This window comes from Roseburia porci, assembly GCF_009695765.1.
GTDB classification, from domain to species: Bacteria; Bacillota; Clostridia; order Lachnospirales; family Lachnospiraceae; genus Roseburia; species Roseburia porci.
This window is the reverse complement of record NZ_VUNI01000012.1, coordinates 1-57,671: the sequence shown is the minus strand read 5'-3', so window position 1 is coordinate 57,671 and position 57,671 is coordinate 1. Positions and strand designations below refer to the sequence as shown.

Sequence of the window (57,671 nt, the reverse complement as noted above, 5' to 3'; positions counted from 1 at the left end):
TGACAGATATAACAAGGACCGATTCAATGCTTGTAAGTACATCATTGACAAGGCTTATGGTGCAAATACTGCTTTTCTTTTAGACGGTACAGAAGATACTGCTCCTACTGTGATTAGGATTGTTCCATACGGTAAAGAAAACGAGGACTGGAACGAAGATGACTGGGAAGATGAATGGAACAATGCCCCAGATGAAAATGAGGACGAATAATTATGGTAAAGATTACAAACGGAACAGTTACCACAGAGGTAACGCAAGGCGCGTATGATACATTCTACAAGGAACAAGGATTTGTGATTGTGTCAGACGAAAACGAAAATAACGAATGGGAGGAAGAAGAAAATGGCTAAGGTCAATACTATTGCAAACAACGGACTGACTATCGTTGAGAACTACAATAAACTGCTTGAACAGTTCAGAAAAACAAAGACCATTGATGATGTGCGTATTCTGGTTGCAAGCGTCAGAGATTTTATTTCTGTGTATAAGCGTGTAGATAAGAACATGGTAAATGAAATCTATGAAAAACTCCAGGGCAAATTGCAGGATATGGTTGCTGAAAATGCTTTTGTGTATGACCGTATGAATAACAGAGTTGAGGAAATCCGCAATCGTGGTTATGACTATGCAAATGAAAAGGACGATACACAGGCAGTACAGAGCAAAGCACTTCAGCTTATGTCTCAGATGCCTAAAGTGATGAACAGCAATCATGCAAACCGTATTACTAAGGTTTTGACAGATTCTATCAATTCTGGTGTTATCGGTAGCAAGGCTGTTCTGGAACTGCTTAAATATCCTGCTTATGCTGATATGGTATCTGCAAAGATTAGGGAGCGTGCTTTTGAGGGTAGTAAATCTTCTGCTGAACAGGCTTTTGACAGATTGAAAGAATCTGAACTGAAAGAAGCTGAACAGGGGCTTGCTTCTGTGTATATGCAGGGATTCCACCTTAGAAACATTGAAAAACAGGTCAATGCGTTTAAGAAGCCTTCCGCATGGAATCCAGACGAACAGACAGCATAAAGGATAATCTCAGAATAACACAGGATAGTCCAGATTGAATCAGAAGTCATAAGGTAATGTATTCCTATGGTATAGGATAAAAGTTCACCAGAAGTCAACAGAGAACCTCTGGGGATAAACATAAAATTGAGAATAAAATAAATCGGTCACTAAAGAATAGTCCAGTTGTCCAGATGGAGCAAACACAAAAACATGGACAACAATACAATAGTTCAGATGAATTTGTATTCGTGTCCCTAATCGAAAGGGAGAATACAAAAATGGCAAAGAAGAATAATGCAAACAATACGAACACTTTACCAGAGCAGGAGTTTAACTTTATTGTATCAGATGTACGCATTCCTCGTATGGTGCCTTTACAGACTCTTGCAGATGAATCTGGTATTTCATATAAAGCACTTTGGCAGATGTGCAAACAGAACAAAATCGTGCATATTAAGTCCGGTAATAAGTTTCTTGTGAATGTGGATAAATTCATTGAGTTTCTCAATACCGGCGAAACGGAGGTTGAGAGCAATGACAAAGAGAGCAACACAGCATAAAAGCAATACCCCTGTTGAATGGGAACAGGCAGAGGGATTTTCAAGGTATCTTATTTCTACTGACGGGCAGGTTTACAGTATCGACAATGACAAAATCTTAAAGCCAAATAAGAATAGTTCTGGTTATGTAAGAGTTCCCTTATACAATGATGAAAATGAGTATAAACAGACTTTGGTTCATCGCTTGGTGTATATGGCTCATGTTGGTCCTATTCCAAAGGGTATGCAAATCAATCATAAGGACGAGGACAAAACAAATAACTGTATTGAGAATCTTGAAGTTGTCACACCAAAACAGAATATTCATTATGGAAGTGCTTCCATTAGACGGAGCGAAAGCGTTAAAAGGTACTGGCAAGAAAAGAGAAAAATGGCCGCTTGTTGATGTGGTATCAGAATTTATACTTTTTGAAACCATGCAAATGAAACCTTAAATAAGTATCAGAAAGTATGCGTAAAAACTTTTGATTATTCTCATAAAAAGTGTGTACTTTTTGAGACTTGCCTGATATGATTAAATCAGAAACGAACAGATGTTCGATAAAGAAATGAGGTGTTCAGATGAACGATAAGTTTAAGAATGACAAGCTAAAGTTTGAGCTTATCAGAAACGCTGATTTGGTGTGTACGGATTGCCTATACAAATATGACGATACGAATATGCCATGCAATGTTTCTAAATGTGAGATGTACGAAGAAAAGCCCTCTACCGTTATTGATGGTGGAAACTGTGATTTATACGATAAGGGGGTGTCTGAATGAAATATGTAGCTTATCACAGGACAAGCACAAAGGACCAGCACTTAGACAGAGGAATTGCAGAACTCACCAAGTATTGTGCTGATAATGCAATTTCTCTGTATAAGGGCAAGGTCTACACAGACCAACAGACAGGAAAGAACTTCAACCGACCACGCTACACAATGCTGAAAGATGAAATCCTTGAAAGTGGTGATGTGCTGATCGTCACAGAGCTTGACCGATTAGGACGAAACAAGGAAGCCACACTAAAGGAATTACGATTCTTTAAGGACAATGGTATTCGTGTTATGGTGTTAGAATTGCCCACAACATTGATTGACCTGTCAGCTATGGAAAACTCAATGGCTCGTATGATGTTAGAGACTATCAATAATATGATGATTGAGTTGTATGCAAGTATGGCACAGGCTGAAATTGAGAAAAAAGAGAAAAGACAGCGAGAAGGCATTGAACAGAAAAAGGCTCGTGGAGAATGGGACGATTATGGCAGACCAAGAGTTATGGACCTTGAAGAATTTGCTACCCACTATCGCTTAGTACAGCAAGGGGAAAAGAAACCATTTGAACTGATGAAAGAATTAGGTATGACGAAGCCTACCTTCTATCGTTACAAAAATCAAATTGAGAAAGGGTGTTAAGAATGGCATCTGTTAAAAGAGTTGAGTACAAAAGCGGTAGAGTTGTTTATCGCATAGTTATCTGTCAAGGATACGATAAAAAGGGAAACAAACTGGTTAAGAATCTTACATATTCAGTCAATCAGTCAGCAACACCCAAACAACAAGAACGAGAAGCGAAGAAGTATGCCATGGATATGGAAGATAAACTGAAATATGGCTACGACTACAACGCAGAAAAAATGTCATTTGAAGATTTTGCATACAAATGGCTTGAGAGTGTTAAAGATAACATTGCTTATGGTACCTATGCAGGATATAAACAGGTTTTGGAAAGCAGAATTATTCCCTACTTTAAGGGAAACAAGATTGCTCATATCAAAACACCACACATTGAAGCCTTTTATAGAACTCTGGTTGACGATTATTCCGCAGGTACAATAAAGAGATTTGCTAATGTGTTGAATCTGATTTTTAAGACAGCCAAGCGTTACAGCATGATTGAGAACAATCCTTGCCAAGACGCACAAAAACCAAAGAGAAAAGACGAGGACGAGGGCTTAAAGTTCTTTACTCCAAAGCAAGCATTGATGTTTATGAAATCTCTGGATATGTCATACGAGGTAACCTACAAAGGCCATCAGCGTATTGATGATACAGGTAAACCATACTATGTGAATGAGTACACAGAATCCTATACTGTGCCTACACAATACAAAGTGTTCTTTACCCTCTCATTGTTCTGTGGATTCAGAAAAGGCGAAACACTTGCTTTGCACTGGAATGACATTGACTTTAAGGAAAAGAAAATCTCTATTTCAAAATCGGTGGGTATGACGGAAAACGGATTTGATTATAAAGAACCTAAGACAAAGAAATCTGTCAGAAAGGTATCTATTCCAGATGATGTAATCCCACTTTTGAAGCAGTATCACTTTGAGTACATACAGACACGATTTAGTCATGGTACTGCATGGCAAGGCGATTTGAGCAATGGCGGTAATCTATTCATTCAAGCAGACGGAAAACTTATGGGGCATACAACACCTTATCAGTATTTCACAAAGCATTTACACCGCTATAATGAATGGGTGCAGAATAATCCAGATAAAGCAAAGGCCGAGGGATTAGAGGAATTACCGATTATTCCGCTTCATGGGTTGAGACATTCATGTGCTACCCTGCTCAATTATCTGGAAGTCAACATCATTGAAATATCAAAGACATTAGGACATTCAACCTGTTCCACTACAATGAACATCTATGCTCATAGCTTTGAGGAACAGCAAGAGGAAGTAGCAACAAAGGTAAATGAGTTCTTACGATTGAACGCATAAATAATTGAGAGCCAGAGGACAAAATCCAAAGGCTCTCATTTAGTCATCATTCATCTTTCAATTCCATGTGGTCAAGGGCATATTGCAAAGCCATGCTGATTAGTTCATTACGAGAATGATTCGTCTTAACTGCTAAATCGTTATATTCCTCTTGCAAGGCTCTATCTATGCGTATTGTCATGGTGACAGATTTATCTTCTTTAGGTGTTACGATAAATTTCTCCATAATGCAATTCCTCCATTGATTTTAATTACATTATAGTATTGACAAGGCACATAAAACTATGACACAATAGTGAGTTAAAATTATACTGTACTTTTGTGTTACACTCTGCTATAATGCTAATATCAACCAAAACTTGGAGGTATGGCATTATGAAAGATAAAGCAACCAAAAACGGAGTCAAAAAGCCGATTTTCAAGAAGTGGTGGTTTTGGGTAATCGTTGTCGTTATTCTGGCCGCTATCTTCGGAAATACTGTAACAAAAGACAGCGTTGAGGACGGAGCAAAGGACACTATCAGTTCAGCAGAACAGCAGACAGAGGAAAAGCAAAACGAAAGCACAGCACAAGATGATATTTCCTTTGTGGTTACCAATGTTCCTAATGATGTGACAGGTAATTGGAGAATTGCCTCAATCGCAGAAAACATTGAAATGCAGGACTATGCTTTGGACTACTACAAAGAGTATTTCAAGAGCGATGATGAAATCCATGCAATAGTCAACTTCAATTACAAGACAACAACTAAAATCTCTGTCATGGGAAATCTGCTTGATGTGTCTGTGTATGAATATGTTGACAAAGAAGAACATGACGCAAAATTGCTTTTCAGCGGTATGCTTCTTAAAGAATACCATGTAAACAAAGATACTGGCGAAATAGAAGAAATACAGTAAAAACGAAAGCCTTGACCACGAATGAATGGTTAAGGCTTTTCTTTATACTATCGTAATACTAAACTTACGGAGTGCTATGGAGTGATAGGCCGAGTTAGGGAAAGTAGAAATCCCAAAAAGGTAATACGGGTAACACTTATGGAGAGTTATGGAGAGATAGGGCGAGTGCCTGTTAATCTTTTATGAATTTGATCAATCGGTATTTGTGGAGGTAACTACGATGATAGATATTAGAATAATGTCAATAGCAGATTATGATGAAGTATATAATTTATGGGTTAATACTCCAGGAATGGGATTAAATTCAACAGATGATAGCAGAGAGGGTATTGAAAAGTATTTAAGACGTAACCCTACATCAAGTTTTGTAGCAGAATGTGATGGTACGATAATTGGAGTGATTATGGCTGGTCATGACGGAAGACGAGGATATATACATCATACTGCTGTTTTACCAGCTTATAGAAATCAAGGAATAGCAAAAGGACTTGTTGATTGTGCTATATCTGCTTTAGATAAAGAAGGCATAAATAAAGTAGCTTTGGTTGCTTTTAAAAAGAATGTTATAGGAAATGTTTTTTGGGAGAATATTGGATTTGTAGATAGAGATGATTTGGTATATAGAAATAAAAATATTCATGTATTAAATAGAATTGATACATAATTCTATGAAGAATTAGTCAACTTCCAGCTTAGCGGGAAGTGGCAGAAAATGAAAAATCGGTATTTGAGGAGAAAATAGTATGTGGTTTTGGTGGTTTATTTTGATATGTGATTGTCTTATTCCAGCGATTATGATAATTGCGGGCAGAATGATGTGGAAACATTGTCCAAAGAAGATCAATGGAGTTGTGGGATACCGAACTAAGATGTCAATGATAAATATGGATACTTGGAGATTTGCACATGACCATGCAGGAAAACTTTGGTGGAAAGTCGGTATTGGTCTGTTGGGACCTACAATGCTTATACATATTCCTTTTTATGGAGCAAGTGATGATACAATAGGAATATTAAGCATTATTATCATTGTAATACAACTGGTATTTTTAATAGGCTCTATTTTCCCGACGGAAAAGTCATTAAAAAACAATTTCAATGAGGATGGAACAAAGCGATAACTTCCTGTTTGTCAAAATGACAACAGACAGGAAATTTGATATTTTTACACAAACCAGCTTATTCGTGGTAGAATAAAACCACAGATAAGCTGGTTGTTTGTTTTGAAAGGAGAATCTTATGAAAACCAAACAACCAGAACTAAACAAAATCACTGTACTCTACGAGAGATTATCCCGTGATGATGAGCAAAGCGGTGACAGCAACAGTATCATAAACCAGAAGAAAATGCAGGAGAAATATGCAACCGAACAGGGATTTACCAATTTGCGTCATTATACAGATGATGGCTGTTCGGGAACCAATTTCGACAGACCGGACTGGTTTATTGTGCCGACTGTGGTGCCAAGATGTTCAATCATCGCACGAACGGTTATGAAAAGAAGGACAAAAACGGTAATCCTACAGGCAAGTACACCAACGCACAGGATAATTACACCTGCTCCACTTACAGTAAGGCGAAGAGCAAATTTGAAAACAGATGTACACAACATCATGTGCGCACGGATGTTATCCGTGATTTGCTTTTGGAAGTTATCAAAGCTACCCGCACTTATGTGATGGAACATAAAGCAGAGTTTATCGAAAAGGTTCGTAGTGCTACAGAACTTCAACAGGAGAGCGAAGCTAAGGCACTGAAAAAGCGTCTTGCCAGAGAGCAGAAACGTATCAGCGAATTAAATACCCTCATCAAGAAAATATGTGAATGGGAAATTAAGCGACAAGTGGTTTGAAATGCTTTTAGCTGATTACGAAGCAGAACAAAGTGAATTGGAATTATCAGTAAATACTTTAGAAAAAGCTTTGAATGACTATCAGGAGAATGCTGAAAATGTAGATAAGTTTATTGAACTTGTACACCGATACACAGATTTCACAGAGCTTACTACTCCTATGATTCATGAATTTGTAGATAAAATCGTGGTACACGAAGCGGACAAATCTACCGGCGACAGAATCCAGCAGATTGATATTTATCTCAAGTATGTAGAAAGCTGGATATCCCAATGCCTGAGCTTACACCCGGTACCTATTGGAGACGTAGAAAAGAGCGTGAACAGGCGGAACAAGAAGCAAAAGAAAAAGAGCTATCTGAGGCAGTCGGATAGACTTGTCCCAGAAATAACCCTTAGATAATGAAACATGCGTTTGGTTTCTCTTATCATTTGCTTTATATCTGCGGTTATAACAAGGCTTTTTCTGTAGAAATGTTCCCCAGCCGAAGTCAGGGAAAAAGTCCGGTTGTGTTTTTCTAATAATTCTACCCCCAAGTTCCTCCTCTAATTTCTTAATCTGTTAAGAAATAGCAGATTGAGATACATGACACTGTTCGGCAGCAATATAAAAATTTCCATTTTCAATTACTGCCTAAAAATACTCTATTTGACGCAGCAGCATACATTTTCCTCCATTCCCGATATTGCATATAAGTTTCATAGCACATACCTTATTAACCTGAGAAATAAGTTCACTATATAATGACTAGTTATAATTATCAATATGATAAGAATAAAGATTCGATTAAGAAGTGTAATTGAATTATGATAAAGCCATCAAAAGGAAAAGAACATGAGCAGCAGGCGGAGATCTTTTTGAGGTTGAGGCTGTGAATGAGTATTCCAAAGACTATCACAAATGTACCGAGGAAGCAAGTCAGGAACTAAAGGAAAATGCAAGACCGGAATTGAAGAAATACTTGGATGATATTTCAGGTTATAACAACATTTTCGTGTGCGGCTCTTGCTGGTGGGGAAACTTATCCGGTAGTAGGTGCTTTAGTGCATAATGCGGGATCTGTACTTGTAATAATAAATTCATTATTACTTTTGACGTGGAAAGAAAAATAGTGCCAGTTAAAATTATAGGACGGATAAGCTGGATTGTTTTGAGGGCGTGGGACTAAAATCCTGCGTCCTTTTTGTATACATAAATTCTGTGAATGTAATACGAATTAACTATTCTGTACTTTAAAAATCTGTAATGGTTTGATAGAATATGTACAGAAAAACATCCAATCTGGAACAATTAAATTAGAAGCAGGAGAAACAGTTTGAAAAAAAGAAGAATTAGAACAGGAAGTGCCATTCTTTGTGTACTGTTGTTAATGATTACTTTGTGCGCAGCAGGGTGTGGCAATGACAATACAAAGAAGCAGAACCAAAATCAGGAAACGTCAACACAGATGACAGAGCAGATCGAAAATACCACTCAGGAAGCAGAGAATACAGAAGTAACAGAGCCGCCGGAGGAAACACAGCAAACAGAGCAAACCGAACAGGCGGAGGGTGTTGTGCTGGATGCGAATGGAATCCCACAGGGATTTTCTGCGACAGATGATACAGTATGGGTAACAACGAATGTGAATTTAAGAGGAGAGAATAATGCTGAGTCAGAGATTCTTGACATTATTCCAAAATCGACAGAAGTAAAAAGAGTTGCAGATTCTCCGGAATGGGCGTATGTAGAATATAATGGCAGCCGCGGTTTTGTCACAATGGATTATGTAACAACGGAAGAACCGGATCAGGGGCAGAACGCTGCAGGTGCTGGAAATGTGACAAGAGTGTATTCCAGTGGCGGCGGAAATGGTCATGGACAGGTGGTTGTGATCGATGCCGGACATCAGTCACAGGGAGACAGTGCACAGGAACCGAATGGGCCGGGTTCATCTACGATGAAGGCAAGAGTTACCGGAGGAACACATGGAACAACGACAGGGGTATACGAATATCAGCTGACGTTAACGATTGCACAGCAGCTGCAGACAGAACTTACGAATCGTGGTTACACCGTATATATGACAAGAACCAGTCATGATGTGAATATCAGCAACAAAGAGAGGGCAGAGTATGCGAATTCCGTAGGTGCAGATATCTGTATCCGAATCCATGCAAATGGGGCGGACAGCTCTTCTGCGAATGGGGCGCTTGCACTTGCACCATCTGCATCAAATCCTTATGTGGCGGATCTTTCTGCTGACAGTATAAGGCTCAGCCAGTGTATTTTAAATGATTACTGTAATACAACGGGAATGAAGAATTGCGGTGTGACAACCTCGGATACAATGACGGGAATTAACTGGTGTAATATGCCGGTTACTATATTAGAACTTGGATATATGACCAATCCATCTGATGATACGAATATGGAGAACAGTGATTATCAGTGGAACATGGTACAGGGGATTGCAAACGGTGTAGATTCTTATTTCCAGTAAAAAGAATCTGCGTACATGATAAAGAGAAATGGAAAGAGGTAGAACTATGAATTTTGGGAAAAAGCTTTCTTATGAACAGACAGATAACCAACTGCGGATACATTTTGAGAATCAAGATGTTATTCTTGAGTTTATCAGGGATGATATCGTCCGTGTTCTTGTTCCGCTTTGGATGGAAGATTATAAATCACAGGCCATCGAAGGGGATAAATCTGTCCCTGTCGATTATTCGGTAGAGGAATTCCAGAATGTTATGATCATTCGGACAGACCGTCTGACACTCAAGATTGAAGATGAGTTTTACATGGAAGTGTATGATGAGAAGAACCATCTTCTGATGGCAGATTATCGTGGGGATCGAATGGAAAAGGAGGCAATGGATCAGCAGATGATCGACCTTCTCGCTGCAGAGGGGCATGATGCTTCCGGTATCAATCAGAACAGTTATGCTGTTCAGACAGTGAAAGCACTTGATCCGGAGGATTGTTTCTATGGACTGGGTGATAAGAGTGGATTTTTAAATAAAAGACATTATGAATATGAGAACTGGAATTCGGATCTTCCGCAGGCGCACACAGAAGATTTCCATGCACTTTACAAATCCATTCCATTCCTGATCTGCCTGCGCAAAGACTGTGTCTATGGATTGTTTTTTGACAATACATTCCATAGTTATATGAATCTTGGAAAAGAATCCGACAGCTATTTTTACTATGCAGCAGATGATGGCAATCTTGATTATTATATTCTTGGTGGAGATACAATGGCGGACGTGATCGGAAATTACACGTATCTGACCGGAAGAACACCGCTTCCACAGCTTTGGGCACTTGGATATCAGCAGTCTCGCTGGGGCTATATGTCTGCAAATGACATTATGGAAGTTGCCAAGAAATACAGAGATCTCAGAATCCCATGTGATGTCATACATCTTGACATTGACTATATGGATCATTTTAAAGTGTTTACATGGAACGAGAAAGATTATGGCAAAAAGGGCGAATTATTTGCCAGTATGAAACAGCTTGGCTATAAGCCGGTAACGATCATTGATCCTGGAACGAAAAAAGAACAGGGCTACTTTATGTATGAGGAAGGTGTTTCCAGGGAGTATTTTGCGAAAGATGCAAACGGAAAGGTCTATGTGAATGAAGTATGGCCGGGCGAATCCGTATATCCTGACTTTGGAAGAAAAGAGGTTCGTGACTGGTGGGCTGGACATCATAAAGAACTTCTGGATATGGGAGCCCAGGGAATCTGGAATGACATGAATGAGCCGGCAAGCTTCCGGGGAGAACTTCCACCGGATGTACGGTTCCGTGATGAAAAAAGAGAGACAACACATGCCGAGATCCACAATGTTTATGGACATAATATGAGTAAGGCTGCTTTTGAGGGAATTAAGGAAGCTACTGGAAAACGTCCATTTGTGATCACACGTGCATGCTATGCGGGCACTCAGAAATATTCTACAGTATGGACTGGCGATAATCAGAGTCTCTGGTCACATCTGCAGATGATGATTCCTCAGTTATGTAACCTTGGAATGAGTGGATTTACGTTCTGTGGTGCAGATGTCGGAGGATTTGGTGCAGACTGTACACCAGAGCTGCTTTGCAGATGGGTAGAAGCTGCCTGCTTTTCACCTTTATTCCGAAACCATTCCTGCAAAGGTTCCAAACGTCAGGAGCCATGGCAGTTTGATGAGGAAGTGGTAAATATCAACCGCAAATACATCGAGCTGCGTTATCGTTTCCTTCCATATATATATGATCTGTTTTATCAGGAACAGCAGACGGGACTTCCAGTTATGCGTCCTCTGGTACTGCATTATGCAGATGATCCGGAGGTGCGCAATCTGAATACAGAGTTCCTTGTCGGAGAGCAGATGCTTGTTGCACCGGTTCTGGAACAGGGAGCAACCAAAAAAATGGTCTATCTGCCAGAAGGCGTATGGTATGATTACTGGACCGGTGAGATGCTTCAGGGAAAACAATACATTCTTCGGGATGCGCCAATTGAAGTGTGTCCGATCTATCTGAAAGCAGGAAGCATTATCCCGACTTATCAGGTCAACCAGTATGTAGGGGAAAAAGCGTACACAGACCTTCATCTGCTCACAACACCTGGTGTCGCTGTATATCAGCATTATCAGGACAATGGAACCGATTATGCATATGAGAACGGAAAGTACAACCTGTATCAGTTTGCAAAAGATCAGGCTGGAAATGTAACAACAGCAATGCTTCATGAGAATTATCCAACATATTTATCCATTTATGTAGATCCGATCATGAGCGAACTTCCATAAAATTGAATTACAGATAATCATCAGACCGGAATTGCACAGAGATGTACAATTCCGGTTTTGTGCATCTGCCATTCATGAAACGGAGCACCGGTTTTGAATGCCCACGGCAAAAATGATATACACATTTTGACTGTGGAATCATAAGCTATATAGATGATATTTGGGAGCAGTTAAGTGGATCATAATCAGGAATCTACAATGAAAACGCCTTTTTATATGACATATCCGATGCAGAATCTGTATGAAACGGAGATGGAGTATGAAAGGGATATGCAGCGGATGAAGGATCTTTATCCCAGAGAAGTAAAAAAAATACTGATCTGTGTGGAAAATCAGTGCGATGAACTGGAATATCAGGGAAGCATGATGTATGATGAATTCCCTGACCGGCTTATGTTAGAGAAAATCGTTGATAAAATATATCAGAGACTGATTCAGGAGGGAATCATAAAAAGACCGGAAGAACCTCCGGTGATACAGCCAAGACAGGAAAATCAGAACCGGAATCCTCAGGAGATGAATGAACGGATGCGTTCTGTCGATGAGAACCAGATGCAGCCGGGAGAGAATCAGAATCCACAGAGAGAACGCATGCCTGTATCGGAAGGCGGAATAGACCGGCAGCAGACCCCGTCACTTCGCATGGAATGTACAGAGAGGGAATGGTTTGCACCTCCGGAAGGACAGATTCCACCGATGCCGGTAAGAGCACAGGCGGTCGAAGTATGTATGCAGCAGAGAGGACCGGGAAGACCAGGACCGGGCATGCCACCACCGCCTCCGGGAAGACCGGGACCAGGGATGCCGCCACCACCTCCGCCAGGATGGGGGGCAGGACATAATGATCCGATGTGGGGATTGGTTGGAGTACTTTTAAATGATGAGATGTATCGCAGACGCTGCAGAAACCGCAGATGCCGTCGGTGGTGGTAATGGACCAAAAGTATGGAAAATAATGGTTGAATAAATTAACAAAAATTTCTACAATAAAGCTATCGCATTTTTAACGATTCTTTTGTATAGTATATAAGGATAAAAAGATACCTTTGCCGGTCAGAATCTGTTTTATGGAGGATGACCGGCAGAATGGGATAAGATAGATTACATATGCATGAGGTGCACAATGAAGAAAGTATGGATAAAACCCCTGATTCTGGTTGTGATATTTATCGGGGCTGTTATTACATTTAGTATATTTACCAATAAATCAAATGAAGATCTGACGACCAGTATGCCGGAGGCAACGCTGCCGGTTCTGTATTTTACATCGGACGGAACACAGATCAACGGACTTCACGGATATGTTCAGAAAATGGACGAGACAGCGATGAGAGACAGTATACTGCCGGTTGGGGATGACCGCATGATGGATATTTCCATTGCGTCATACGGATATAATGTGAAAAAGCTTTCTTATGAAGTGCGGAGCATGGATGGATCGCGCCTGGTTGCAGATGGCGAAGTCAGTGATTTTACAACGGATGGACAGACGTTAAAAGCACAGATACAGCTTCAGAATATTCTTGAAGAAGACGAAGAATATGTTCTTACCATGATACTGAACGCAGACGATAATCCGATATATTATTATACCAGAGTGATGCAGACGACCGATTACAATACAGCAGACTGTCTGGCATTTGCAAAAGAGTTTCATGACAATACGTTTCGCAAAGACTCTGATAATTATTTCATGAGCTATATCGATGCGACAACCGGTGATTCCACAAATCTGAACTATGTGGATCTGACCTGTACGATCAATCAGATCACATGGGGAGATTTTAAAGGACAGCAGGTATCCGACCCGGAGATTTCATTCAAAGAACTGAACGACTCTTATAATGTGATCACGATGGATTATGTGCTTTCTTCGGTGAATGAATCTGGAGAGACAGAATATTATAATGTAGAAGAATACTTCAGACTGCGGGAAGTGGATTCCAGAATGTATGTCCTCAATTATGAACGTACAACGAATCAGATCTTCCGTGGAGAGAATAAATTTGTTTCCGAAAGTGATCTTGAGCTTGGTATCCGGGATAAAGAAGTGGAATATTCGGTCAATGAATCCGGAGATACAATTGCTTTTGTGCAGGAAGGTGAGCTTTGGAGCTGTGATGTGGCGAATAATCAGATCGTTCCGGTATTCAGCTTCCGTGAACTCGAGGGCATAGATGAGCGGCAGAATTATGGCGAACATGACATTAAAATCGTCCGGATCGATGAAGCGGGAAGTATTGATTTTGTCGTATATGGCTATATGAACCGCGGAAATCACGAAGGTGAAACAGGCGTGGGAGTTTACCATTATGACGGACTTGCACATACTGTGGAAGAAGAGGCATTTATTCCATCAAAGGCATCCTATGAGATATTACAGGCTGAGATGGGACAGTTGATGTATGAGAATGATACAAGCCAGATCTATTTGATGTTAGAAGGGAATGCATACCAGATCGATCTGAATTCACTCGATTCGAAGACTGTTGTTACAGACCTGAAAGATGGGTATTATACGATTTCAGATTCGAATCGCTATCTTGCGTGGGTCGATACAAATGAGCAGTATTCCAGCCCTGTCATCCATCTGATGGACCTGAAAACGGGAACAACATCGGATATTCAGGAGAATGATGGAGAGTATCTGCGTCCGCTTGGATTTATTGATGAGGACTTTGTGTATGGAATTGCCAATGCATCGGATGTAGTTGTTGATGCTGCAGGTAATACAACATTCCCGATGAAATCATTAAAGATCATGGATACATCAGAAGGAAGCGACAGTATTCTGAAAGAATATGCGCCACAGGGAGCGTTTATTGGAAATATCACGGTGGAAGGATATACCATTACAGTGAATCTGATCACTGGCTCCAATGGACAATATACATCAGCAGGGCAGGACAGCATTATGAACCGGGAAGCTGATAAAGACACGGTAGCATCTATTGAAACAACATCTGTGGATGAGCATCAGACGCAGGTCCAGATCGCACTGAAAAATAAACCGGAAGATTCGAATATGAAACTGATTACACCAAAGGAAGTGATCGTTTCAAAGACGCCGACAGTTGAGCTTAAGACCGAAGATAATAAACGTTATTATGTCTATGCAAAAGGCGATGTAACACTTGCTACCGACAGTATTTCTGAGGCAATCCGAAAGGCCAACGAAGACCTTGGTGTCGTGATCGACGAAAAACAGCAATATGTCTGGATGAGAGCAAGAAAGAACTATCAGGCAGCTTTTACGGATATTGCACCGGCAGACAGCGATGCAGGATCAGAGAACATCATTAAATGCATCAGTGCAATGCTTGTGCGTGAAGGAGAAGGAATCAGTGTTACGGATCTGATTGCTCAGGGATACACACCGAAGCAGGTTTTAGAGAATACATTGAAAAATTCAGTAGTATTTGATCTGACCGGATGCACGGTGGAAGAGATTATATTCTATGTAAGCTGCCAGAAACCGGTATTTGCAATGACCGGATCAAACAGTGCAGTATTGATTACCGGATACAGTTCAGATTCGATTTCTTATTATGACCCGGATTCCGGAGCAACAAAGACAATGGGACAGGAGGAAGCGAACCAGTGGTTTGCTTCCGCAGGAAATATTTTCTTTACATATCTGGACAAATAGGATATGCTTTAAGAAACAACAGATAAGGCAATGACGCCATAAAACCAGGATTACTGCGTTTTATGGCGTTTTGTTTTTGAAAAAGAAGGAGGAGTGGTGGCTTATGGAAAAATTTATGGATGAACTGTCCGGCGTATTGACAGTAGTGGATGATTTTGTATGGGGACCGGTTATGCTGGTACTTTTAGTCGGAACCGGCATCTGGCTTACGGTAAGACTCCGTTTTCGTACATGGAGAAACCTTGGTTATGCAATTGCATCAACATTCAGCAGGGAATCAAGAAATGCGGTACGGGGAGAGGGGGATATTCCACCGTTTTCTGCACTGATGACGGCCCTGGCTGCAACGATCGGAACCGGAAATATTGTAGGCGTTGCGACAGCAATGGTATCCGGAGGCCCGGGGGCTTTAGTATGGATGTGGATCTCTGCGGCATTTGGACTTTCATCCAAGTTCAGTGAATGCATGCTTGCAATCAAATATCGTGAAGTCAACGAGAAGGGAGAAATGTCCGGAGGCCCGATGTATACGATGAAAAAAGCGTATAAGAATAAAAGATTAGGTGCTGCAATGGGCTGGATCTTTGCACTTTTGGCGGTAGTTGCTTCATTTGGAATCGGAAATATGACACAGGCAAACTCCATTTCCGAAGCATTACATACAACATTTTTATTTCAGCCTGCAATCATTGGAATTGTATTAACGATTCTTGCCCTTTTGATCATTGTTGGTGGAATTAAGAGCATTTCGAAAGTGTCATCCGTAGTTGTGCCGCTTATGGCGGTATTTTATGTAATTGCGGGACTGATTGTTATTATCATTAATTACCGGAACCTTCCGGCGGGATTATACATGATCTTTTCCATGGCATTTTCAGTAAAAGCAGTTGGCGGCGGTCTTTGTGGAACAATTACAGCTGCAATGATGAATGCACTGCATTACGGTGTTGCCCGTGGTGTGTTTTCCAATGAGGCAGGTATGGGATCGGCAGCAATTACAGCGGCTGCTGCCACAACGGATCATCCGGTTCGGCAGGGTTATATTAATATGACCGGAACATTCTGGGATACCATTGTGGTATGTACGATTACAGGGCTGTGTATCGCTTCATCCGGAGTACTTGGAATGGTAGATGCAAAGGGAGAATATGTAAAAGGAGCGGCACTTACGATTGCAGCTTTCCGTTCTGCGTTAGGAGATGTCGGTGCATGGCTGGTAACCATAGGAATTGCATTGTTTGCATTCTCCACAATACTCGGATGGGAATATCATGGTGAAAAAGCATTTGAGTATCTGTTTGGCACACATCGTTATAATATGATATATCGTGTTGTTTTTTCACTGATCGTATATGTTGGGGCTACGACAAGTCTTAATATTGTATGGAGCTTTTCAGATATCGCAAATGCACTTATGGCGATTCCAAACCTGATCACATTACTGGTATTAAGTGGTTCGATTGCAAAAGATGTGGATGCGTTTCAGCCGGTTATTGAAGCTGAAAAATCGGCAAGGAAGAAGAACCGGAGCTGATTACAGAGCATATGTAAAAATGTACAATAATAAATTCAGTTTGTTTTTTCCTTCGTTAACTATTAACAAGAATTTGGTTAGGATATTGCAAAAGCAAGGTAAATGAGCTATATTTGCATTATGCTGATAAAGGGCTGGAGGAAGAGGAGAACATATGAATAAGAAAAATATTGTAGTATCTGATGTTTCAAAAGAGCACGATAATCCAATTGCAGAACTTGTTCAGGTTGCATGTCAGTTTGACAGCAATATCACATTGGAAAGTGATAACCGTAAAATCAATGCCAAAAGTATTATGGGTATTATGGCATTTAATCCAACGGAAGGAATGTCCATTGACATTGTAACGGATGGAGCTGACGAGAAAGAAGCATTAAGTGCGATCGAGAAGTTTTTAGTTTGTCAATAATTTCATAATGAGGAGGAATTGATATGCGTAAGAAGCGTGTAAACACTGTAACCAAAGCACAGGCAAAGGAAGAGGTAAAAGCAATAACTCCCGCAGTAGAGAAAACCGTAGAGGATGCAAAAGTTGTAGTTGAAGCTGTTGCAGCCAAAGCGGAAGAAACTAAAAAAGCTGTTGAAGCCAAAGCAGAAGAGACGAAGAAAGCTGTCGAAACAAAGGCAGAGGAGACGAAGAAAGCTGTTGCAGCCAAAACAGAAGAAACAAAAAAAGCCGTAGAGACCAAAGCAGAAGAAACAAAAAGTGCTGTTGAGAAAAAGGCGAAGACAGCAAAGACTGCTGTAAAAAAGGCAGCTGCGAAAGCAACCGCAAAAGCAGTTGAGGTAAACACAAAAGTCATCATTCAGTATCAGAATAATGAGGCTGAGATGGATAAACTGGAAGAGAAGATTAAAGCCCAGTTCGTTGCAGACGGACACCGCATCAGCAGTATCAAGAAATTAAACATTTATGTAAAACCGGAAGACTATTCCGCATATTACGTAATCAATGAGAAATTCTTCGGGAGAGTAGATCTTTTTTAAACGGAAATGACAGGGGAATACATAAAAGACCGCGTGGATGCCACGCGGTCTTTTATCGTCTGAAAGTTTTTATTCTTCCAGGAGAAAGTGCATAAACTGTTTCTGGGTATCATCGTTTCCCTCTTCATAACACAGACCTATAACACAGTCATCATAAGTCTGGGTATCTTTTAACCAGGAACAGGTGTCGCTTGTCAGGTGAACTCCGACAGGATAGGTTTTATTGGTATCGGAATCAGTTGTATACACAAGATCATCCTGATACTGTGCAAGTTCATCCTCTGACAGATAAGATGAGATATCCACAAAATAGGAACGTTCTGCAAGCGCATCAAACGTATCCGCATCCGCAAAGATTGCGCTGATGCTGTGAGCACCGATCATGACATCCAGGGTTGTCAGATCCTGGGAAGTGCTTGCATTTGGTGTGTCCATATTGAGAGTTAAGTTTTTATTCAGATCGATCGTATATTTCGAAGTGTCGTATCCGTTTTCTGACATAAACGGGGCCAGCGAATCGGGGATGGTGTTGTCGTTGGTATCGACTCCGCAATTAACGAAAGTCAGTGTAAGAACCGGTTTTTTATAAGTTACAAAATGAACAATAAAAGAAATGACTACGATAATGCCAAGTGCTACACCTAAAATTGGAAATTTGTAGTAATCCCAGATGTATTGAAATTTGGCTTTGGTGGACAGATCTTTAAATGGTGTCTTTTGTTCCATGGAATGCTCCTCCTCTTTCACATTCTAGTCCTGTTATGAAAGAAAAAAGGAACCGAAACAGATAAATCTGTATCAGTCCCTTTTCTCATACTCCATAAAATAGAGCGGGTGATGGGAATCGAACCCACGTATCCAGCTTGGAAGGCTGGTGTTCTACCATTGAACTACACCCGCAAGCATCATCATTTCTGATGAATGCCCAGTTCCGGAATCGAACCAGAGACACGAGGATTTTCAGTCCTCTGCTCTACCAACTGAGCTAACTGGGCATTTGCCGCTCGCGACAAAATTGATTCTACATGAAATTGGTGCCTGTGTCAACAAGTTTTTGAAAAAAATTTTAAACCTGATATGGAAGGATATCTTCTGTATAACAACGGAGAACTTCACCGACGCTCCATGCCTGCGCATAACATCCGCGACAGGTATGTGGCGCGTCTCCGTCAAAAATTTCGGAGATGGAGCCGATGCAGCCTTCCCAGAGATGTTTCCGGATTGGATCAAGCAGCCGGTCAGCCTTCTCTACACTATCCGGAGTATGTCCATATACTTTCAGATATGCAGTGATATATCCGCCAAGCAGATAGCCCCATGCAGTTCCCTGATGATAAGCGGCATCTCTTTTTGGAAGTGAACCACAGTACACAGGATGATATTCCCTGTTATCAGGAGAAAGCGAGCGGAGCCCGCATCCGACATACAGAGATCTGGAAACAGTATCTACAACAGCACGCTGCTGTTCCGGAGAGAGCATTGTGTACGGCAGCGATACGGCATAGATCTGGTTTGGACGGATATCGGCATCTTTCGTTTCCCCGTCAATTACATCGTAAAGACAATTGTCTTTGCTGTTCCAGAATTTCTGGCCGAAGGAAGTACATACCTTTTTGGCAAGCTCGCAGTAAGTGTGGCTGTCTTCATGGAAACGGGCAGCAAGTCCTTCCATGACTTTTAATGCATTGTACCATAATGCATTGATCTCAACCGGTTTGCCGTGACGCGGGGTTACGACCCAGTCCCCGACACGTACATCCATCCAGGTTACCTGATCATTTCCGCTTCCGGCATGGATGAGTCCATCGGTATCCATGTAGATGGAAAAATCGGTGCCTTCCATGTAAGCAGAGATGATCTGTTTTAAAGCCGGGTAGATATCAGTACGGATAAATTCCCATGCTTCCGGCGTATCACAGTAATTAAGATATTGGTGTACCGCATAAAAATACCACAAAGATGCATCCGCAGTGTTATAAAGCGGTGGTTGTCCATCGTCCGGGAACATATTTGGAACAAGACCATGATGAACGTATTTTGCAAATGTCAGAAGAATCTCACGTGCCTCATCAAAACGGCGTGTTGCCAGGGTGAGTCCGGTAAAAGCAATCATTGTGTCGCGTCCCCAGTCGGTAAACCATGGAAGACCGGCAAGAACGGTAGTGAGCCCGGTGGACTGGCGTCTGCAGAGAAAATGGCTGGATGAGACGACAAGCGACTGGGCAAAGGAATCCTTTAATCCGGATTGTGCGATCAGTTCTAACAGACGGTTGCGTTCCGTTGCAACATATTCGGCCGCGGTATTTGCCTGAATACCATCTGGAAACAGACTCTGGTCTGTAACAACTTCACAGATTACAGAGACACGCATGGTCTGTCCTGCTGGAACGCAGATATGCAGGTCATAAGGTGTATAGTGAGTATCCAGCCCCGGTGTTTCAAGTTCTACTTCTGTCTGCAGCTGAACATCTTCATCGTAAAGCTGCTGGCGGGCGAGAAGTTCTCCGCAGCTGTAGTGCAGACGGATCTGTACAGACGGATCTGCAGTTGGCGTCAGCGCAAAATATCCTTTCTGGACTTCGGTTTCAAAAGAAAGGGTGTCTACGGTAGCCGGAGTACTATGCTCACGGAAATTCATATGTGGTGTGATCGTAAGTACTGCTTCGGATCCGGCGTTTCGGATGTCATAAGAAATGACACATGCATTCTGCCCGTGGATCAGTGCCAGACGTTTGGTCATGGAAATATTTCCGGCGTGATAGCAGAAAGAAACCGTACCGTCATAGTCGAAGCTTTCCAGATAGCGCTGTCCTTCGGTATAGACCGGGCGGCGGATCTGAAAGTCAGATGCTACAGAGACGGTATCTTCCTGTTTGTATGCATCCGGAACATCGCTGGACGCAACGGAAGAATCTGCAATTGGAGCACCGGCGTGCTGCGCAGATTCCAGTTCGTAACGGATATTGTCCTGAAACACGGATTCTGCAGTCTTGGAAAAAACGACATATCGTTCTACCGGAGGGTGAAGGCTCGCAATCAGATATCCCTGATGGGTACGGCCAAGTGCACCAAGAACGGAAGTGCCGCAATAGCCTCCCAGTCCGTTGGTCATCACCCATTCTTTTTTTATGTTTGATTGAAAATCAGATAATTGTTCATTGGAAAAATGATAACGCATAAATACCTCCTAGTGTAATGCCGAAAATAAGCGAAATATCACCCTGTTATTGTAAAGCATAATTTATTAAAAATCTATAATGTTATGGTAAAATTGTTGTAAACGCGTTATAATGGTTCAATACGAATAGAGGATAGGAGATTTATGACATGACAGAAGTTTATGTATTAGTAGAACGTAAGAAATCCACACTGATGAAGATTTTGACAGCAGTTGTACTTGTAATTGGTATTTTGTTTGCCTTGTTTTCACTGATTGCACCGCTTTTCCTTTCAGGAGCATTGATTTTGCTTGTTGTATGGTATTTCTTTTTGTTCCGCAACAGCAAAGAATTTGAATATTCATTTTTTGACGGAGAACTTCGTTTTGCAAAGATTATGAATAAAAGCAGAAGAAAGAGATTAAGAGTGTTTACAATGGATGACGTAATCCAGATTGCTCCGGCAGGGGATCGCAGCATTTATAAGTATGAACAGGATAATACCGTCAAAAAGATCGATTATACATCTGGCAATAAGGACGTTCCACATTACAATCTTATCATGAAAGATGAGAATGGTGTCAGCATGATTTCATATGAGCCGGATGATAAATATCTGGATGCGATCTGTGTAAAATATGGTCAGAAAGTCATCCGCCGCTAATTTCTCCGGAATGAATAATACAGGGGAAAGAGGCCAAAGATAAACCCATGGAGGAACATATGCTGGAATTAAGAAATATTTCATATGAGGTCTCTGATGAGAAAGCAGAGAATAAAGAGATTCTGAAGAATATTAATCTGACGATCGATGATCATTTTGTTGCAATCACTGGACCAAACGGTGGTGGTAAATCAACACTTGCAAAGATGATTGCAGGGATTATCAAACCTACCGAAGGTCAGATCCTTTTGGATGGGGAAGATATTACGGAACTTGGAATTACGGAACGCGCAAGAAAAGGCATCAGTTTTGCTTTCCAGCAGCCGGTACATTTTAAGGGACTTACCGTAAAAGACCTCATTACACTGGCAGCGGGCAGAACGATGAGTGTTACGGAGATCTGTGACATTTTATCCGAAGTTGGTCTGTGTGCAAGAGAATATATTGACAGAGAGATCAATGCAAGCCTTTCCGGTGGCGAGTTAAAACGTATCGAGATTGCAATGATTTTTGCAAGAGGAACAAAGCTGTCCATTTTTGATGAGCCGGAGGCAGGAATCGACCTTTGGAGTTTTAACAGTCTGATCCACGTATTTGAGAAAATGCGTGATGAGATCAATGGAACGATTCTGATTATTTCACATCAGGAAAAGATTCTTGAGATCGCGGATAAAATCATTGTCATAGCAGACGGACAGATCGATAAGATTGGTGGTAAGGATGAGATCCTGCCACAGTTATTATATACGACAAAGACGTGCCAGACGCTGTCGGACAAGCAGTAGGAGGATCAGATAATGGATGCAATTGAGAAGAATTTATTAGCACAGGTGGCAGATCTTCATGAAATTCCGGAGGGGGCATACAATATCCGTGCAAACGGGAAACTCCAGAGTCGTAACACAACTGCGAATATTGATATCGTAAGCAAGGAAGACAAGCCTGGAATCGATATTATCATCAAACCTGGCACGGTAAATGAAAGCGTTCACATTCCGGTTGTATTGATGGAGAGTGGACTTTCGGATCTGGTCTACAATGATTTTTACATTGGAGAAGACTGTGATGTGACGATTGTTGCAGGATGCGGAATCCATAACTGCGGAGTGGATACATCAAAGCATGATGGAGTTCATGAGTTCCACATTGGCAGGAATTCCAAAGTGAAATACATCGAGAGACATTACGGAGAAGGCGATGGAAGAGGCGAGAATATCATGAACCCGGAGACCATCGTACATCTGGATGAAGGCTCTTATATGGAGATGGAAACAACCCAGATTAAGGGAATTGATTCTACGAGCCGTATCACAAGAGGGGATCTTGCAGCCGGTGCGACACTCGAGATCCGCGAGAAGATCATGACGCATGGAAAACAGTTTGCCAAAACGGATTTTGAGGTGGATCTAAACGGAGAAGGCTGCAGTGCCAACGTTATCTCACGTTCGGTAGCAAGAGATGAATCCCGTCAGGAATTCTATTCTACGATCAATGGAAATTGTGCATGCGCAGGACACAGTGAATGTGATGCGATCATCATGGACAAGGCAATTGTTTCTGCAAGCCCGAAACTTACAGCTGCCAATATCGATGCAAGTCTGATTCATGAGGCTGCGATCGGCAAGATCGCCGGAGACCAGCTGATCAAACTGATGACACTTGGTCTTACAGAAGCAGAGGCGGAAGAGCAGATTATCAACGGTTTTTTGAAATAAAAGAAAAAGAGCACATCCCGTTATGGGATGTGCTCTGATATTTGAAGGATTATTCATCTTCGTCAGTTCTGGTATTTTCCGAGTTAAAAAAGCGCATATGTTCGGGAATACCAGATTTTTTCGGTGAAACATAGGAAGTTCCGTGCCGGTTCTGTTTCTTCAGGCAGTTGGAGCAGAGTGAGCCAAAGCTGATCGGGGCACCGCATTTCTGGCAGTGAAGATTGCGCAGGGCAGGCTGAATGGTATTCTCCTTGTATTCGATGCGTCCTTCCCGGATCCAGGATTTCACACGGGAAAGCGGAATATGAAAATGCGATGCAACGTCAAATTCATTTACATCGTTTTCACGGATATATTCCTTAACCTGCTGGAAAAGCTGGTTTTCATAGCAGATAGGACAAAGATCCTGTTTATAAGTATCCGGAAGTGGTTTGCCACAATACTGGCAGAATTTAACCGAATCGAAAAGTCCGACGTTTTCCCTCATAGTTGTCCCTCCCCTGGGTAATAAGTTCTAGTAGTATTATTATACCATAGGAATAATGGGTTGAAAAGTAAGTTATAAAATGTAAGAAAGGAAGTGCTGGCCGTGGCATATGTTTTAAAGAGAGAGAATCCAATCGCTGTCTTTGACTCCGGAGTCGGTGGAATCAGCGTGCTTCGCGAACTCGTCAAAGTGATGCCAAATGAGAATTTTATATTTTTTGGAGATTCGAAAAATGCTCCCTATGGAACCAAATCGCTGGAGGAGGTTCGCAGCCTGACCTGCACACATGCAAAGGAATTGTTTGATGCCGGGGCAAAAGGTCTGGTTGTGGCGTGCAATACAGCAACCAGTGCAGCAGTACGTGTGCTGAGGGAAAAATACCCTGAGATTCCGATTGTAGGAATCGAACCGGCAGTAAAACCGGCGGTTCTCTGTAAAGAGCATCCGAGGGTTCTTGTTATGGCGACTCCGATGACGATCCGTGAGGAAAAATTCAGAAAGCTGATGCAGCGTTACGAGGATCAGGGGGAGATTATTCCGCTTCCATGTCCGGGGCTTATGGATTTTGTGGAACGTGGCGATCTGCACGGTGACGATTTGAAAAAATATCTGACAGAACTGTTGTTTGAGTTTCGGGAAAAGAAAGTGGATGCAGCGGTTCTTGGATGCACACACTATCCGTTTGCAAAGGAAATGATCCAGGAAGTGCTTGGACCGGATGTGCAGATTTTTGACGGTGCACCGGGGACAGCGCGTGAGATGAAAAGACGACTGGCAGCATGTGATCTTTTGAGTGAGCGGACGGAAAAAGGAACGGTCGAATTTCACTGCAGTCTGGATGATCCGAAGAAGCTGGAACTGTGTCATTATTTACTACAAAAATAGCCGCGAAGCCGCCTGTGGTATGGGCTTTTAGACCACAGGGTAATTTATAAATTAAGTATAAATTTTTTATGGAGAAGTTTAGAAATGTTTTGGAATTCGGACATAATTCTGTCACATTTTCCAAGTATACTAATCATTGTTGAAGGGATGAAAACCTTCAAACAATTATTCCCTTTTTATTAAATAAACATTTTCATAACTAAACTCCTCGAAGAGAGACTGTGTAGTACCCGCTATACAGTCTCTCTTCATTTTGTGTGGAAAGTGCGTGGAATTCTTAGAAATTCTGGTCGCTCAAAAGGAGCCAGAAAGTGTCAGATTTATACACAAAAAAATGTCTGAAATCATATCTTTTATAGTGAAAAATTGAATTGATTTATTGAGATTTATGGGGTATGATTCATATGATAAAAACATAGGTTGTACACGCACCTATAATAACCAGAAAGAGGGGAAAATTATGGATTACAGATTCATACTTTGTTTGGCAATTATTCTTATTTCCACAAAGGTTCTCGGATTATTTTCACGTAAAGTCAGCATGCCGGCTGTCGTTGGGGCACTGATCGCCGGAGTTATCTTAGGACCATCATTTTTAAACTGGATTCCTGTTGATGGGGAGACTGGAACATTCATTGAATACACAGCGGAGATCGGTGTTATTCTGTTGATGTTTACCGCAGGTCTTGAGACAAACATGCAGGATTTAAAAGCGAATGCGAAAGCATCATTTGTAACTGCACTTGTCGGAGTCATTGTTCCACTGATCGGAGGCGCGGTAAGCTTCGCATTGTTCTTCCATTCCGATCTGTCCGATTATACGGCAGTTTTAAAAGCAATATTCGTCGGTGTTGTGCTTACAGCAACATCCGTAAGTATTACAGTTGAGACACTGAGAGAGCTTGGTAAATTAAAAGGAAAAGTCGGAACAACCATCCTTGGTGCAGCCGTTATCGATGATATCCTCGGAATTATTGTTCTTACCATTGTAACAAGCTTACAGGACCCGTCAGTAAGTCCATTCGCTGTTATTGGAAAGATCCTGTTATACTTTGTAGTGCTCTTTGTACTTGCAATCGTTATGAGAAAGCTTAAATTCCGTATCGAAACACATGATGAGCAGAGAAGAACCGTAATTATTGCAGTAGCTTTCTGCTTCCTGCTTTCTTACTTCTCAGAAGTCGGATTTGGAATTGCAGATATTACCGGAGCATATTTTGCAGGTCTGATGTTCTGTAGTATGAAGGTAGAGCATTATATCGAGAGAAGAACAGAGATTTCTTCTTATCTGATCTTTTCACCGGTGTTCTTTGCAAGTGTCGGACTTAAGGTATCAATTGATTCGATTACACCGAGTCTGATCGTATTTTCGATTATCTTAATTGTAATTGCAATCCTTACCAAAGTAGTCGGATGCGGACTTGGTGCAAAGATCTGCGGATGTAACTGGAGTGAAGCGCTTCAGGTCGGTGTTGGAATGATCTCACGTGGTGAGGTTGCACTGATTGTTGCCCAGAAAGGATACAGTGTAGGACTTCTGGATGATGATCTGTTTGCTCCGATTGTTATCGTTGTTATTGTTACAACATTGATCACACCAATCTTATTAAAGATTGTCATGAGTGATAAGAAAAAAGATGTACAGGCTGCATAATCGACTGGTATAACAGCAAAGCGAGGAACATATGAAGAAAGAATTTCGTGAAGCGCTGGAGGATTCTCCGGTTATTGCTGCGATTAAGGATGACCAAGGTCTTGCAAAATGCAAAGAGTCAGACAGCCGCGTGATCTTTATTCTGTATGGAGATATCTGTTCGATTGCAGATATTGTTGCAGAGGTGAAATCCGCCGGTAAGATCGCAATGGTGCATCTGGATCTGATCACGGGGCTCAGTTCCAAAGAAATTGCAGTCGATTTTATTCATAAATATACACAGGCTGATGGAATCATCACGACCAAGCCAGCACTGATCAAACGGGCAAAGGAGCTTTCTTTGTATACGATCCTGCGTTTGTTTGTGATTGATTCCATGGCGTATGAGAATATTGAAAGACAGCTGAAAAGTGCAAAGCCGGATCTGATTGAGATCCTTCCGGCACTTATGCCGAAGGTGGTTGCGAGAATCTGTAATCTCTCTTCCACACCGGTCATTGCCGGAGGTCTTGTTTCAGAAAAAGAAGATATTATGGAACTTCTGGATGCAGGGGTGATCAGTGTATCTTCCACGAATGAGAAGATCTGGTTTGTATAGATAAAAGAATATGAGTCAGACAGGAAAAGTGCCGGAATCAAAGGATTCCGGCACTTTTTAAATTCATGGGAAATTATGTTTTAATCCGCTTTTTCCACATTTTTTGTTGCAATAATGGAAACACCGGTATGAGCAACATCCGGGACAAGGATATCTCCGATATGGACTGGGGCATTTACGGTAATATCTTTGAGCGCTGCGGTCACATCGAAAATTTTATTTTTTGGAACATCTTCTGCTGTTTTACAGGAGACCATGATCGATTTTCCACCGCTGACCCGGACGGTAGATGTGACGATACGGGTTGGATTGGTAACTTCTTTTCTTGCATAGGCATCACCGCGTGGGCAGGTATTCCCCCTGACTTCTTTTACTTCTTTGTTTTCTAAGGTTACCTGAATGCTGCATCCCAAAGGGCAGCCGATACATGTAAGATCTCTGATTTCACTCATAGCTATGCCTCCTCGATTCTTACCGTGATCTTTGAAAGATCCGGGAACTCAGCCAGTTTGGATTTGTCCAGAATGACCTGCTCCATTTCACCTGGAGCCATGACAGGACGTTTCCGTTTATTGATCAGTGTGCCATCGTAATAGGTTGCAATTGCACAATTCTTGTAGACTGCTCCGACGCGGAAACGGACGGTCAGTTTGTCTTCCATCTCGGTTGGACGGACAAACTTCGGTACGGTGTAGCGTACACCGCCTTCCGGAATGATCTCCACGATTTTGGCATCTTTTGTTTTGCCATGCTGGATATAGGAAGCCGCATTCTTTCCGGCTGTAGTGGCTTCCTGGGATACATAATCGACAAGATCGTGTACATGAAGTACATTTCCACAGGCAAATACACCATCGATACTGGTTTCAAGGCTGTCATTTACGATTGGACCGGATGTGACCGGACTGAGCTCGACGCCTGCGGAACGGCTTAATTCGTTTTCCGGAAGAAGTCCGCAGGAGAGCAGCAGTGTGTCACAGGTGTAACGGATCTCGGTTCCAGGGATCGGCTTGCGGTCAGGTCCAACTTCGGCGATGGTTACCGCTTCCACACGTTCTTTTCCCTCAATGTCGACAACTGTATGGCTTAACTTCAGAGGAATATCAAAATCATTCAGACATTGCACGATATTGCGCTTCAGACCGCCGGAGTACGGCATCAGTTCAGCGACAACCTTGACTTTGGCACCTTCTAAGGTCATGCGGCGTGCCATGATGAGGCCAATGTCACCGGAGCCGAGAATGACAACTTCTTTTCCAGGCATATAGCCTTCCATGTTGACCAGGCGCTGTGCAGTTCCAGCAGAGTAGATACCGGCGGGACGATACCCCGGAATGTTTAATGCTCCGCGGCTTCTTTCACGGCAGCCCATGGCAAGAATGATTGCTTTTGCCTGTATTTCAAACATACCGTCTTCGCGGTTCATGGCAGTTACTTTTTTATCCTGTGAGATATCCATGACCATCGTATTCAGTTTGTACTCAATCTGGCGTTCGCGGACCTGATCGGCAAAACGTGCTGCGTATTCCGGTCCGGTAAGCTCTTCTTTAAAGGTGTGAAGTCCAAAACCGTTGTGGATGCACTGGTTTAAGATTCCACCAAGTTCTTTATCTCTTTCTATGATCAAAATACTTTCGATTCCATGATCTCTTGCAGATACGGCTGCAGCAAGTCCGGCAGGACCGCCGCCGACGATTACTAAATCATATGCTTTCATTGATGTGCCCTCCTTAAATTTCTTTGTTTTGTCCAACAACGAATTTGGATTTACCACCGTTTTTGGTAATCTCAAACATACTCATAGGTACTTCGCGTTCCAGAATCTCCATGGTTCGTGGAGAACAGAAACCAGCCTGACAGCGTCCCATTCCGGCGCGTGTACGGCGTTTTACGGCATCCAGGGAGCGGGCACCGAGAGAACGGTGGATTGCGTCTATAATCTCGCCCTCTGTGATCATTTCACAGCGGCAGATGATATTTCCGTATGCAGGCTGTTTCCGGATCAGGGCATTGCGTTCTTCAAGAGATAAGGTTTCCGGTCGCAGGATGCCTTTTCGTGTTGCGCAAAAATCAGGGTTTTTCTCCAGAGCGTATTTTTCAGCGATCATACCGGCAACCATTTCTCCAATTGCAGGAGCGGAGGAAAGCCCAGGGGATTCGATGCCTGCTGCATTGAAAAATCCTGGTGCATCCGCAAGCTCTCCGATGATGAAGTCATTCTGGGTTTCGTGTGCACGAAGACCGGAAAAGGAAGTAATCACCTGACGCAGCGGAAGGTCTTTTACACTGAGTGCGGCGGTTTTCCCAAGGTAATCCAGACCGTCTGCTGTTGTATTGACGCCTTCTTTATTGTCAATATCTGTTGCGGTTGGTCCGACAAGAAGATTGCCGTGTACGGTAGGTGTGACGAGAACACCTTTTCCCATTTTGCCAGGCAGCTGGAATACGGTATGGCTTACATGGGCACCGGCACTTTTATCGAGGAGCATGTATTCGCCTTTTCTTGCGGTGATGGAAAGCTTCTGACCGCTTACCATGTTATTCATAACATCACTGTAGACACCGGCAGCATTAACAACCGCTTTGGTCTCAATCGTATGCGTGCCCGGATCAAGTGGAGTTCCGGAGCATACACCTTCTTTTCGGTTTACTTTGATGCAGTAACCGTTTTCGGAACGGGTAATGCCCGTTACCTCGGTGTTCAGATAAAAAGAAACGCCGTTGTCATATGCATTTTCCGCAAATGCCATGGTCAGATGGAAAGGGCATACGATTCCACCGGTTGGTGCATACAGCGCACAGGTAACATCATCCGAAAGATTTGGTTCCATCTTGATCAGCTCTTCACGCTCAAGAATCCGAAGTCCAGGGACATGGTTGGCACTTCCTTTTTCCATGAGTTTATCCAGACCGGAGCGATCCTGATCTTTTGTACAGACGACAAGGGAACCATTTCTGGTAAATGGCACATCCAGCTCCTTTGCGATGGTGTCCATCATTTCGTTTCCGCGAACATTTAATCTGGCTTTTAATGTACCCGGGGTTGCGTCGAATCCAGCGTGGATAATGGCACTGTTGGCTTTGGAGGTGCCACAGCATACATCTTCCTCCCGTTCAATCACACATGCATGGATCTGATATCTGGATAATTCACGTGCAATTGCGCTTCCTATTACGCCTGCACCGATAATAGCTACATCATACATATCATATCTCTCCTTTTCTATGATTCCTGAAATGCAAAAAGAGCAAGGAAAACAAAACGAATCGAAATTCGTCTGCTTTACCTTGCTCATGTCTCTTGGTAATACATTCTTTATTTATCTTTATTATAGGAGTGGGAATACGGTTTCGTCAAGTAAAATTTGTGTAATCCAGGCTGCAGATTTTAACTTTTTTAAAAATTCTGAAGATAAATTAAGAGTTTTCACGTTATTTATTAAGGTGAAGTTAAGAAGAATGTGACAGTTTCTTTACTTTTGTCTGTTAATATAGTGGAAAAAGGCGAATAAGGAAAAAGATTGACGAATGAGGAGGATGAGAAAATAAATGAATGAGATGAATCCTATGAATGAAAAATTACTGACGATTGTTGTCCCATGCTGGAATTCGGAAGATTATATGTGCAGATGCCTGGACTCTTTAGTTGAAGGGGGAGATCAGGTGGAGGTGATCATTGTGGACGACGGGTCTACAGACCGGACAGGTGAGATTGCAGATAATTATGCACAGATCTATCACAATATCGTAAAGGTTATCCATAAAGAAAACGGAGGACATGGATCAGGAGTGAATGCAGGACTTGCGGCTGCAACAGGAACATATTTTAAAGTCGTGGATTCCGATGACTGGCTGGATGATGAGGCATTTGACCATCTGCTTGGCAATATCGAGAAATTTACAGACATGAAAAAGAAGGATTCCTATGCAACGATTCCGGATCTGTTTGTCTGCAATTATATTTATGACCATCTGGATGAAGGCATTACACAGCAGATGGCTTACCGCAACGTATTTCCAGCCGAGCAGCTCTGTGGATGGAATACGATCGGACATTTTCATCCTTCCCAGTATCTTGTCATGCATGCACTGGTATTCCGCACGGATGTTTTGAGAAGAGCGGATATCCATTTGCCGGAGCATACGTTTTATGTGGATAATCTGTTTTCTTATCAGCCATTACCTCTGGTCGAGCATATTTATTATATGGATGTGGATCTGTACCATTATTATCTTGGAAGAGAAGATCAGTCTGTAAACGAAAAGGTTCTGATGAAACGGATCGACCAGCAGATTTATGTAACCCGACTGGTATCACAATGTGCCAATTTGGATGAAGTGGCGAAAAAGCACCCAAAACTTGCAGTTTATATGAGAAGAAATATTTCAATCATGATGGCAATTTCATCCATCCATCTGCTGCTCATCAATACGCCTGAGGCATATCAGAAGCGAAAACAGCTGTGGCAGGATATTCGGAAACGGAATGCGGCTTTATATTACCAGCTCAAATATCGTACACTCAGCGGGCTGACGTATCTCCCTGGAAAAGTGGGAGGAAAACTTACGATTGGAGGATATCGTCTTGCAAACAGAATCTATAAATTCCAGTAAAAAAGAAAAACAGACATACATTTATGTGGGGTTTGTGGACACACCGGGGTTTTTCGCATCCATCATCCGTCATGTGATCAAACAGAAATATGTGCATGTTGTACTTGGACTCGATGCAGGACTGGACGAAGCATACAGCGTTGGACGGCGTAATCCGGCGATCCCGATTCTTGCAGGATTTGAAAAAGAAGAGAAGAGCAGGATTCTTCGTGTTTTTCCGAATGCGGATTATATGGTCTGCAGGATCGCATGTACAGAGGAACAGAAAGATTACATCAAAAACACGTTGGAACTGTGCATGAAAGAGCGTTATCAGTATCATTATACCGTGCTTGGACTTCCTTTTTTACTGTGCAACATTCCGTTTTACCAGGAAAATCATTATACCTGTTCCTCCTATCTGGCAAGACTTCTGACATCAGCAGGTGTGGTGCATTTTGATAAGCATTTTTCACTTGTGACACCGAGGGATTTTATGGAATATCCGGATAAAGAGATCATTTTCGAAGGTGCATTACGTGAACTGGTACGGGATACGGAGGCAGCGTATGCGGAGAATGGAGTTGTAAGATATGAGTACTAAGGCAAAGCGGGTGCTGGAGATTTTATTTTTTCTTGGAATCATGGGACTTACCCTGTATGCCATCTTTTATAAGCAGAATCCAATGCAGATCCTTGGTGCATTAAGGCAGATGAAGCCGGTGTACGGACTGTTTGCTTTTTTGCTTGGAATCGCATTTGTGAGTCTGGAAGGAACTATGATCTGGTTTTTACTTCATGGTTTACATGGAAAAAGCGGTCTGTTTCAATGTATTGGTTACTCGTTTATTGGATTTTTCTATTCCGGGATTACACCATCCGCCACCGGCGGACAGCCAATGCAGCTGTATTATATGCAAAAAGACGGGAATCGTGCATCGGACAGCACGGTTGTTCTGATGACAGTAGCGCTTATTTATAAACTGGTGCTTGTTCTGGTCGGAGCTGGCATCCTTCTTGGCTGGAGTGCACCGCTGCATGAACATCTTGGAAAATACTACTATCTGTTTTTGATTGGAATCGGACTGAATACGCTGCTGGTTCTTCTGATCTGGGCAGTGATGATCTGTCCGGGGGTAATCCGCAGACTGATGCAGGGAGTGGAACATCTTCTTGTCCGTCTTGGAATCTGGAAAGCGGATGCACACAGAATGGACAGCATAGAGGGATTTATCCAGAGTTATCAGAATGCAGTGGATTTTTTGAGGGAAAATCCGCTCAAGATTGGTATTGTTGTACTTCTCACTTTTGTACAGCGCAGTACATTATTTGTGCTGACTTATATGATCTATCTGGGATTTGGACTGCACGGGGCAGCTCCGATGACGGTTATTTTATTACAGGCCAGTGTTTATATTGCAGTAGATATGCTGCCGATACCGGGAGCACAGGGAATTACGGAACTGATGTATCAGGCAGTATTTTCCGGGGTATTTACAGGAGGATGGCTGCTTCCTTCCATGCTTGTAAGCCGCGCGGAGAATTTCTATCTGCTGCTTATTATTTCCATGGTTATCGCAATCGTGAGCTGGAGAAATGGAAAAAGAAAGAAAAAAGTTTATGCTTCATAAATGCATGTGGAATATTTAAAGAAATCTTAGTATAATGGAAAGGAGAGATAAGAAACAGGCTGAGGGATTGCAATGAAACAGAATCGGACACAGCTTTTTGAGGTAGATGGACTACAGGTACAGCTGATCCAAAAAGACATTAAGAATATGTATCTCCGATATAAAGGAGAATCTGATACCGTACTGGTAAGTGCTCCGTTTTCCATGAGAGAACGGGACATTGTGCATTTTATCCGGGATCGAAGGGAATGGATTGAGGATGCAAAGCGGCGCTGGCAGGAAAGATCCGAAGAAAGACCGGAGATGACAAAGGAAGAGGCGTGGAAAGCGTGGGTGTATCTGAAAGAAGAGATCCAGAAGCTTTTAAATCTGTGGGCGCCACAGATGGGCGTGATTCCGGGAGGATTTAAGATTCGTCAGATGAAGACAAGATGGGGATCCTGCAATGTGAGAACCCATCATATGACGTTTAACCTTGCACTTGCACACGTTCCGTACGAATGTCTGGAATACGTAGTCGTACATGAACTGTCGCATCTGATTGAGCCAAGCCACAATGAACGATTCTGGAGGACAATGGAAACTTATCTGCCCGATGCAAAACTTCGCAGGAAAAAATTAAAGGGGTATTCAGTATGAAGCATAAATTCTTTTGGGCGGTGCTGGCAGTAATCCTGGTGTTTGCCGGAGTCCTTTTCTTACAGGGAGAAGAATTTTCGAGAGTCGGTGAGAAAAGCGGAGATAAACAGGCATATCTGGACCGGGACACGGAGAGCACAGAGACACCTGGGACAGAAGAAAGTACGCAGGAAGCTGAGGCAGTTCGGACAGACAGCGGATATTACGGACCTTTGCAGGTGAACGGGACAAAGCTTATGGATGCTGACGGGAATCCGGTGCAGCTTCGCGGAGTGAGTACACATGGTCTTGCATGGTATCCGGAATATGTGAATGAACAGGCGGTTGCATATATGCATCAGAAATGGGGCATCAATGTGATCCGCCTTGCACTGTATACAACGGGCTCCGGTGGATATTGTGTTTCGGAGGATGGATCCAGACAGTATATGGAGGATCTGATCGATATTGGTGTTAAAGCCGCGGCTGAAAATGACATGTATGTGATCATTGACTGGCATATTCTCGAGGATGGTAATCCGAATACCTATATTGGCCGTGCAAAGGATTTTTTTGCAAAGATATCAGAAAAGTACAAGGATTATGAGAATGTGCTTTATGAGATCTGCAATGAGCCAAATGGCGGAACGCAGTGGTCTGATGTGAAAAGCTATGCGGAGACGATCATTCCTGTGATACGTGAGAATGATTCCGATGCAGTCATCATTGTGGGAACTCCGACCTGGTGTCAGGACGTAGATCAGGCGGCAGCAGATCCTATTACAGATCAGGACAATATCATGTATGCTTTACATTTTTATGCAGGAACGCATAAAGAGGAGCTGCGGAACCGGGCCGATCAGGCGATGAAAGCAGGAATTCCAATCTTTGTCAGTGAGTTTGGACTTTGTGATGCATCCGGAAATGGAGCGAATGATCTTGACGAGGCCGACCGATGGATGGACTGGATGAATGATCATCAGATCAGCTGCGTTCAGTGGAACTTATCTAATAAGGATGAGACCAGTGCTTTGATCGACAGCAGCTGCACAAAGACAACAGACTGGAAAGACGAAGATCTGTCAGAGAGCGGAACGTGGATGAAGGAACACATCGGAGGCATTGTTGGAAGACGGGCATCCGCTCAGAATGCAGAACACACGGATTCAAAGGAATCCCAGGAAACAACAGAGCCTTCAGATTCGGAGAAAAATGATGCTGATGGAACGGTAAGCGAAGATTCCGATGCAAAGGTGGAGCAGGTAAATAACTGGGATAATGGATCGGCTTCCTGCACACAGTATGGAGTGGTGCTGACGAATCCAAAAGAGAAGACAAGCACTTCATGGACACTTACCATCCGGTTTGACCAGAAAGTCAGTCTGCAGAACAGCTGGTGTGGAAAATACGCGATCTCAGATGATACGATTACGATCACTCCGGAGGACTATAACAATGCAGTTGCTTCCGGAAAATCCATTGATAATGTAGGATTTATCGTGGAATCGGCTGCGATTCCAAAGGTAGTTGAGACTACGGTTACGTGGGAATAGCGGACCGTTTTGGTTTGGACAGTAAAATAGCAGAAAAGAGGAAAAGATATGAATATACCAAAAGATCCAGTAATGTTACTCAGTTTTGTAAATACCCAGCTTCGCGACAATTATCCTTCTCTGGGGGAATTCGCAAAAGCATATATGGTCGAGGAGAATGAGATCAAAGATAAGCTTGCAGCGATAAACTACACCTATGATCCCGCACAAAATAAATTTGTTTAGGAGGAAAGAACATGCAGACAAATTGTGATTTCTGTGCATATAACGAGTACGATGAAGAGGATGAATGTTATTACTGCTCGGTAAATATGGATGAGGATGATATGGCAAGATTTATGCAGAGTAGTTATAAAAGCTGCCCATATTATAAATCGGGAGATGAATACCAGGTGGTGCGCCATCAGATGTAGCATAAACAAGGAATAAGAAAAGGGCATAGGAAAAACAGTTTTTGTTTTTCCTATGCCCTTGATTTTTATTTCTGGACTTTTGTTGCAGCTTGGATGAATCCGTGGAACAGTGGATGTGGACGGTTTGGACGGGATTTTAATTCCGGATGAGCCTGGGTTGCGATGAACCAAGGATGATCTGGAAGCTCAACCATCTCAACGATACGTCCGTCTGGGGAAGTACCACAGAGTTTCATGCCGTTTTCGGTCAGGATGTTACGGAAGTCATTGTTTACTTCGTAACGATGACGATGTCTTTCTGCAATGTTTTCGGTTCCGTATACTTCATAAGCTTTGGATGTTTTATCCAGAACACATGGATAAGAACCAAGTCTTAAGGTTCCACCAAGGTCTTCTACACCGTTCTGATCCGGCATTAAAGCGATGACCGGATGTGTTGTGTTTGGATCGAGCTCGATACTGTGTGCATCATGGAGTTTGCATACGTGGCGTGCATATTCGATGATGGCAACCTGCATTCCGAGACAGATTCCAAGGTATGGAATGTTGTTCTCACGCGCATACTTTGCAGCAGAGATCATTCCCTCAACACCACGGTTACCAAAACCGCCAGGAACGATGATTCCCTGCATATCGCCTAAGATCTCTCCGGCATTTTCATCATTTAAGAGCTCAGAATCTACCCAGTGGATATCAATTGTTGCATGTTCCGGGATTCCACCGTGTTTTAATGCTTCAACAACGGAAATATAAGCATCGTGAAGAGCGATATATTTTCCGACTAATGCGATCTTAACAACTTTATCCGGATGACGAAGGTTTTCAACCATGTTCTTCCACTCTGTAAGATCCGGTTCCGGACAATCCAGATTCAGACATTCACAGGCAACTTTTGCAAGATTTTCTTTTTCCATTGCAAGAGGAGCTTCATATAAATATTCAACGTCAAGGTTCTGGAGTACATGACTTTCCGGAACGTTACAGAATAATGCGATCTTGTCTTTCAGTCCCTGATCCAGTTCATGCTCGGAACGGCACACAATGATATCAGGCTGGATTCCCATTCCCTGAAGCTCTTTTACGCTGGCCTGTGTAGGTTTGGTTTTTAATTCACCGGAAGCGCTTAAGTATGGGATTAAAGTTACGTGGCAGAGAATGGCATTCTCACGTCCGACTTCGTGCTGGAACTGACGGATTGCCTCTAAGAAAGGCTGGGATTCGATATCTCCGACAGTACCACCGACCTCGATGATCGCAATGGTAGTCTCTTTGGATGTAAAATCACGGTAGAAGCGGCTCTTAATCTCGTTTGTAATGTGTGGGATAACCTGTACAGTACCTCCGCCGAAATCACCACGACGCTCTTTCTGGAGAACGGACCAGTATACTTTACCAGTGGTTACATTCGAATTTTTTGTCAGGCTTTCGTCGATAAAACGTTCATAGTGACCAAGGTCAAGGTCGGTTTCAGCTCCATCATCGGTAACGAATACCTCACCGTGCTGGATTGGGTTCATGGTTCCTGGGTCAATGTTGATGTATGGGTCAAACTTCTGCATGGTTACCTTGTAGCCGCGTGCTTTTAAAAGGCGGCCGAGGGATGCAGCTGTGATTCCCTTTCCAAGTCCGGAAACAACACCACCAGTGACAAAGACGTATTTTACAGGCATAGGGTTAATCCTCCTCTAAAAAATGTGTAATGATTCAAAATGTAATAAAAATCTGCCTTTCCCTGAAAAAGAACAGACTGCTTCAAATTAATAACTAATGTATTATACAGCCTCAAACAAAAATATGCTACACCTTTCTGCAAAAAAACGACAAAAATTTTATAAAGAATTTAGAAAGGAAACGAAAACTTCACGAACAATGTGTTGCTTTTACCCTATTTTTTACATATAATAATGATGTTATACATTACGGATAGATCAGATCCATTTTATGTGGTCTGTTTAGATATGGAGGATTTATGGAGAACCAAGGACCTAATAATTATAATTACGGGAACAACGGGAATAATAATGGAAATGGCAGCGGTGGCAATGGTGGTAATGACAACAACAATAAGAAGAACAACCACAATGGCCAGATGATCATGAGTTTTATCATGGTCACACTTGTAGCACTTTTTATTTTCTCACTGTTCAGCAATCATTTTTCACAGATGAGTTCAAAGGAGACCACGTATACGGAGTTCCTTTCCCAGCTGGAAGATAAGAATGTCAAGACGGTAGAATACAGTACCTATGAGATTGATTATACACTGGTCAAAGATAAAAGCCAGTTTGAAGTGACCTATTATACAGGACGTGTGGATGATCCGGATCTGATTTCGGAACTGAAAGAAGCCAAGACCTCGGATGGAGATCCAATCGAGATTTCGGCAAAGGTTCCGGATAATACATCCGCATGGCTGATTAATATTTTAAGCTTTTTAATTCCGCTTGTACTGATCTGGATTCTGTTCGGTTTCTTAATGAAACGCATGGGCGGCGGTGCAATGGGCGTTGGCAAAACAACCGCAAAGGTGTATGTTGAGAAATCCACAGGCGTTACATTCAAAGATGTCGCAGGTCAGGACGAGGCGAAGGAATCCCTGCAGGAGGTTGTTGATTTCTTACACAATCCGGCAAAATACCGTGATATCGGTGCCAAACTTCCAAAAGGTGCTCTTCTTGTAGGACCTCCTGGAACCGGTAAAACACTTCTTGCAAAAGCAGTTGCAGGAGAGGCAAATGTACCGTTTTTCTCTCTCGCTGGATCTGACTTCGTAGAGATGTTTGTCGGTGTCGGAGCTTCCCGTGTCAGAGATCTTTTCAAAGAAGCTCAGAAGATGGCTCCTTGTATCATCTTTATCGATGAGATCGATGCGATCGGTAAGAGCCGTGACAGCCGTTACGGTGGTGGAAATGATGAGCGTGAGCAGACGCTGAACCAGCTGCTTGCAGAGATGGATGGTTTTGATGCATCCAAAGGAATTCTGATTCTTGCAGCAACAAACCGTCCGGAAGTTTTGGACAAGGCATTGCTTCGTCCGGGACGTTTTGACAGACGAATCATCGTAGACAAACCGGATCTGAAGGGCCGTCTTGAGACACTGAAAGTGCATTCCAAGGATGTTATGATGGATGAGACAGTTGATCTGGATGCACTTGCACTTGCAACAGCAGGACTTGTCGGATCGGATCTTGCCAATATGATCAACGAAGCGGCAATCAATGCAGTGAAAAATGGAAGAAAATTTGTAAACCAGTCCGACCTGTTTGAGGCATTTGAACTTGTAGCAGTCGGTGGTAAAGAGAAAAAAGACCGTGTTATGAGTGATAAGGAACGTAAGATCGTGTCTTATCATGAGGTTGGACATGCTCTGGTGTCTGCTTTACAGAAGAATACAGAGCCGGTTCAGAAGATTACGATTGTTCCAAGAACTATGGGAGCACTTGGTTATACCTTACAGACACCGGAAGAAGAAAAATACCTTGAGACCAAGGATGAACTTCTTGCCAAGATTACAACCTTTATGGCAGGACGTGCCGCAGAGATGCTTGTGTTTGATTCTGCAACAAGCGGCGCATCCAATGATATTGAGAACGCAACAAAGATTGCAAGAGCGATGGTTACCATGTATGGTATGTCAGACAGATTTGGTATGATGTGTCTTGCAACAGTAGAGAATCAGTATCTGGATGGCAGAGCTGGACTCATCTGTGGAGAAGATACCGCAGGACAGATCGATAAAGAAGTATTATCCATCATCAATCATGCATACGATGAAGCATATGAGATGTTAAAAGAGAACCGTGATGTTCTGGATCACATTTCCGAATATCTTTATGAGAAGGAGACCATTACAGGTAAAGAGTTCATGAAGATTTTCCGCGAGATGAAAGGAATTCCGGAACCGGAAGAGGACAGCAGCCATAAGAGCGGCGGATTGAACCCGGATGATAAGGTTGAAACACAGCACACGGTATCACCGGCAGCGGATAAGAATCTGGTGAAGCCAAAAACAGAGAATAACGGGGCAGACGGGCAGAATGAGAAAGGACCTGACAATGCAGGAAATCCGTATGTTGCGCCGAACGAAGACATGTTTGAAGATTAGAGACAGAAAGAATTTTATGATATGAAAAGCAGGAACGCCTTGGCGTTCCTGTCTTACGTTAAAAGAGGAAACAAAGACACAGATGTTTGATTTTGAAGAAGAATTAAAAAAATTACCGGATAATCCGGGCGTATATATCATGCATGATGCCAGTGATGCAATCATCTATATCGGGAAAGCCGTAAGCCTGAGAAAACGTGTGCGTCAGTATTTCCAGCCGAGCCATGATGAAGGAATTAAGAAAAAGCAGATGGTGGAACATATTGCACGGTTCGAATACATCATCACAGATTCAGAACTGGAAGCTCTGGTGCTCGAATGTAACCTGATCAAGGAACACCGGCCAAAGTATAACACCATGCTGAGGGATGATAAAACTTATCCTTATATAAAAGTGACAGTTGGGGAAGACTATCCCAGAGTACTTTTTGCAAGGGAGATGAAAAAGGACAAATCGCGTTATTTTGGACCATACAGCAGTGCGGGAGCGGTAAAAGATACGATTGAGCTGATCAATAAAATATATGGGATACGTACCTGCAACCGTAATCTGCCGAAGAACATCGGCAAGGAACGCCCGTGTCTGAATTATCATATCTATCAATGCGAAGCACCGTGCATGGGCTATATCACAAAGGAAGACTATCAGAAAAAAATCACAAAAGTACTGGAGTTTTTAAATGGCAATTACAATCCGGTTATGAGTGAACTGAAGGATAAAATGATGCAGGCATCGGAGGAGATGGAATTTGAAAAAGCCATTGAATACCGGGAACTTTTAAACAGTGTGGCGCAGATCGCACAGAAACAGAAGATCACTGCAACGGATGGAGAAGACAAGGACATCATTGCAATCGCATCAGATGACACCGATGCCGTTGTACAGGTATTTTTTATCCGGAGCGGCAAGCTGATCGGAAGAGACCATTTTCATGTACGTGTGGGAACAGAAGAATCGGAACGCCTGATCCTTACCGATTTTATCAAACAGTTCTATTCCGGAACACCGTTTATTCCACGTGAGATCATGCTGCAGGAGCCGATCGACGATATTGAGATACTGGAAGAATGGCTTACCAACAAGCGCGGAAGAAAGGTTTACATCCGGATTCCACAAAAAGGAATGAAAGAGAAGCTGGTGGAGCTTGCAGAAAAAAATGCAAAACTTGTACTCAGCCAGGACAAAGAACGGATCAAGCGTGAAGAAGGAAGAACCATTGGTGCCGTGAAAGAGATCGAAGGACTTCTTGGCATGGAGGGACTGAACCGTATGGAAGCATACGATATTTCCAATATCAATGGATTTGAGACCGTAGGTTCCATGATCGTATATGAAAAGGGAAAACCGAAACGCAGTGATTACCGAAAGTTTAAGCTCCGCACGGTTACAGGACCGGATGATTATGCGTCCATGCATGAGGTTCTGACCAGACGTTTTACGCATGGAATGGAAGAACAAAAGGAGATCCGTGAGAACCGGAAGCAGGAAGAGGCTGCAAGTTTTCATCGTTTCCCGGACATTATCATGATGGATGGTGGACGTGGACAGGTTAATATCTGCCTGCAGGTATTAGATGAGCTTGGACTTCATATTCCGGTTTGCGGCATGGTAAAAGACGATAACCACAGGACCAGAGGACTTTACTATAATAATGTAGAGATACCGATCGACACGCATGGAGAAGGTTTTAAACTGATCACACGTATTCAGGATGAAGCACATCGTTTTGCGATTGAATATCACAGATCTTTGCGTTCCAAATCCCAGGTGCATTCGGTACTTGATGATATTGAAGGAATCGGGCCGGCAAGAAGAAAAGCATTGATGAGAAGATATCAGTCTCTTGAGCGGATGCGCGAAGCCAGTGTGGAAGAACTTGCGGAAACAGAATCCATGAATCTTGCAGCGGCGGAGAAGGTTTATACGTTTTTCCACTCCGGCAAAGAGACGCAGGAAGCTTCGAAAGCAGCGGTGGAACAACAGCCACGGATATAGACGAAATTACCGGATTATGGTACAATGAGCAAAGGTGACATTCGAGTCAGCAGTGTAAATATATCCATCCGGTAGCGATGACCGGAGGACAGATCAGGAGGAACAGGTATGACAGGGATCAGTGTTAGTGTTGCAAAAATAGCAGATTTATTAGATCTTAAGAATTATACATCAGACATGGATCTGAAGAAACGGAAGATTCATTCTGCAGATGTCAATCGTCCGGCATTACAGCTGTGCGGTTATTTTGATCATTTTGAACAGTCACGTGTTCAGATCATCGGTAATGTTGAGGATTCATACATCAAACTGCTCAGTGAGGAAGAACAGAAAGAGCGTTATTCGGAATTTATGAAATATGATATTCCATGTATCATTTTCTGCCGTGACATTGAACCGGATGAGATGCTGATCCGGATTGGAGAAGAGAACAATGTACCAATCCTTGGAACAAGCCGTTCTACTTCTGAATTTATGGCAGAGCTGATCAATACTCTGGGTGAACAGCTTGCACCATGTATTACGGTACATGGAGTACTGGTAGATGTTTATGGTGAAGGAATCATGATCACAGGTGAAAGCGGAATCGGAAAGAGTGAAGCTGCACTTGAGCTGATCCGGAGAGGTCATCGTCTGATTACCGATGATGTCGTTGAAATCCGCAAGATCAATGAACATACACTGATCGGAACATCACCGGATATCACACGTTATTTCATTGAACTTCGAGGCATCGGTATTATCGATGTTAAGACACTTTACGGTGTTGAATGTGTAAAAGAGAAGCAGCAGATCGACCTGGTTATCAAGCTGGAGGACTGGAAGAAAGATGCAGATTATGACCGGTTAGGTCTGGAAGAGGAATACATTGAATACCTTGGCAATAAGGTCGTATGTCATTCACTTCCGATCCGTCCTGGACGTAACCTTGCAGTGATCTGTGAGGCAGCAGCGGTTAACCACAGACAGAAGAAGATGGGGTATAATGCAGCACAGGAGCTGTATCGTCGTGTTCAGGCTAATATCACCAGACAATCGGATGAAGATGACGAATAAATAAGCGGATAATCGGCATCAGGCAGCATTGCCGGTGCGGTTTTGAAGAATATATGCAATTTAAGGAGACAAAAAGTAATATGGAAAAGAAAAATGCATGGGAAAAGTATCCATTAGGATCAAAAAGAGACGAGGTATTCCAATTCGCAGAGGAATATCGTAAGTTTATTTCAGCATGTAAGACAGAAAGAGAGTGTACAGCAGCACTTTATGAAGAAGCCCAAAAGGCTGGATATCAGGATATGGATGAGCTGATCGCGGCAAACGCAACAGTAAAAGCCGGAGATAAGATCATCGCAAACAATATGGGAAAAGGAATTGCAATGTTTATCATTGGTAAAAAGCCAATGGAACAGGGAATGAATATCCTTGGAGCGCACATTGATTCTCCGCGTATGGACTTAAAACAGGTTCCTTTATACGAAGATACAGACATGGCACTTCTTGACACACACTATTATGGTGGAATCAAGAAATACCAGTGGGTAACTCTTCCTCTTGCACTTCACGGTGTCATCTGCAAAAAGGATGGAACAACCGTGAAGGTAAATATTGGTGATAAACCGGAAGACCCGGTATTCGGAGTCAGCGATCTTCTGATCCATCTTTCCGCAGATCAGCTTGAGAAAAAAGGTGCAAAGGTGATTGAAGGAGAGAATCTTGATCTTCTGATCGGAAGTATTCCGGCAGATGAGAAGGACGAGAATGGAGAGAAAGTAAAGGAACGTGTAAAAGCAAACATTTTAAATATTCTTTCCAGAGAGTACGGTGTGGATGAAGATGATTTCCTTTCCGCAGAGATCGAGGTTGTACCAGCCGGAGCAGCAAGAGATTATGGATTTGACCGCAGTATGATCATGGGATACGGACATGACGACCGTGTATGTGCATACCCATCTTTCCGCGCAATGCTTGAGGTGGAAGCACCGGAATATACAAGCGTATGTCTTCTTGTAGATAAAGAAGAGATCGGAAGTGTTGGAGCATCCGGAATGGAGTCAAGATTCTTTGAAAATTGTGTTGCAGAGGTTATGAACATGACTGGTGCATACAGTGAACTGGCTGTTCGCCGCGCATTAAAGAATTCCAAAGTACTTTCTTCCGATGTATCTGCTGCATTTGATCCAAATTATCCAGCTGTAATGGAGAAGAGAAATGCCGCATATTTTGGAAAAGGACTTGTATTCAACAAATATACAGGTGCACGTGGTAAATCAGGATCCAATGATGCAAACGCAGAGTACGTTGCCAAATTAAGAAATATCATGGATACCAACGATGTTTCATTCCAGACCGCAGAGCTTGGCAAAGTAGATCAGGGTGGCGGTGGAACGATCGCATATATCCTTGCAAATTATGATATGAATGTTATCGACAGCGGTGTCGCTGTTTTAAACATGCATGCACCATGGGAGATCATCAGCAAAGTTGATCTGTATGAAGCATTAAGAGGATATGTAGCATTCCTGAAAGAAGCATAAAAGACCATTACATTATATAGAAGGAAGATTATTCATGAATCAGAAGTTTTTAGAACAGTTAGCTGAAATACTTCCGGAGAAGAACATCTATATCAATGAACCTATGAACAAGCACACCACCTTCCGCATTGGCGGAAGCGCGGATGTGCTTGTTACACCTGAGGTATCTGAGACCGCAGAGGTACTCAGATTATGTAAAAATTATGACATTCCGGTTACAATCATCGGAAACGGAAGCAATCTTTTGGTAGGAGATCAGGGAATCCGCGGTGTTGTGATCGAGTTTGGAAAACCGGCAGAAGAGATCGTGATTCAGGGGGAACAAATGCATGTAACAGCAGGTACAATGCTTTCGAAAGCTGCAAATGAAGCCGCTGCCAATGGCCTTTCGGGACTGGAATTTGCTGCAGGAATTCCAGGAACTGTCGGTGGAGCAGTAGTGATGAATGCGGGAGCATATGGCGGTGAAATGAAAGATGTGATCCGCACAGTCACCGTTCTTACAAAAGAAGGCGAGAAGCGGACACTTACTTTGGAAGAACTGGATCTTGGTTATCGTCACAGCTGCATTCCGGAGAACAACTATATTGTTTTGTCCGCAGAACTGAGCCTTCAGAAAGCCGATACAGAACAGATCCGCGCAGTGATGGCAGATCTGAGAGAACGGCGTGTCACCAAACAGCCTTTGGAATATCCGAGCGCCGGAAGCACATTCAAACGTCCGGAAGGATATTTTGCAGGAAAACTGATCCAGGACGCAGGACTTCGTGGCTATCAGGTCGGTGGAGCACAGGTGTCGGAAAAACATTGTGGATTTGTAATTAATAAAGGGGATGCAACCGCCAGGGATGTACGTCAGTTGATATCCGATGTACAGAAGAAGGTGTATGAAGAATTTCACGTTCAGATCGAGCCTGAAGTGAAAATGATTGGAGAATTTTAGGATGAAATATGTAATCGTGACCGGAATGTCCGGAGCAGGCAAATCGACAGCAATGAAAATGATGGAGGATATGGGATATTTCTGTATCGATAATCTTCCAATTCCACTGATTGGGAAGCTGGTAGAATTTTCCAACCAGTTTTCAGCCAAAACACAGAAAGTAGCTCTTGGAATTGATGTTAGAAGCGGCGTAGGACTCGGTGAGATGGAGGATGTGCTGGAAGGACTGAAAAAATACGGTCCGGATGTAACCTTTGAGATTCTGTTTCTGGATGCAGAGGATGAGGTCCTTGTAAAGCGATATAAAGAGACAAGAAGAAACCATCCGCTTGCCGGACAGGAACGCATAGAGCAGGGCATCAAAAAAGAGCGCGTGGAGCTTGCATTTCTGAAAAAGTCTGCAGATTACATTATTGATACCAGCCAGCTGCTCACAAGGGAATTAAAAGGCGAACTGGAGAAAATCTTTATACAGAATCAGGATTATAAGAATCTGTTTGTGACAATTTTATCCTTTGGATTTAAATACGGAATTCCATCCGATTCGGATATTGTGATGGATGTCCGTTTTCTTCCGAATCCTTATTATGTAGACGGACTGCGTGCAAAGACCGGAAATGATAAGGAAATACAGGATTATGTCATGCAGTTTCCGGAAGCGCATCAGTTTTTGGATAAACTGGAGGACATGATCAACTTTCTGATTCCGAATTATATATCAGAAGGAAAGAACCAGCTGGTTATTTCCATTGGATGTACCGGTGGAAAACATCGTTCGGTAACACTGGCCAATGAGCTCTACAAGAGACTTGAAGGCAATAAAGAATTTGGACTTAAGATCGAGCACCGGGATATTGGCAAGGATGCCCTGAGAGGAAAGTAGGATGTCGTTTTCAAGTGAAGTCAAAGCAGAACTGGCCAGACAGTACAGTAAGAGCAGACATTGTCAGATTGCAGAGCTGGCTGCTCTCGTTTTTATGGAAGGTCAGATCCGGCTGCAGCCGCTGACCCTGCAGTTTGAATCAGAGAATCCGATCTTGCAGGAAAAATATGCAATTTTAATGAAACGGATCTTTGAAGTGGATATTACCAAAGAGCTTTCACCGGCAGATACCATGCGTGTATTGCAGGCGCTTAAGATCGCAGATGATCTTCAGATGTTCCGGCATGCACATGATCACGTATCTCTTCGCGGGGCAAGGATGAATGGACTGCTGGTGCAGCAGACCTGCTGTAAGCGGGCATATATCCGTGGAATGTTCCTTGCTGCCGGTTCGATCAGTAATCCCAATAAGTCTTATCATTTTGAAATTGTATGTCACAGCCAGGTACAGGCCAGACAGCTGCAGGAACTGATGGAGAGCTTTGAGACAGATGCCAAGATCGTTGTACGCAAGCATCATTATGTTGTATATCTGAAAGATGGATCACAGATTGTAGACATGCTCAATGTCATGGAGGCATATGTTTCACTGATGAATCTGGAAAATGTCCGGATTCTCAAAGAAATGCGTAATTCAGTCAATCGCAAAGTAAACTGCGAGACAGCGAACATCAGTAAAACGGTAAACGCAGCAGTGAAACAGATACAGGATATTGAACTGATCCGGGATACGATCGGACTCGAGAGTCTTCCGGATAACCTGAGCGAGATCGCGCAGGTGCGTCTGGAGCATCCGGAGAGTCCGTTAAAAGAACTGGGGAATTATCTGAGTCCGCCTGTGGGCAAATCAGGGGTGAACCACAGGCTGCGCAAGATCGCAGAAATTGCCGAAGATCTCAGATAAGGAAGGGAAAGTATGAACAAGAAATTATTATTTATTTTTAATCCGCATTCAGGAAAAGGCCTGATCCGAAACTACCTTGTAGATATTGTAGATACAATGATCAAGGCAGAGTTTGATGTGACCATTTATTCTACACAGGCAAGAGCCGATGCCACCAGAAAGGTTTTAGAAGAAGGTGCGGGATACGATCAGATCGTATGCAGCGGTGGAGACGGAACGCTGGATGAAGTAGTTACCGGAATGATCCAGGCCAATCTGGATATTCCGCTTGGCTATATTCCGGCGGGCAGCACGAACGATTTTGCCAATTCACTTGGAATTGAAAAGGAGATGCGCCTTTCCTGCCTTACCGCAGTACATGGAACGCCATTTCCATGCGATATTGGACGATTTAATGACGATACGTTTGTGTATGTTGCAGCATTCGGACTTTTTACGGAAGTGTCCTATCAGACACCGCAGCAGTTAAAGAATATTTTCGGACATGCTGCATACATTCTGGAGGGAGCAAAGCATTTAAGAGATATCCCGTCCTATGTCATGCATGTGGAATATGAGAATCAGAGAATCCAGGATGAATTTATCTATGGAATGGTATCGAATTCCATTTCGGTCGGTGGATTTAAGGGTATGACCGGTCCGGATGTAAAACTTGATGACGGAGTATTTGAAGTAACTCTGATCCGTAAGCCGAAGAATCCGATCGAACTGAACGAGATCCTTGCCTGCCTGACAAATCTGATTGATGATTCAGATATGGTTTATACTTTTAAAACAAGTGAATTACATATCATGTCAAAAGAAAAAGTTGCATGGACACTGGATGGTGAATTCGGTGGAGAACATGATGATGTAACCATTTGCGATCTTCAGCAGAGAATACGTATCGTAGTTGACGAAGAAGAGGCTGCGAAAGTATCAAAAGATTGTCAATAATTTAACTTTATTTTTGAAGAGAAATGTAATATAATCATAATAACTTAATATTAGGAGGATAAACAATATGTTAGTATCTGCAAAAGAAATGTTAGACAAAGCAAAAGCTGGCCATTATGCAGTAGGTCAGTTCAACATCAACAACTTAGAGTGGACAAAATCTATTCTGTTAACAGCTGAAGAATTAAAATCCCCGGTTATCTTAGGTGTTTCTGAGGGTGCTGGTAAATACATGACTGGATTTAAGACAGTTGCAGCTATGGTAAAAGCTATGGATGAAGAACTTGGAATTACAGTTCCTGTAGCATTACACTTAGATCACGGAACATACGAAGGATGCTACAAATGCATCAAAGCCGGATTCACATCTATCATGTTCGACGGTTCTCATTACCCAATCGAAGAGAACATCGCTAAGACAAAAGAATTAGTATCTGTAGCTCACGCTATGGGAATGTCTATCGAAGCTGAAGTTGGTTCTATCGGTGGAGAAGAAGACGGTGTTGTAGGAATGGGCGAGTGCGCTGATCCGAATGAGTGTAAAGCAATCGCTGATCTTGGAGTAGACATGCTTGCTGCCGGAATCGGTAACATCCATGGTAAATATCCGGCAAACTGGCCAGGATTAAGCTTCGAGACTCTTGCAGCAGTTCAGGAGAAAACAGGAGCTATGCCATTAGTACTTCACGGTGGTACAGGTATCCCAGCTGATATGATCAAGAAAGCAATCTCTCTTGGCGTATCTAAGATCAACGTTAACACAGAGTGCCAGTTAGCATTCCAGGAAGCTACACGTAAATACATCGAAGCTGGTAAGGATTTAGAGGGTAAAGGATTTGATCCTCGTAAATTATTAGCTCCAGGTGCAGAAGCTATCAAAGCAACTGTAAAAGAGAAAATGGAATTATTTGGTTCTGTTGGCAAAGCAGAATAATGATTGCAATATTTGCAGGGCATGGCCGTTTTGGCCACGCCCTGCTTTTGTTTTATTATGCTAACGTATTAGTTGGATAAATTTCACAAAAGAAATCATTGGAGTGTCGAAAAATCGTCAGATTAGATAAAACTTTATTTTTTGAAAAAAAGATATTGCTTTTTGAAGGGAAAAGAGGTATCTTAGTTTCAGAAATAATGTGAGACACGAACGAGGGCGTTCCAATGGGATTGGAATGCCCTCATTTCATTTACAGGGCAAATTTCCGTAGAATGAACACATTATCAAATATAGTTCACATCAAGGGGATTTGATTGTGACAAAAAGAAAGGATGTTTAGAAAATGAGTGAGTACTACAACGTAGCAGACATTTTTGGAGAAAACGTATTTAACGATGCAGTAATGCAGGAACGTCTTCCAAAGAAAGTCTACAAGAAACTTCACGAAGTTATGGATGAGGGAAAAGAACTTGACCTCGAGACAGCCGATGTCATCGCACACGAGATGAAGGAATGGGCAATTGAAAAAGGCGCTACACATTATACACATTGGTTCCAGCCACTGACCGGTGTAACCGCTGAGAAACATGATTCCTTTATTACAGCTCCAATGCCAAACGGCAAAGTTCTGATGAGCTTTTCCGGCAAAGAGTTAATTAAAGGTGAGCCGGATGCATCATCTTTCCCATCCGGAGGACTTCGTGCAACATTTGAAGCAAGAGGATATACAGCCTGGGATTGTACATCACCTGCATTTGTACGTCAGGACGCAGCAGGAGCAACACTTTGCATTCCTACAGCATTCTGCTCATACACAGGAGAAGCACTGGATCAGAAAACACCACTTCTTCGTTCCATGGAAGCAATCAATGACCAGTCACTTCGTCTTTTAAGATTATTCGGAAACACAACATCCAAGAAAGTCACACCATCCGTTGGACCGGAACAGGAGTACTTCATCGTTGACAGAGAGAAATATCTGCAGCGTAAAGATCTGATCTTCACCGGACGTACCTTATTCGGAGCAATGCCTCCAAAAGGACAGGAGATGGATGATCATTACTTCGGAGCAATCAGAGAGAGAATCGCAGCTTACATGAACGATGTCAACAAAGAACTCTGGAAGCTCGGTGTAACAGCAAAAACACAGCATAACGAAGTAGCTCCTGCACAGCATGAGTTAGCTCCAATCTATGCAGAGTGCAACGTAGCTGTTGATAACAACCAGTTAATGATGGAAACATTAAAGAAAGTTGCCGGACGTCATGGCTTACAGTGCCTGCTTCATGAGAAACCATTTGCAGGTGTAAACGGATCTGGTAAACACAACAACTGGTCTATCACAACAGACGACGGAATCAACTTATTAGAGCCAGGTGCAACACCTCATGAGAATGTACAGTTCTTATTAGTTCTGACCTGTATCTTAAAAGCTGTTGATGAGCATGCTGATCTTCTTCGTGCATCCGCAGCTGACGTCGGAAACGACCACAGATTAGGAGCAAACGAGGCACCACCAGCAATCCTTTCTGTATATCTTGGAGAGCAGTTACAGGATGTTATTACACAGCTGGTAAGCACAGGTGCTGCAACACACAGTTTATCAGGTGAGAAATTAGAGACCGGTGTTAAGACATTACCTGATTTCATGAAAGATGCTACAGACCGTAACCGTACATCACCATTCGCATTCACAGGTAACAAATTTGAGTTCCGTATGGTTGGTTCACAGGATTCTGTTGCACAGCCAAACATCGTACTGAACACAATCGTTGCAGAAGCATTCTCAGATGCATGTGATATCTTAGAGAAAGCAGATGACTTTGAACTTGCAGTACATGATCTGATCAAGAAATACGCTACAGAGCATCAGAGAATTATCTTCAACGGAAATGGATATTCAGATGAGTGGGTAGAAGAAGCTGCAAAACGTGGACTTCCAAACATCAAATCCATGGTAGATGCAATTCCTGCATACGTAGCACCACAGAACGTAGCTGCATTTGAAAAATTCAATGTATTCACAAAGACAGAGTTAGAGTCCCGTGTTGAGATCGAGTATGAGACATACGCTAAGACAATCAACATCGAGGCAAAGACAATGATCGATGTTGCTGGAAAACAGATCATTCCTTCTGTAATCGGATACACAACAGAACTTGCAACTTCTCTTACCGCTGTACAGACAGCATGTGCAGAGGCAGATACATCCGCACAGAAAGAACTTCTGGTACAGACATCTGCATTATTAGCAGAGACAAAAGCCGCACTTGCAAAACTGGAAGAAGTTACAGAAGCAGGCGGAGCTATGGAAGAGGGAAGAGAACAGGCTGCTTACTACAGAGATACTGTAAAAGCTGCTATGGACGCATTAAGAGCTCCTGTTGATAAATTAGAGATGATCGTTGACAAAGATATGTGGCCAATGCCATCTTACGGAGATTTAATCTTCGAGGTATAATCCAAATTAATATTTAAACATCACTTTCAAAAAGAATGCGATGCATTTTCGAACCACAAAGCTGTGGAATAAGGGAAATGTATCGCATTTTTTATTTTGGAAGATAGGTTAGGAGGACATAGTTATGACACAAGAAGCGATTATGAACATAATTGATGAGCACATGTTCGGGATATGGTTCCTGATCGGTGCTGCACTTGTATTCTGGATGCAGGCAGGATTTGCAATGGTTGAAACGGGATTTACCAGAGCAAAGAATGCCGGAAATATTTTGATGAAAAACCTGATGGACTTCTGTATTGGTACCGTGGTATTCATTTTGATCGGTTTTTCATTCCTGTTAGGAGAAGATTTCCTTGGATTTATCGGAAAACCTGGATTTGATATCTTTACATCCTATTCAAATTTCGATTTTTCAAGTTTTGTATTTAACCTGGTATTCTGTGCAACCACAGCAACGATCGTATCCGGTGCTATGGCTGAGAGAACAAAATTCTTATCTTATTGTATTTATTCCGGAGTAATCTCCGCATTGATCTACCCGATCGAGGCACACTGGATCTGGGGCGGCGGCTGGTTAGCACAGCTTGGATTCCATGATTTCGCAGGTTCCTGTGCAATCCATATGGTAGGTGGTATTTCCGCTCTGATCGGAGCTGCTCTTCTTGGACCACGTATTGGTAAATTCAGCAAAGACAAATCAGGAAAGATCGTGAAAGTAAACGCTTTCCCTGGACATAACCTTCCACTTGGATGTCTTGGATGTTTCATCCTCTGGTTCGGATGGTATGGATTTAACGGTGCAGCAGCTACATCCAATGCACAGCTTGGATCAATTTTCCTTGTAACAACCGTGGCTCCTGCAGTTGCAACTGTAGTATGTATGGTATTCACATGGGTAAAATATGGAAAACCAGATGTATCCATGTGTCTGAATGCATCACTTGCAGGTCTTGTTGGTATTACAGCTCCATGTGATGTAACGGATTGTTTCGGTGCAATCTGCATCGGTGTTGTATCCGGACTGCTTGTATGCTTCGGTGTATGGCTTTTAGATAACGTATTAAGAATTGATGACCCGGTTGGTGCCGTAGCAGTTCACTGCTTAAACGGTATCTGGGGAACAATTGCAGTTGGTTTATTTGCAACAAATTCAGCACCTGGATATTCTATCGCAGATGCAAACGGAAACGAACTTGTCGGACTTTTCTATGGCGGAGGATTTAAATTACTCGGACTTCAGTGTCTTGGCGTGCTTACCGTAGGTGCATGGGCTGCTGTTACGATTACCATTACATTCCTGGTAATTAAGGCGACTATCGGACTTCGTGTATCCGAGGAAGAAGAAATTGTTGGTCTGGATTCTATGGAGCATGGTCTTCCATCTGCATACGCAGGCTTCTCTATTATGGATGTTTCCAACACAATGACAATGGATGTAAACGAGAACACAGATCTTGGTACAGCAGACTATGAGAGTGCTTCTGAGGTACAGAAGAATGCAGCTGTCAAAGTTGTCAGTGTTCCACATGATGCTACAGGTATCTATAAAGTGGTTATTATTTCAAGACTGTCAAGATACGATCACTTAAAGAAAGCAATGAACGATATCGGTGTAACCGGTATGACAGTAACACAGGTTATGGGTTGTGGTATCCAGAAAGGTGCCGGTGAGAAATATCGTGGTGCTGAGTTGGATGCAACCTTATTACCAAAAGTAAAAGTTGAAGTTGTAGTAAGCAAGATCCCGGTAGAAACTGTGATCGAAGCAGCAAAGAAAACTCTTTATACAGGCCATATTGGAGATGGCAAGATCTTCGTATACGATGTAGCAAAAGTCGTAAAAGTCCGTACTGGCGAAGAAGACATTGCAGCATTGCAGGACGTTGAATAACATAGCACTAATCTAGTGGTTAGATTAGTGAATCTAATCCCCTTAGTTATATACATCAACAAAACAGCAAAAACCCCGAAGCTTTCGGCTTCGGGGTTTTTGCTGTTTTCATATTGTTTAATTACCATTGTTTGATGGAGTATTACTGTTTCCGTTTTGATCGGAAGAAGTAGCAGTACTTCCGTTGTCACCGGAAGTTCCGGTTGTCGTTGTTGAAGTACTGTTACTTGTCGTTGTTGAGGTACTGGTGGAATCACTGCTTGTACCGGAATCGGTCGAAGCAGGATCTGTCTGTACCGGATCGGTAGTAGTTGTTTCGGTATTGGAAGCATTATGGACGTCACAGGTGCGGTTTAAGAATTCTTCACTTGCCTGGAAGTCATTTTCTTCTGTTCCCGGAGTTCCTCCGATAATAAATACTTTTTGTTCTACCAGATCAGCCGGGCAGAAAGCATTGGCAATCAGACCGGTTGAATTATCAATATTTAATAATGTATGGTGGTCACACTGTGTAGTTGGAACGGTACCTTTTGCAAAATACTCTGTATATACTGTGGAACCACGCTGGTCGTTGTCACAGACACCTTCGAGTGGAAGAAGTCCGGATTCTTTACATACGGATGCGGTCGATATCGTGGATGGCATCGTGAAATCTTTTGGTTCAAGACCTTCGTGAAGTCTTGTCATAATGGATTTCCAGATAACCTTCGGATAGTTTGTTGAACCGTTTTCCATTGCGTTATCATCATATCCACCCCAGATCGCACATGTGTAATATGGAGTGTATGCGGCAAATACGGTATCGCGGTTACCGGTTGTTGTACCTGTTTTACCAGCCTGTCCCATATTCATGCCAAAATAAGCACTTTTACCGGTACCAGATGTCAGAACATCTTTCATGGCATCGGTTAAAAGCCATGCGGTATCATCACTTAAAACTTCGTGCTGTTCCTGATTCTCAGTACGGTCGAGAAGCAGATTGCCATCGTGATCGTAAATCGTGGTGTAGAAGATTGGCTCATTATAATCACCGGAATTGGCAATTGTTGCATATGCTGCAGTCAGTTCCAGATTGGTAACACCGTTGGTCAGACCACCAAGCGCAAGTGCAAGGTTTTTGTCCTGATCGACCAGTGTGGTAAATCCAAAACTCTGTGCATACTGGTAACCAAGGTCAACGCCGATTCTCTGTAATGCTTTTACCGTTACGACGTTCATGGAATTGGTGATCGCGGTACGGTAATTGGTGAATCCGCGGTAGCGGAAATCATAGTTGTTGAAGGTTTTGCTTCCTACGGTAAAAGGTGCATCGTCTTCAACAGAAGCCAGAGTACGTCCGCCGGCATCCAGAGCCGGTGCATAGCATCCGATGATCTTGAAGCAGGAACCAGGCTGACGGGTTGTGTCTGTTGCACGGTTCCACGTACGGTTTCCAACCTTATCGCCACGTCCGCCGACAAGAGCGAGAACTTTTCCGGAATACTGATCCATGATAGTTGCTGCAACCTGAGGCTGCAGAGTAATATGAATGGATTCGGTTCCGTCTACGATCGTGTCGCCTTCTCCAAGAACATCCTGCTCATATTGCGAGATTGCGGCATAACATTCATCCTCAGAACTGTAATCGATGGAAAATTCCTGATTGCCGGTCTTTTCTTTATAGTAGGAAAGCATCGTCTGATTTGTATAAGTCTTATAGGTGCCGTCCGCCAGTTTTACCTGGAAAGAAAGACTGAAGGAGTATTTCGGATTGCCACTGTAATTGTCTGCGTTGTTGACCTCTTCATCGGCAATTTGCTGGATGTTCAGATCCTGAGTGGAGTTGATGGTAAGACCACCCTGGTAGATTGCTTTGTAAGCTTCGGTTTCCGAATATCCCTTGATGTTGACGAGGTCATCGATTACCTGCTCGATCAGAGCATCTACGAAATAGGAATTGACACTGTCATCGTTCACGGAGTTGTATTCGGCGATTCTGGAATAAACATCGTCGGCCATTGCCTCGTTATACTCAGACTGTGTAATGTACTTCTGGTCGAGCATATCGTCCAATACCTTTGTACGCCGTTTTGCATTGGCATCCGGGTGTGTGATCGGATTATATCCGGAAGGATTCTTGGTAATACCTGCAATCACCGCACACTCAGAAAGTGTCAGTTCGGATACGTCTTTGCCGAAATATTTCTGGGATGCAGCCTGAACACCAAGTGTATTAGCACCAAGGTTGATGGAATTCAGATAATTCTCGAGAATCCAGTCTTTGTCCTGAACCTGTTCCTCCAGTTTGACAGCAAGATACTGTTCCTGAATCTTACGCTGAAGGCGTTCGATAAAAGTAGTCTCGCTGGTCCACGTTGTAAGAACATTGTTCTTGATGAGCTGCTGAGTGATCGTACTGGCACCCTGATCAAAGTCGCCACCGGATAAAACACCTTTTACTGCGGCACGACCGATACCATAAAGGTCAATACCATTGTGCTCGTAAAACCGGGAATCTTCCACTGCGACAAATGCATGCTGCAGATCTTCCGGAATCTCGTCGATCGTTACGTACTGACGATTGGAACCGGAACCGACAAGAGTAGCGGTTTCTGTTCCGTCGCTTGCGAGAACGGTTGTGGAAAAACCGGTAGGAGTAACGTCGATCTCGGAAATATCAGGGGCAGAATCAATAATGCCTTTCATAATACCGACACCGGCACATCCGCCGATTACCACGACTAGCAGGATACCAATCAAAACTGCCTTGCAGATAATGATGCCGAACTTCTTACGAATTTTCGTACTTTTTGCGTCTGCCTGTTTTTCCAGACGCTTGGTACTGCGTTTTCCGTAATTCATATAGGCCCTCCTTTGAGTTCGCTGTATTCTATTTTTATGTGCAAAGAAAACTGCAATCGCAGAATTCCTGATAAGCGGTGCTTGTATAAAAGTACGCTTAATCAATATTATAGCAAAAAATAACGGTATAATAAAGAAAAAATTGTATTGTGAATGATGAACATGATATACTGTATAAGCATACATCCACACAGAAAATTTCGTGTCATGGATAAGTATCGGAAGAAAATGGTAATTTTATACAGGGAGAACACAAAAATGGCAAAGAACAGCAGTGAAAAGGCAAAACCGGTTCAGGAATCTTTACAGGAAGGTTATAAGATTGTATACAAAGGTGGCGAAGGAGAGATTGTGGAGAAGAAATCCAGATTTATTGCCACGGTTCGTCCTGTGGAAACAGAGGAAGAGGCAGTTGCTTTTATCAATGAAATGAAAAAGAAATACTGGGATGCAAGACATAACTGTTCCGCATTTGTACTTGGAGAACGTCAGGAGATCACACGCTGTTCCGATGATGGGGAACCGGCGCAGACAGCAGGACGTCCGATGCTTGATGTTCTGTTAAAGGAAGGAATTCATAATGCAGCAGTCGTAGTAACCAGATATTTTGGTGGCGTACTGCTCGGCACAGGTGGTCTTGTGAGAGCATATCAGAAAGCAACGCAGGAAGGTCTTGCTGCCAGCCAGATCATTGAAAAGAAGGCTGGCATTCTTTTAGAGGTCGGAACCGATTATAATGGAATTGGAAAATTACAGTATCTGTTCGGACAGGAGAATATTCATATTGTTAATTCCGAATATGGGGCAGATGTGATGATGCAGGTACTTGTTCCGATCGAAAAAAAGGCCGATCTGGAGAAAAAAATTACAGAGCAGACAAGCGGAAATGCCCGTATTTCCTGGGGTGACGAGATAGAATTCGCAATTGTAGAAAAAAATGTGAAAATTTTTACAAAAAGTTGTTGACAGAAAGCGGGTGAGCATGTATACTAGCTATTGTTGAAGCGAACAACACAAACAACTAAGTAATGGCCCATCGCCAAACGGTAAGGCAACGGACTCTGACTCCGTCATTTCAAGGTTCGAATCCTTGTGGGCCAGCTCATCAAGCACTACTGAGTGATCAGTGGTGCTTTTGCTTTATGTGCGCCTTGCGGCGCACGTCGCTAATGGATGAAAGTTCCTAATCCGCCCTAGTAGTGGGAAGGATACAGCCAAGACCAAGGGTGTCCTGTTCATAGCAAGACTATGATTAACGTGAGGGGA

General features: G+C 42.8%; 53 protein-coding genes and 3 tRNA genes (1 of these 56 running past the window's edge). 45 read left to right on the top strand and 11 right to left on the bottom strand.

Going from position 1 to position 57,671, the window contains the following annotated elements:
- The 7 genes from FYJ75_RS08235 to FYJ75_RS08205 all read left to right on the top strand — a co-directional run.
- Positions 1–211, top strand: partial view of a DUF5681 domain-containing protein gene (locus FYJ75_RS08235; protein WP_066866681.1) — the 3' portion only. Its footprint begins 143 nt before the window's first position; the window shows 211 of its 354 coding nt (coding positions 144–354); its start codon lies beyond the left edge, outside the window; the stop codon is at positions 209–211.
- Between the two features lie 2 nt (positions 212–213).
- Complete coding sequence (locus FYJ75_RS08230) at positions 214–351, top strand: hypothetical protein (protein WP_154429973.1); 138 nt, start codon at positions 214–216, stop codon at positions 349–351.
- On the top strand, positions 344–1,027 hold the full coding sequence (locus tag FYJ75_RS08225; RefSeq protein ID WP_154429972.1) for a hypothetical protein: 684 nt from the start codon (positions 344–346) through the stop codon (positions 1,025–1,027). The genes FYJ75_RS08230 and FYJ75_RS08225 overlap by 8 nt, the downstream gene beginning before the upstream one ends.
- A 260-nt stretch (positions 1,028–1,287) precedes the next feature.
- Positions 1,288–1,569, top strand: a complete 282-nt coding sequence (locus FYJ75_RS08220) for a hypothetical protein (protein ID WP_154429971.1) — start codon at positions 1,288–1,290, stop codon at positions 1,567–1,569.
- The gene (locus FYJ75_RS08215) at positions 1,544–1,954 is read left to right on the top strand and encodes an HNH endonuclease signature motif containing protein (protein WP_195838973.1); all 411 of its coding nucleotides are present in this window, start codon (positions 1,544–1,546) and stop codon (positions 1,952–1,954) included. Before FYJ75_RS08220 ends, FYJ75_RS08215 begins: the two co-directional genes overlap by 26 nt.
- A gap of 373 nt (positions 1,955–2,327) precedes the next feature.
- Positions 2,328–2,969: a recombinase family protein gene (locus tag FYJ75_RS08210; RefSeq protein ID WP_154429969.1), complete on the top strand. Its 642-nt coding sequence runs from the start codon at positions 2,328–2,330 to the stop codon at positions 2,967–2,969.
- A gap of 2 nt (positions 2,970–2,971) precedes the next feature.
- Positions 2,972–4,285 carry a tyrosine-type recombinase/integrase gene (locus tag FYJ75_RS08205; RefSeq protein ID WP_154429968.1) on the top strand — a complete coding sequence of 438 codons (1,314 nt, stop codon included), beginning with the start codon at positions 2,972–2,974 and terminating at the stop codon, positions 4,283–4,285.
- Positions 4,286–4,331: 46 nt separating this feature from the next.
- Here the strand turns inward: FYJ75_RS08205 and FYJ75_RS08200 are convergent, their stop codons facing one another.
- The gene (locus FYJ75_RS08200; RefSeq protein WP_154429967.1) at positions 4,332–4,511 is read right to left on the bottom strand and encodes a CopG family transcriptional regulator; all 180 of its coding nucleotides are present in this window, start codon (positions 4,509–4,511) and stop codon (positions 4,332–4,334) included.
- Positions 4,512–4,660: 149 nt separating this feature from the next.
- On the opposite strand from FYJ75_RS08200, the gene FYJ75_RS08195 reads away from it, so the two are divergent.
- The 12 genes from FYJ75_RS08195 (at position 4,661) to FYJ75_RS08130 (ending at position 18,002) form a co-directional block, all read left to right on the top strand.
- Complete coding sequence (locus FYJ75_RS08195) at positions 4,661–5,185, top strand: hypothetical protein (protein ID WP_154429966.1); 525 nt, start codon at positions 4,661–4,663, stop codon at positions 5,183–5,185.
- A 220-nt stretch (positions 5,186–5,405) separates the two neighbouring features.
- Positions 5,406–5,849, top strand: a complete 444-nt coding sequence (locus FYJ75_RS08190) for a GNAT family N-acetyltransferase (RefSeq protein WP_207708227.1) — start codon at positions 5,406–5,408, stop codon at positions 5,847–5,849.
- 79 nt (positions 5,850–5,928) lie between these two features.
- Positions 5,929–6,306 (top strand): SdpI family protein, encoded by a 378-nt coding sequence (locus tag FYJ75_RS08185; protein WP_117788293.1) that lies wholly within the window; start codon positions 5,929–5,931, stop codon positions 6,304–6,306.
- Between the two features lie 348 nt (positions 6,307–6,654).
- Positions 6,655–7,038, top strand: a complete 384-nt coding sequence (locus tag FYJ75_RS14455) for a recombinase zinc beta ribbon domain-containing protein (protein WP_235907043.1) — start codon at positions 6,655–6,657, stop codon at positions 7,036–7,038.
- A 1-nt stretch (position 7,039) separates the two neighbouring features.
- Positions 7,040–7,441, top strand: coding sequence for a DUF4368 domain-containing protein (locus tag FYJ75_RS08170; RefSeq protein ID WP_154429963.1), 402 nt, complete (start codon positions 7,040–7,042; stop codon positions 7,439–7,441).
- 913 nt (positions 7,442–8,354) lie between these two features.
- A complete protein-coding gene (locus tag FYJ75_RS14445) occupies positions 8,355–9,521 on the top strand; it encodes an N-acetylmuramoyl-L-alanine amidase (RefSeq protein ID WP_235907042.1) in 1,167 nt (388 codons plus the stop codon).
- Between the two features lie 46 nt (positions 9,522–9,567).
- On the top strand, positions 9,568–11,832 hold the full coding sequence (locus FYJ75_RS08155) for a glycoside hydrolase family 31 protein (protein WP_154429962.1): 2,265 nt from the start codon (positions 9,568–9,570) through the stop codon (positions 11,830–11,832).
- A gap of 174 nt (positions 11,833–12,006) precedes the next feature.
- Complete coding sequence (locus FYJ75_RS14440; protein WP_154429961.1) at positions 12,007–12,765, top strand: hypothetical protein; 759 nt, start codon at positions 12,007–12,009, stop codon at positions 12,763–12,765.
- Between the two features lie 190 nt (positions 12,766–12,955).
- A complete protein-coding gene (locus FYJ75_RS08145; RefSeq protein ID WP_154429960.1) occupies positions 12,956–15,481 on the top strand; it encodes a hypothetical protein in 2,526 nt (841 codons plus the stop codon).
- A gap of 115 nt (positions 15,482–15,596) precedes the next feature.
- Positions 15,597–17,015: an alanine/glycine:cation symporter family protein gene (locus FYJ75_RS08140; RefSeq protein WP_154430005.1), complete on the top strand. Its 1,419-nt coding sequence runs from the start codon at positions 15,597–15,599 to the stop codon at positions 17,013–17,015.
- A 154-nt stretch (positions 17,016–17,169) separates the two neighbouring features.
- Positions 17,170–17,424, top strand: coding sequence for an HPr family phosphocarrier protein (locus FYJ75_RS08135; protein WP_154429959.1), 255 nt, complete (start codon positions 17,170–17,172; stop codon positions 17,422–17,424).
- Positions 17,425–17,447: 23 nt separating this feature from the next.
- Entirely contained in the window at positions 17,448–18,002 is a 555-nt protein-coding gene (locus tag FYJ75_RS08130) for a DUF6465 family protein (protein WP_154429958.1), read from the top strand.
- Between the two features lie 69 nt (positions 18,003–18,071).
- Here the strand turns inward: FYJ75_RS08130 and FYJ75_RS08125 are convergent, their stop codons facing one another.
- The 4 genes from FYJ75_RS08125 to FYJ75_RS08110 form a co-directional block, all read right to left on the bottom strand.
- Complete coding sequence (locus FYJ75_RS08125; protein WP_154429957.1) at positions 18,072–18,728, bottom strand: hypothetical protein; 657 nt, start codon at positions 18,726–18,728, stop codon at positions 18,072–18,074.
- 103 nt (positions 18,729–18,831) lie between these two features.
- Positions 18,832–18,902, bottom strand: a tRNA-Gly gene (locus tag FYJ75_RS08120).
- Between the two features lie 22 nt (positions 18,903–18,924).
- Positions 18,925–18,997 (bottom strand) — tRNA-Phe (locus FYJ75_RS08115).
- Positions 18,998–19,068: 71 nt separating this feature from the next.
- A complete protein-coding gene (locus tag FYJ75_RS08110) occupies positions 19,069–21,180 on the bottom strand; it encodes an amylo-alpha-1,6-glucosidase (protein ID WP_154429956.1) in 2,112 nt (703 codons plus the stop codon).
- Positions 21,181–21,329: 149 nt separating this feature from the next.
- Here FYJ75_RS08110 and FYJ75_RS08105 point away from each other — a divergent pair, with 149 nt between their 5' ends.
- From FYJ75_RS08105 to FYJ75_RS08095, 3 genes are read left to right on the top strand one after another with little or no spacing between them, the layout of a single operon-like run.
- Positions 21,330–21,824: a DUF6106 family protein gene (locus FYJ75_RS08105; RefSeq protein WP_154429955.1), complete on the top strand. Its 495-nt coding sequence runs from the start codon at positions 21,330–21,332 to the stop codon at positions 21,822–21,824.
- Between the two features lie 59 nt (positions 21,825–21,883).
- Positions 21,884–22,609, top strand: coding sequence for an ABC transporter ATP-binding protein (locus FYJ75_RS08100; RefSeq protein WP_154429954.1), 726 nt, complete (start codon positions 21,884–21,886; stop codon positions 22,607–22,609).
- A 12-nt stretch (positions 22,610–22,621) separates the two neighbouring features.
- Positions 22,622–23,539: a SufB/SufD family protein gene (locus tag FYJ75_RS08095; protein WP_154429953.1), complete on the top strand. Its 918-nt coding sequence runs from the start codon at positions 22,622–22,624 to the stop codon at positions 23,537–23,539.
- Between the two features lie 49 nt (positions 23,540–23,588).
- On the opposite strand, the gene FYJ75_RS14315 is transcribed toward FYJ75_RS08095, so the two are convergent.
- Positions 23,589–24,026: a FeoC-like transcriptional regulator gene (locus tag FYJ75_RS14315; protein ID WP_195838972.1), complete on the bottom strand. Its 438-nt coding sequence runs from the start codon at positions 24,024–24,026 to the stop codon at positions 23,589–23,591.
- A 102-nt stretch (positions 24,027–24,128) separates the two neighbouring features.
- Between FYJ75_RS14315 and murI the strand changes: the two genes are divergently transcribed.
- From murI to FYJ75_RS08075, 3 genes are all read left to right on the top strand, one after another.
- Complete coding sequence (gene murI, locus FYJ75_RS08085) at positions 24,129–24,911, top strand: glutamate racemase (RefSeq protein ID WP_328596894.1); 783 nt, start codon at positions 24,129–24,131, stop codon at positions 24,909–24,911.
- A 460-nt stretch (positions 24,912–25,371) separates the two neighbouring features.
- Positions 25,372–26,565, top strand: a complete 1,194-nt coding sequence (locus FYJ75_RS08080) for a cation:proton antiporter (protein WP_154429952.1) — start codon at positions 25,372–25,374, stop codon at positions 26,563–26,565.
- A gap of 31 nt (positions 26,566–26,596) precedes the next feature.
- A complete protein-coding gene (locus FYJ75_RS08075; RefSeq protein ID WP_154429951.1) occupies positions 26,597–27,163 on the top strand; it encodes a glycerol-3-phosphate responsive antiterminator in 567 nt (188 codons plus the stop codon).
- A gap of 80 nt (positions 27,164–27,243) precedes the next feature.
- On the opposite strand, the gene FYJ75_RS08070 is transcribed toward FYJ75_RS08075, so the two are convergent.
- The 3 genes from FYJ75_RS08070 to FYJ75_RS08060 are packed head-to-tail and all read right to left on the bottom strand — an operon-like array spanning position 27,244 to position 30,369.
- Positions 27,244–27,615 (bottom strand): DUF1667 domain-containing protein, encoded by a 372-nt coding sequence (locus FYJ75_RS08070; RefSeq protein WP_154429950.1) that lies wholly within the window; start codon positions 27,613–27,615, stop codon positions 27,244–27,246.
- A gap of 2 nt (positions 27,616–27,617) precedes the next feature.
- Entirely contained in the window at positions 27,618–28,880 is a 1,263-nt protein-coding gene (locus FYJ75_RS08065; protein ID WP_154429949.1) for an NAD(P)/FAD-dependent oxidoreductase, read from the bottom strand.
- 13 nt (positions 28,881–28,893) lie between these two features.
- Positions 28,894–30,369: an NAD(P)/FAD-dependent oxidoreductase gene (locus FYJ75_RS08060; RefSeq protein WP_154429948.1), complete on the bottom strand. Its 1,476-nt coding sequence runs from the start codon at positions 30,367–30,369 to the stop codon at positions 28,894–28,896.
- Positions 30,370–30,712: 343 nt separating this feature from the next.
- Here FYJ75_RS08060 and FYJ75_RS08055 point away from each other — a divergent pair, with 343 nt between their 5' ends.
- The 7 genes from FYJ75_RS08055 to FYJ75_RS14310 all read left to right on the top strand — a co-directional run bounded on the left by FYJ75_RS08055 (position 30,713) and on the right by FYJ75_RS14310 (position 35,971).
- On the top strand, positions 30,713–31,777 hold the full coding sequence (locus tag FYJ75_RS08055; RefSeq protein WP_235907041.1) for a glycosyltransferase family 2 protein: 1,065 nt from the start codon (positions 30,713–30,715) through the stop codon (positions 31,775–31,777).
- Positions 31,749–32,360 (top strand): hypothetical protein, encoded by a 612-nt coding sequence (locus tag FYJ75_RS08050; RefSeq protein ID WP_154429947.1) that lies wholly within the window; start codon positions 31,749–31,751, stop codon positions 32,358–32,360. Before FYJ75_RS08055 ends, FYJ75_RS08050 begins: the two co-directional genes overlap by 29 nt.
- On the top strand, positions 32,350–33,387 hold the full coding sequence (locus FYJ75_RS08045; protein ID WP_154429946.1) for a lysylphosphatidylglycerol synthase transmembrane domain-containing protein: 1,038 nt from the start codon (positions 32,350–32,352) through the stop codon (positions 33,385–33,387). The genes FYJ75_RS08050 and FYJ75_RS08045 overlap by 11 nt, the downstream gene beginning before the upstream one ends.
- A gap of 72 nt (positions 33,388–33,459) precedes the next feature.
- Complete coding sequence (locus FYJ75_RS08040; RefSeq protein WP_154429945.1) at positions 33,460–34,026, top strand: M48 family metallopeptidase; 567 nt, start codon at positions 33,460–33,462, stop codon at positions 34,024–34,026.
- Positions 34,023–35,558, top strand: coding sequence for a cellulase family glycosylhydrolase (locus tag FYJ75_RS08035; protein WP_154429944.1), 1,536 nt, complete (start codon positions 34,023–34,025; stop codon positions 35,556–35,558). The genes FYJ75_RS08040 and FYJ75_RS08035 overlap by 4 nt, the downstream gene beginning before the upstream one ends.
- 48 nt (positions 35,559–35,606) lie before the next feature.
- On the top strand, positions 35,607–35,783 hold the full coding sequence (locus FYJ75_RS08030) for a DUF4250 domain-containing protein (protein ID WP_154429943.1): 177 nt from the start codon (positions 35,607–35,609) through the stop codon (positions 35,781–35,783).
- Positions 35,784–35,794: 11 nt separating this feature from the next.
- On the top strand, positions 35,795–35,971 hold the full coding sequence (locus FYJ75_RS14310) for a DUF6472 family protein (RefSeq protein WP_195838971.1): 177 nt from the start codon (positions 35,795–35,797) through the stop codon (positions 35,969–35,971).
- A gap of 65 nt (positions 35,972–36,036) precedes the next feature.
- Here the strand turns inward: FYJ75_RS14310 and FYJ75_RS08025 are convergent, their stop codons facing one another.
- A complete protein-coding gene (locus FYJ75_RS08025; RefSeq protein ID WP_154429942.1) occupies positions 36,037–37,641 on the bottom strand; it encodes a CTP synthase in 1,605 nt (534 codons plus the stop codon).
- A 299-nt stretch (positions 37,642–37,940) separates the two neighbouring features.
- On the opposite strand from FYJ75_RS08025, the gene ftsH reads away from it, so the two are divergent.
- The 11 genes from ftsH (at position 37,941) to FYJ75_RS07970 (ending at position 53,564) form a co-directional block, all read left to right on the top strand.
- Positions 37,941–40,076 carry an ATP-dependent zinc metalloprotease FtsH gene (ftsH, locus tag FYJ75_RS08020; RefSeq protein ID WP_235907040.1) on the top strand — a complete coding sequence of 712 codons (2,136 nt, stop codon included), beginning with the start codon at positions 37,941–37,943 and terminating at the stop codon, positions 40,074–40,076.
- Between the two features lie 82 nt (positions 40,077–40,158).
- Positions 40,159–42,072, top strand: coding sequence for an excinuclease ABC subunit UvrC (uvrC, locus tag FYJ75_RS08015; protein WP_154429941.1), 1,914 nt, complete (start codon positions 40,159–40,161; stop codon positions 42,070–42,072).
- 108 nt (positions 42,073–42,180) lie between these two features.
- Complete coding sequence (gene hprK / locus FYJ75_RS08010) at positions 42,181–43,128, top strand: HPr(Ser) kinase/phosphatase (protein ID WP_154429940.1); 948 nt, start codon at positions 42,181–42,183, stop codon at positions 43,126–43,128.
- An 80-nt stretch (positions 43,129–43,208) separates the two neighbouring features.
- On the top strand, positions 43,209–44,609 hold the full coding sequence (locus FYJ75_RS08005; protein WP_154429939.1) for an aminopeptidase: 1,401 nt from the start codon (positions 43,209–43,211) through the stop codon (positions 44,607–44,609).
- A 34-nt stretch (positions 44,610–44,643) separates the two neighbouring features.
- Positions 44,644–45,552: a UDP-N-acetylmuramate dehydrogenase gene (murB, locus tag FYJ75_RS08000; protein WP_154429938.1), complete on the top strand. Its 909-nt coding sequence runs from the start codon at positions 44,644–44,646 to the stop codon at positions 45,550–45,552.
- A 1-nt stretch (position 45,553) separates the two neighbouring features.
- Complete coding sequence (gene rapZ, locus FYJ75_RS07995) at positions 45,554–46,435, top strand: RNase adapter RapZ (RefSeq protein WP_154429937.1); 882 nt, start codon at positions 45,554–45,556, stop codon at positions 46,433–46,435.
- Position 46,436: 1 nt separating this feature from the next.
- Positions 46,437–47,339, top strand: coding sequence for a DNA-binding protein WhiA (gene whiA / locus FYJ75_RS07990; protein WP_154429936.1), 903 nt, complete (start codon positions 46,437–46,439; stop codon positions 47,337–47,339).
- 12 nt (positions 47,340–47,351) lie between these two features.
- Entirely contained in the window at positions 47,352–48,275 is a 924-nt protein-coding gene (locus tag FYJ75_RS07985; protein ID WP_154429935.1) for a diacylglycerol/lipid kinase family protein, read from the top strand.
- A gap of 67 nt (positions 48,276–48,342) precedes the next feature.
- A complete protein-coding gene (fba, locus tag FYJ75_RS07980) occupies positions 48,343–49,209 on the top strand; it encodes a class II fructose-1,6-bisphosphate aldolase (RefSeq protein WP_154429934.1) in 867 nt (288 codons plus the stop codon).
- A 343-nt stretch (positions 49,210–49,552) separates the two neighbouring features.
- Entirely contained in the window at positions 49,553–51,670 is a 2,118-nt protein-coding gene (locus FYJ75_RS07975) for a glutamine synthetase III family protein (protein WP_154429933.1), read from the top strand.
- A 124-nt stretch (positions 51,671–51,794) separates the two neighbouring features.
- On the top strand, positions 51,795–53,564 hold the full coding sequence (locus FYJ75_RS07970) for an ammonium transporter (RefSeq protein ID WP_154429932.1): 1,770 nt from the start codon (positions 51,795–51,797) through the stop codon (positions 53,562–53,564).
- A 117-nt stretch (positions 53,565–53,681) separates the two neighbouring features.
- Here the strand turns inward: FYJ75_RS07970 and FYJ75_RS07965 are convergent, their stop codons facing one another.
- Positions 53,682–56,405: a transglycosylase domain-containing protein gene (locus FYJ75_RS07965; protein ID WP_154429931.1), complete on the bottom strand. Its 2,724-nt coding sequence runs from the start codon at positions 56,403–56,405 to the stop codon at positions 53,682–53,684.
- Between the two features lie 258 nt (positions 56,406–56,663).
- Here FYJ75_RS07965 and FYJ75_RS07960 point away from each other — a divergent pair, with 258 nt between their 5' ends.
- Positions 56,664–57,371 (top strand): YigZ family protein, encoded by a 708-nt coding sequence (locus FYJ75_RS07960; RefSeq protein WP_154429930.1) that lies wholly within the window; start codon positions 56,664–56,666, stop codon positions 57,369–57,371.
- 63 nt (positions 57,372–57,434) lie between these two features.
- Positions 57,435–57,506: transfer RNA gene (locus FYJ75_RS07955), tRNA-Gln, on the top strand.
- Positions 57,507–57,671 lie beyond the last annotated feature (165 nt).

Excerpts from the sequence above, each read along its gene's own strand:
- FYJ75_RS08230 (WP_154429973.1), top strand. The coding sequence starts at position 214 with ATGGTAAAGATTACAAACGGAACAGTTACCACAGAGGTAACGCAAGGC.
- FYJ75_RS08225 (WP_154429972.1), top strand. The coding sequence starts at position 344 with ATGGCTAAGGTCAATACTATTGCAAACAACGGACTGACTATCGTTGAG.
- FYJ75_RS08220 (WP_154429971.1), top strand. The coding sequence starts at position 1,288 with ATGGCAAAGAAGAATAATGCAAACAATACGAACACTTTACCAGAGCAG.
- FYJ75_RS08215 (WP_195838973.1), top strand. The coding sequence starts at position 1,544 with ATGACAAAGAGAGCAACACAGCATAAAAGCAATACCCCTGTTGAATGG.
- FYJ75_RS08210 (WP_154429969.1), top strand. The coding sequence starts at position 2,328 with ATGAAATATGTAGCTTATCACAGGACAAGCACAAAGGACCAGCACTTA.
- FYJ75_RS08205 (WP_154429968.1), top strand. The coding sequence starts at position 2,972 with ATGGCATCTGTTAAAAGAGTTGAGTACAAAAGCGGTAGAGTTGTTTAT.
- FYJ75_RS08200 (WP_154429967.1), bottom strand. The coding sequence starts at position 4,511 with ATGGAGAAATTTATCGTAACACCTAAAGAAGATAAATCTGTCACCATG.
- FYJ75_RS08195 (WP_154429966.1), top strand. The coding sequence starts at position 4,661 with ATGAAAGATAAAGCAACCAAAAACGGAGTCAAAAAGCCGATTTTCAAG.
- FYJ75_RS08190 (WP_207708227.1), top strand. The coding sequence starts at position 5,406 with ATGATAGATATTAGAATAATGTCAATAGCAGATTATGATGAAGTATAT.
- FYJ75_RS08185 (WP_117788293.1), top strand. The coding sequence starts at position 5,929 with ATGTGGTTTTGGTGGTTTATTTTGATATGTGATTGTCTTATTCCAGCG.
- FYJ75_RS14455 (WP_235907043.1), top strand. The coding sequence starts at position 6,655 with ATGTTCAATCATCGCACGAACGGTTATGAAAAGAAGGACAAAAACGGT.
- FYJ75_RS08170 (WP_154429963.1), top strand. The coding sequence starts at position 7,040 with ATGCTTTTAGCTGATTACGAAGCAGAACAAAGTGAATTGGAATTATCA.
- FYJ75_RS08155 (WP_154429962.1), top strand. The coding sequence starts at position 9,568 with ATGAATTTTGGGAAAAAGCTTTCTTATGAACAGACAGATAACCAACTG.
- FYJ75_RS08145 (WP_154429960.1), top strand. The coding sequence starts at position 12,956 with ATGAAGAAAGTATGGATAAAACCCCTGATTCTGGTTGTGATATTTATC.
- FYJ75_RS08140 (WP_154430005.1), top strand. The coding sequence starts at position 15,597 with ATGGATGAACTGTCCGGCGTATTGACAGTAGTGGATGATTTTGTATGG.
- FYJ75_RS08135 (WP_154429959.1), top strand. The coding sequence starts at position 17,170 with ATGAATAAGAAAAATATTGTAGTATCTGATGTTTCAAAAGAGCACGAT.
- FYJ75_RS08130 (WP_154429958.1), top strand. The coding sequence starts at position 17,448 with ATGCGTAAGAAGCGTGTAAACACTGTAACCAAAGCACAGGCAAAGGAA.
- FYJ75_RS08125 (WP_154429957.1), bottom strand. The coding sequence starts at position 18,728 with ATGGAACAAAAGACACCATTTAAAGATCTGTCCACCAAAGCCAAATTT.
- FYJ75_RS08110 (WP_154429956.1), bottom strand. The coding sequence starts at position 21,180 with ATGCGTTATCATTTTTCCAATGAACAATTATCTGATTTTCAATCAAAC.
- FYJ75_RS08105 (WP_154429955.1), top strand. The coding sequence starts at position 21,330 with ATGACAGAAGTTTATGTATTAGTAGAACGTAAGAAATCCACACTGATG.
- FYJ75_RS08100 (WP_154429954.1), top strand. The coding sequence starts at position 21,884 with ATGCTGGAATTAAGAAATATTTCATATGAGGTCTCTGATGAGAAAGCA.
- FYJ75_RS08095 (WP_154429953.1), top strand. The coding sequence starts at position 22,622 with ATGGATGCAATTGAGAAGAATTTATTAGCACAGGTGGCAGATCTTCAT.
- FYJ75_RS14315 (WP_195838972.1), bottom strand. The coding sequence starts at position 24,026 with ATGAGGGAAAACGTCGGACTTTTCGATTCGGTTAAATTCTGCCAGTAT.
- FYJ75_RS08080 (WP_154429952.1), top strand. The coding sequence starts at position 25,372 with ATGGATTACAGATTCATACTTTGTTTGGCAATTATTCTTATTTCCACA.
- FYJ75_RS08075 (WP_154429951.1), top strand. The coding sequence starts at position 26,597 with ATGAAGAAAGAATTTCGTGAAGCGCTGGAGGATTCTCCGGTTATTGCT.
- FYJ75_RS08070 (WP_154429950.1), bottom strand. The coding sequence starts at position 27,615 with ATGAGTGAAATCAGAGATCTTACATGTATCGGCTGCCCTTTGGGATGC.
- FYJ75_RS08065 (WP_154429949.1), bottom strand. The coding sequence starts at position 28,880 with ATGAAAGCATATGATTTAGTAATCGTCGGCGGCGGTCCTGCCGGACTT.
- FYJ75_RS08060 (WP_154429948.1), bottom strand. The coding sequence starts at position 30,369 with ATGTATGATGTAGCTATTATCGGTGCAGGCGTAATAGGAAGCGCAATT.
- FYJ75_RS08055 (WP_235907041.1), top strand. The coding sequence starts at position 30,713 with ATGAATGAGATGAATCCTATGAATGAAAAATTACTGACGATTGTTGTC.
- FYJ75_RS08045 (WP_154429946.1), top strand. The coding sequence starts at position 32,350 with ATGAGTACTAAGGCAAAGCGGGTGCTGGAGATTTTATTTTTTCTTGGA.
- FYJ75_RS08040 (WP_154429945.1), top strand. The coding sequence starts at position 33,460 with ATGAAACAGAATCGGACACAGCTTTTTGAGGTAGATGGACTACAGGTA.
- FYJ75_RS08035 (WP_154429944.1), top strand. The coding sequence starts at position 34,023 with ATGAAGCATAAATTCTTTTGGGCGGTGCTGGCAGTAATCCTGGTGTTT.
- FYJ75_RS08030 (WP_154429943.1), top strand. The coding sequence starts at position 35,607 with ATGAATATACCAAAAGATCCAGTAATGTTACTCAGTTTTGTAAATACC.
- FYJ75_RS14310 (WP_195838971.1), top strand. The coding sequence starts at position 35,795 with ATGCAGACAAATTGTGATTTCTGTGCATATAACGAGTACGATGAAGAG.
- FYJ75_RS08025 (WP_154429942.1), bottom strand. The coding sequence starts at position 37,641 with ATGCCTGTAAAATACGTCTTTGTCACTGGTGGTGTTGTTTCCGGACTT.
- ftsH (WP_235907040.1), top strand. The coding sequence starts at position 37,941 with ATGGAGAACCAAGGACCTAATAATTATAATTACGGGAACAACGGGAAT.
- uvrC (WP_154429941.1), top strand. The coding sequence starts at position 40,159 with ATGTTTGATTTTGAAGAAGAATTAAAAAAATTACCGGATAATCCGGGC.
- hprK (WP_154429940.1), top strand. The coding sequence starts at position 42,181 with ATGACAGGGATCAGTGTTAGTGTTGCAAAAATAGCAGATTTATTAGAT.
- FYJ75_RS08005 (WP_154429939.1), top strand. The coding sequence starts at position 43,209 with ATGGAAAAGAAAAATGCATGGGAAAAGTATCCATTAGGATCAAAAAGA.
- murB (WP_154429938.1), top strand. The coding sequence starts at position 44,644 with ATGAATCAGAAGTTTTTAGAACAGTTAGCTGAAATACTTCCGGAGAAG.
- rapZ (WP_154429937.1), top strand. The coding sequence starts at position 45,554 with ATGAAATATGTAATCGTGACCGGAATGTCCGGAGCAGGCAAATCGACA.
- whiA (WP_154429936.1), top strand. The coding sequence starts at position 46,437 with ATGTCGTTTTCAAGTGAAGTCAAAGCAGAACTGGCCAGACAGTACAGT.
- FYJ75_RS07985 (WP_154429935.1), top strand. The coding sequence starts at position 47,352 with ATGAACAAGAAATTATTATTTATTTTTAATCCGCATTCAGGAAAAGGC.
- fba (WP_154429934.1), top strand. The coding sequence starts at position 48,343 with ATGTTAGTATCTGCAAAAGAAATGTTAGACAAAGCAAAAGCTGGCCAT.
- FYJ75_RS07975 (WP_154429933.1), top strand. The coding sequence starts at position 49,553 with ATGAGTGAGTACTACAACGTAGCAGACATTTTTGGAGAAAACGTATTT.
- FYJ75_RS07970 (WP_154429932.1), top strand. The coding sequence starts at position 51,795 with ATGACACAAGAAGCGATTATGAACATAATTGATGAGCACATGTTCGGG.
- FYJ75_RS07965 (WP_154429931.1), bottom strand. The coding sequence starts at position 56,405 with ATGAATTACGGAAAACGCAGTACCAAGCGTCTGGAAAAACAGGCAGAC.
- FYJ75_RS07960 (WP_154429930.1), top strand. The coding sequence starts at position 56,664 with ATGGCAAAGAACAGCAGTGAAAAGGCAAAACCGGTTCAGGAATCTTTA.